59 protein-coding genes (2 of these 59 only partly in view) are annotated in these 53,559 nt (G+C 66.4%); 32 read left to right on the top strand and 27 right to left on the bottom strand.

From position 1 onward, the window contains the following. A protein-coding gene (gene gltB, locus XINFAN_RS02545; RefSeq protein WP_124084921.1) for a glutamate synthase large subunit crosses the window boundary here: on the top strand, positions 1-3,213 show its 3' portion. 1,326 nt of this gene lie to the left of the window's left edge; the window shows 3,213 of its 4,539 coding nt (coding positions 1,327-4,539); the start codon falls outside the window, past its left edge; the stop codon is at positions 3,211-3,213. A gap of 35 nt (positions 3,214-3,248) precedes the next feature. Here the strand turns inward: gltB and XINFAN_RS02540 are convergent, their stop codons facing one another. The 3 genes from XINFAN_RS02540 to alkB form a co-directional block, all read right to left on the bottom strand. Further along, the gene (locus tag XINFAN_RS02540) at positions 3,249-3,758 is read right to left on the bottom strand and encodes a methylated-DNA--[protein]-cysteine S-methyltransferase (protein WP_124084920.1); all 510 of its coding nucleotides are present in this window, start codon (positions 3,756-3,758) and stop codon (positions 3,249-3,251) included. Next, positions 3,755-4,792: a bifunctional DNA-binding transcriptional regulator/O6-methylguanine-DNA methyltransferase Ada gene (ada, locus tag XINFAN_RS02535; RefSeq protein WP_124084919.1), complete on the bottom strand. Its 1,038-nt coding sequence runs from the start codon at positions 4,790-4,792 to the stop codon at positions 3,755-3,757. Before ada ends, XINFAN_RS02540 begins: the two co-directional genes overlap by 4 nt. A 74-nt stretch (positions 4,793-4,866) precedes the next feature. After that, entirely contained in the window at positions 4,867-5,514 is a 648-nt protein-coding gene (gene alkB, locus XINFAN_RS02530; RefSeq protein ID WP_124084918.1) for a DNA oxidative demethylase AlkB, read from the bottom strand. A 98-nt stretch (positions 5,515-5,612) separates the two neighbouring features. On the opposite strand from alkB, the gene XINFAN_RS02525 reads away from it, so the two are divergent. Continuing rightward, positions 5,613-6,536: a cation diffusion facilitator family transporter gene (locus XINFAN_RS02525; protein WP_124084917.1), complete on the top strand. Its 924-nt coding sequence runs from the start codon at positions 5,613-5,615 to the stop codon at positions 6,534-6,536. 60 nt (positions 6,537-6,596) lie between these two features. Further along, on the top strand, positions 6,597-7,487 hold the full coding sequence (locus XINFAN_RS02520) for a DMT family transporter (protein ID WP_124084916.1): 891 nt from the start codon (positions 6,597-6,599) through the stop codon (positions 7,485-7,487). A gap of 53 nt (positions 7,488-7,540) precedes the next feature. Here XINFAN_RS02520 and XINFAN_RS02515 read toward each other — a convergent pair whose 3' ends face one another. Further along, on the bottom strand, positions 7,541-7,828 hold the full coding sequence (locus XINFAN_RS02515; protein WP_124084915.1) for an HU family DNA-binding protein: 288 nt from the start codon (positions 7,826-7,828) through the stop codon (positions 7,541-7,543). 248 nt (positions 7,829-8,076) lie between these two features. Beyond that, the gene (locus XINFAN_RS02510; protein ID WP_124084914.1) at positions 8,077-9,552 is read right to left on the bottom strand and encodes an AMP nucleosidase; all 1,476 of its coding nucleotides are present in this window, start codon (positions 9,550-9,552) and stop codon (positions 8,077-8,079) included. A 137-nt stretch (positions 9,553-9,689) separates the two neighbouring features. Here XINFAN_RS02510 and XINFAN_RS02505 point away from each other — a divergent pair, with 137 nt between their 5' ends. After that, entirely contained in the window at positions 9,690-10,541 is an 852-nt protein-coding gene (locus XINFAN_RS02505; protein ID WP_124084913.1) for an SDR family oxidoreductase, read from the top strand. Positions 10,542-10,690: 149 nt separating this feature from the next. On the opposite strand, the gene XINFAN_RS02500 is transcribed toward XINFAN_RS02505, so the two are convergent. Genes XINFAN_RS02500 through ubiG form a run of 3 tightly spaced genes read right to left on the bottom strand, consistent with a single transcriptional unit; the run spans position 10,691 to position 13,307 of the window. Continuing rightward, on the bottom strand, positions 10,691-11,551 hold the full coding sequence (locus tag XINFAN_RS02500) for a YihY/virulence factor BrkB family protein (protein WP_124084912.1): 861 nt from the start codon (positions 11,549-11,551) through the stop codon (positions 10,691-10,693). A 56-nt stretch (positions 11,552-11,607) separates the two neighbouring features. Further along, positions 11,608-12,546 carry an Lnb N-terminal periplasmic domain-containing protein gene (locus XINFAN_RS02495; RefSeq protein WP_435530837.1) on the bottom strand — a complete coding sequence of 313 codons (939 nt, stop codon included), beginning with the start codon at positions 12,544-12,546 and terminating at the stop codon, positions 11,608-11,610. Between the two features lie 5 nt (positions 12,547-12,551). Then, a complete protein-coding gene (gene ubiG, locus XINFAN_RS02490) occupies positions 12,552-13,307 on the bottom strand; it encodes a bifunctional 2-polyprenyl-6-hydroxyphenol methylase/3-demethylubiquinol 3-O-methyltransferase UbiG (protein ID WP_124084910.1) in 756 nt (251 codons plus the stop codon). Positions 13,308-13,356: 49 nt separating this feature from the next. Here ubiG and pip point away from each other — a divergent pair, with 49 nt between their 5' ends. Further along, entirely contained in the window at positions 13,357-14,325 is a 969-nt protein-coding gene (gene pip / locus XINFAN_RS02485; protein ID WP_124084909.1) for a prolyl aminopeptidase, read from the top strand. A 134-nt stretch (positions 14,326-14,459) separates the two neighbouring features. Here the strand turns inward: pip and XINFAN_RS02480 are convergent, their stop codons facing one another. From XINFAN_RS02480 to XINFAN_RS02470, 3 genes are read right to left on the bottom strand one after another with little or no spacing between them, the layout of a single operon-like run. Further along, the gene (locus tag XINFAN_RS02480) at positions 14,460-15,596 is read right to left on the bottom strand and encodes a CaiB/BaiF CoA transferase family protein (protein WP_124084908.1); all 1,137 of its coding nucleotides are present in this window, start codon (positions 15,594-15,596) and stop codon (positions 14,460-14,462) included. 1 nt (position 15,597) lies between these two features. After that, positions 15,598-16,233, bottom strand: a complete 636-nt coding sequence (locus XINFAN_RS02475; RefSeq protein ID WP_233352101.1) for a DsbA family protein — start codon at positions 16,231-16,233, stop codon at positions 15,598-15,600. Between the two features lie 10 nt (positions 16,234-16,243). Next, positions 16,244-16,771, bottom strand: coding sequence for a DUF721 domain-containing protein (locus tag XINFAN_RS02470; protein WP_124084907.1), 528 nt, complete (start codon positions 16,769-16,771; stop codon positions 16,244-16,246). Positions 16,772-16,879: 108 nt separating this feature from the next. Between XINFAN_RS02470 and XINFAN_RS02465 the strand changes: the two genes are divergently transcribed. Together XINFAN_RS02465 and XINFAN_RS02460 are read left to right on the top strand one after the other, a co-directional pair. Next, positions 16,880-17,944 carry an A/G-specific adenine glycosylase gene (locus XINFAN_RS02465; RefSeq protein WP_199286344.1) on the top strand — a complete coding sequence of 355 codons (1,065 nt, stop codon included), beginning with the start codon at positions 16,880-16,882 and terminating at the stop codon, positions 17,942-17,944. Positions 17,945-17,997: 53 nt separating this feature from the next. After that, positions 17,998-19,143, top strand: coding sequence for an alkane 1-monooxygenase (locus tag XINFAN_RS02460; protein WP_124084905.1), 1,146 nt, complete (start codon positions 17,998-18,000; stop codon positions 19,141-19,143). Between the two features lie 113 nt (positions 19,144-19,256). Here the strand turns inward: XINFAN_RS02460 and XINFAN_RS02455 are convergent, their stop codons facing one another. The 3 genes from XINFAN_RS02455 to rnhB all read right to left on the bottom strand — a co-directional run bounded on the left by XINFAN_RS02455 (position 19,257) and on the right by rnhB (position 21,872). Next, a complete protein-coding gene (locus XINFAN_RS02455; protein ID WP_124084904.1) occupies positions 19,257-19,715 on the bottom strand; it encodes a hypothetical protein in 459 nt (152 codons plus the stop codon). 313 nt (positions 19,716-20,028) lie between these two features. Then, positions 20,029-21,150 carry a site-specific DNA-methyltransferase gene (locus XINFAN_RS02450; RefSeq protein WP_124084903.1) on the bottom strand — a complete coding sequence of 374 codons (1,122 nt, stop codon included), beginning with the start codon at positions 21,148-21,150 and terminating at the stop codon, positions 20,029-20,031. An 89-nt stretch (positions 21,151-21,239) separates the two neighbouring features. Beyond that, positions 21,240-21,872, bottom strand: a complete 633-nt coding sequence (gene rnhB / locus XINFAN_RS02445; RefSeq protein WP_124084902.1) for a ribonuclease HII — start codon at positions 21,870-21,872, stop codon at positions 21,240-21,242. Between the two features lie 146 nt (positions 21,873-22,018). Between rnhB and rpe the strand changes: the two genes are divergently transcribed. Next, positions 22,019-22,708: a ribulose-phosphate 3-epimerase gene (rpe, locus tag XINFAN_RS02440; RefSeq protein WP_124084901.1), complete on the top strand. Its 690-nt coding sequence runs from the start codon at positions 22,019-22,021 to the stop codon at positions 22,706-22,708. Beyond that, a complete protein-coding gene (gph, locus tag XINFAN_RS02435) occupies positions 22,705-23,352 on the top strand; it encodes a phosphoglycolate phosphatase (RefSeq protein ID WP_124084900.1) in 648 nt (215 codons plus the stop codon). The genes rpe and gph overlap by 4 nt, the downstream gene beginning before the upstream one ends. An 88-nt stretch (positions 23,353-23,440) precedes the next feature. Here the strand turns inward: gph and XINFAN_RS02430 are convergent, their stop codons facing one another. After that, positions 23,441-23,908 (bottom strand): hypothetical protein, encoded by a 468-nt coding sequence (locus tag XINFAN_RS02430; protein ID WP_124084899.1) that lies wholly within the window; start codon positions 23,906-23,908, stop codon positions 23,441-23,443. Between the two features lie 290 nt (positions 23,909-24,198). On the opposite strand from XINFAN_RS02430, the gene XINFAN_RS02425 reads away from it, so the two are divergent. The 6 genes from XINFAN_RS02425 to XINFAN_RS02400 all read left to right on the top strand — a co-directional run bounded on the left by XINFAN_RS02425 (position 24,199) and on the right by XINFAN_RS02400 (position 29,204). Then, positions 24,199-24,483 (top strand): hypothetical protein, encoded by a 285-nt coding sequence (locus XINFAN_RS02425; RefSeq protein WP_124084898.1) that lies wholly within the window; start codon positions 24,199-24,201, stop codon positions 24,481-24,483. Next, positions 24,455-25,159 (top strand): winged helix-turn-helix domain-containing protein, encoded by a 705-nt coding sequence (locus XINFAN_RS02420; protein ID WP_124084897.1) that lies wholly within the window; start codon positions 24,455-24,457, stop codon positions 25,157-25,159. The genes XINFAN_RS02425 and XINFAN_RS02420 overlap by 29 nt, the downstream gene beginning before the upstream one ends. 108 nt (positions 25,160-25,267) lie before the next feature. Beyond that, positions 25,268-26,053, top strand: coding sequence for a CE1 family esterase (locus XINFAN_RS02415; protein ID WP_124084896.1), 786 nt, complete (start codon positions 25,268-25,270; stop codon positions 26,051-26,053). A gap of 113 nt (positions 26,054-26,166) precedes the next feature. Next, positions 26,167-27,261: a carboxynorspermidine decarboxylase gene (locus XINFAN_RS02410; protein WP_124084895.1), complete on the top strand. Its 1,095-nt coding sequence runs from the start codon at positions 26,167-26,169 to the stop codon at positions 27,259-27,261. A gap of 42 nt (positions 27,262-27,303) precedes the next feature. After that, the gene (locus tag XINFAN_RS02405; RefSeq protein ID WP_124084894.1) at positions 27,304-28,539 is read left to right on the top strand and encodes a saccharopine dehydrogenase family protein; all 1,236 of its coding nucleotides are present in this window, start codon (positions 27,304-27,306) and stop codon (positions 28,537-28,539) included. 56 nt (positions 28,540-28,595) lie between these two features. Continuing rightward, positions 28,596-29,204, top strand: coding sequence for an exonuclease domain-containing protein (locus XINFAN_RS02400; RefSeq protein ID WP_233352100.1), 609 nt, complete (start codon positions 28,596-28,598; stop codon positions 29,202-29,204). Positions 29,205-29,330: 126 nt separating this feature from the next. Here the strand turns inward: XINFAN_RS02400 and gyrB are convergent, their stop codons facing one another. The 9 genes from gyrB to mutM all read right to left on the bottom strand — a co-directional run bounded on the left by gyrB (position 29,331) and on the right by mutM (position 39,420). Next, entirely contained in the window at positions 29,331-31,781 is a 2,451-nt protein-coding gene (gene gyrB, locus XINFAN_RS02395; protein WP_124084892.1) for a DNA topoisomerase (ATP-hydrolyzing) subunit B, read from the bottom strand. A gap of 81 nt (positions 31,782-31,862) precedes the next feature. Next, positions 31,863-32,483, bottom strand: coding sequence for a LysE family translocator (locus XINFAN_RS02390; RefSeq protein WP_124084891.1), 621 nt, complete (start codon positions 32,481-32,483; stop codon positions 31,863-31,865). A gap of 4 nt (positions 32,484-32,487) precedes the next feature. Continuing rightward, complete coding sequence (locus tag XINFAN_RS02385; RefSeq protein WP_124084890.1) at positions 32,488-32,913, bottom strand: VOC family protein; 426 nt, start codon at positions 32,911-32,913, stop codon at positions 32,488-32,490. Further along, complete coding sequence (gene recF / locus XINFAN_RS02380) at positions 32,910-33,998, bottom strand: DNA replication/repair protein RecF (protein ID WP_124084889.1); 1,089 nt, start codon at positions 33,996-33,998, stop codon at positions 32,910-32,912. Before recF ends, XINFAN_RS02385 begins: the two co-directional genes overlap by 4 nt. 61 nt (positions 33,999-34,059) lie before the next feature. After that, entirely contained in the window at positions 34,060-35,178 is a 1,119-nt protein-coding gene (gene dnaN, locus XINFAN_RS02375; RefSeq protein WP_124084888.1) for a DNA polymerase III subunit beta, read from the bottom strand. 191 nt (positions 35,179-35,369) lie between these two features. Continuing rightward, positions 35,370-36,737 carry a chromosomal replication initiator protein DnaA gene (gene dnaA / locus XINFAN_RS02370; RefSeq protein ID WP_124084887.1) on the bottom strand — a complete coding sequence of 456 codons (1,368 nt, stop codon included), beginning with the start codon at positions 36,735-36,737 and terminating at the stop codon, positions 35,370-35,372. 551 nt (positions 36,738-37,288) lie between these two features. Continuing rightward, complete coding sequence (gene rpsT / locus XINFAN_RS02365; RefSeq protein ID WP_124084886.1) at positions 37,289-37,561, bottom strand: 30S ribosomal protein S20; 273 nt, start codon at positions 37,559-37,561, stop codon at positions 37,289-37,291. 163 nt (positions 37,562-37,724) lie between these two features. Next, entirely contained in the window at positions 37,725-38,501 is a 777-nt protein-coding gene (locus XINFAN_RS02360; RefSeq protein WP_124084885.1) for an enoyl-CoA hydratase, read from the bottom strand. A gap of 67 nt (positions 38,502-38,568) precedes the next feature. Continuing rightward, positions 38,569-39,420 (bottom strand): bifunctional DNA-formamidopyrimidine glycosylase/DNA-(apurinic or apyrimidinic site) lyase, encoded by an 852-nt coding sequence (mutM, locus tag XINFAN_RS02355; RefSeq protein WP_124084884.1) that lies wholly within the window; start codon positions 39,418-39,420, stop codon positions 38,569-38,571. Between the two features lie 181 nt (positions 39,421-39,601). Here mutM and ubiE point away from each other — a divergent pair, with 181 nt between their 5' ends. After that, complete coding sequence (gene ubiE / locus XINFAN_RS02350; protein ID WP_124084950.1) at positions 39,602-40,351, top strand: bifunctional demethylmenaquinone methyltransferase/2-methoxy-6-polyprenyl-1,4-benzoquinol methylase UbiE; 750 nt, start codon at positions 39,602-39,604, stop codon at positions 40,349-40,351. 1 nt (position 40,352) lies between these two features. Then, positions 40,353-41,894 carry a 2-polyprenylphenol 6-hydroxylase gene (ubiB, locus tag XINFAN_RS02345; RefSeq protein ID WP_124084883.1) on the top strand — a complete coding sequence of 514 codons (1,542 nt, stop codon included), beginning with the start codon at positions 40,353-40,355 and terminating at the stop codon, positions 41,892-41,894. Here the strand turns inward: ubiB and XINFAN_RS02340 are convergent. Continuing rightward, positions 41,891-42,559 (bottom strand): flagellar hook capping FlgD N-terminal domain-containing protein, encoded by a 669-nt coding sequence (locus tag XINFAN_RS02340; protein WP_124084882.1) that lies wholly within the window; start codon positions 42,557-42,559, stop codon positions 41,891-41,893. The genes ubiB and XINFAN_RS02340 overlap by 4 nt on opposite strands. Positions 42,560-42,568: 9 nt before the next feature. Beyond that, positions 42,569-43,303: a flagellar hook-length control protein FliK gene (locus XINFAN_RS21615; RefSeq protein WP_160144519.1), complete on the bottom strand. Its 735-nt coding sequence runs from the start codon at positions 43,301-43,303 to the stop codon at positions 42,569-42,571. Between the two features lie 184 nt (positions 43,304-43,487). Here XINFAN_RS21615 and XINFAN_RS21610 point away from each other — a divergent pair, with 184 nt between their 5' ends. From XINFAN_RS21610 to XINFAN_RS02305, 7 genes are all read left to right on the top strand, one after another. Then, the gene (locus tag XINFAN_RS21610) at positions 43,488-43,901 is read left to right on the top strand and encodes a hypothetical protein (RefSeq protein WP_160144518.1); all 414 of its coding nucleotides are present in this window, start codon (positions 43,488-43,490) and stop codon (positions 43,899-43,901) included. Positions 43,902-44,582: 681 nt separating this feature from the next. Next, the gene (locus XINFAN_RS02330; RefSeq protein WP_124084880.1) at positions 44,583-44,858 is read left to right on the top strand and encodes a rod-binding protein; all 276 of its coding nucleotides are present in this window, start codon (positions 44,583-44,585) and stop codon (positions 44,856-44,858) included. Further along, positions 44,855-45,166, top strand: coding sequence for a hypothetical protein (locus tag XINFAN_RS02325; RefSeq protein WP_124084879.1), 312 nt, complete (start codon positions 44,855-44,857; stop codon positions 45,164-45,166). Before XINFAN_RS02330 ends, XINFAN_RS02325 begins: the two co-directional genes overlap by 4 nt. Positions 45,167-45,383: 217 nt before the next feature. Then, positions 45,384-46,949 carry a flagellin gene (locus tag XINFAN_RS02320; protein ID WP_124084878.1) on the top strand — a complete coding sequence of 522 codons (1,566 nt, stop codon included), beginning with the start codon at positions 45,384-45,386 and terminating at the stop codon, positions 46,947-46,949. 72 nt (positions 46,950-47,021) lie between these two features. After that, the gene (gene flaF, locus XINFAN_RS02315) at positions 47,022-47,393 is read left to right on the top strand and encodes a flagellar biosynthesis regulator FlaF (RefSeq protein WP_124084877.1); all 372 of its coding nucleotides are present in this window, start codon (positions 47,022-47,024) and stop codon (positions 47,391-47,393) included. Further along, complete coding sequence (gene flbT, locus XINFAN_RS02310; RefSeq protein ID WP_124084876.1) at positions 47,390-47,794, top strand: flagellar biosynthesis repressor FlbT; 405 nt, start codon at positions 47,390-47,392, stop codon at positions 47,792-47,794. Before flaF ends, flbT begins: the two co-directional genes overlap by 4 nt. Further along, a complete protein-coding gene (locus tag XINFAN_RS02305; protein ID WP_124084875.1) occupies positions 47,791-48,579 on the top strand; it encodes a DUF1217 domain-containing protein in 789 nt (262 codons plus the stop codon). The genes flbT and XINFAN_RS02305 overlap by 4 nt, the downstream gene beginning before the upstream one ends. Here the strand turns inward: XINFAN_RS02305 and XINFAN_RS02300 are convergent. Next, positions 48,576-49,886 (bottom strand): FliI/YscN family ATPase, encoded by a 1,311-nt coding sequence (locus XINFAN_RS02300; protein ID WP_124084874.1) that lies wholly within the window; start codon positions 49,884-49,886, stop codon positions 48,576-48,578. The genes XINFAN_RS02305 and XINFAN_RS02300 overlap by 4 nt on opposite strands. Before the next feature lie 84 nt (positions 49,887-49,970). On the opposite strand from XINFAN_RS02300, the gene XINFAN_RS02295 reads away from it, so the two are divergent. The 8 genes in view from XINFAN_RS02295 to flgH are tightly spaced (at most 14 nt apart) and all read left to right on the top strand, a layout consistent with a single transcriptional unit that may run on beyond the window. Further along, entirely contained in the window at positions 49,971-50,351 is a 381-nt protein-coding gene (locus XINFAN_RS02295) for a FlgB family protein (protein ID WP_124084873.1), read from the top strand. A 9-nt stretch (positions 50,352-50,360) separates the two neighbouring features. Then, entirely contained in the window at positions 50,361-50,741 is a 381-nt protein-coding gene (gene flgC / locus XINFAN_RS02290) for a flagellar basal body rod protein FlgC (RefSeq protein ID WP_124084872.1), read from the top strand. Between the two features lie 11 nt (positions 50,742-50,752). After that, a complete protein-coding gene (gene fliE, locus XINFAN_RS02285; protein WP_124084871.1) occupies positions 50,753-51,037 on the top strand; it encodes a flagellar hook-basal body complex protein FliE in 285 nt (94 codons plus the stop codon). Then, the gene (locus XINFAN_RS02280; protein WP_124084870.1) at positions 51,034-51,300 is read left to right on the top strand and encodes a flagellar biosynthetic protein FliQ; all 267 of its coding nucleotides are present in this window, start codon (positions 51,034-51,036) and stop codon (positions 51,298-51,300) included. The genes fliE and XINFAN_RS02280 overlap by 4 nt, the downstream gene beginning before the upstream one ends. 1 nt (position 51,301) lies before the next feature. Beyond that, positions 51,302-52,009 (top strand): flagellar hook-basal body complex protein, encoded by a 708-nt coding sequence (locus XINFAN_RS02275; protein ID WP_124084869.1) that lies wholly within the window; start codon positions 51,302-51,304, stop codon positions 52,007-52,009. A gap of 14 nt (positions 52,010-52,023) precedes the next feature. Then, positions 52,024-52,809, top strand: coding sequence for a flagellar basal-body rod protein FlgG (gene flgG / locus XINFAN_RS02270; RefSeq protein ID WP_124084868.1), 786 nt, complete (start codon positions 52,024-52,026; stop codon positions 52,807-52,809). Next, positions 52,809-53,228, top strand: a complete 420-nt coding sequence (gene flgA / locus XINFAN_RS02265) for a flagellar basal body P-ring formation chaperone FlgA (RefSeq protein WP_124084867.1) — start codon at positions 52,809-52,811, stop codon at positions 53,226-53,228. Before flgG ends, flgA begins: the two co-directional genes overlap by 1 nt. Beyond that, positions 53,225-53,559, top strand: the 5' portion of a protein-coding gene (gene flgH / locus XINFAN_RS02260) for a flagellar basal body L-ring protein FlgH (protein WP_124084866.1). Its footprint extends 391 nt past the window's final position; 335 of the gene's 726 nt are visible here — the first part of the coding sequence; its start codon is at positions 53,225-53,227; the stop codon falls past the right edge of the window. Before flgA ends, flgH begins: the two co-directional genes overlap by 4 nt.

Here is a 53,559-nt window from a genome sequence, read left to right as displayed (position 1 = left end):
AACAAACTGGCCGCCGCCCAGCCCTATGGCGAATGGGTGGGCAAGATCGTCAACCTCTCGCCCGATCTGGACCTGCTGCCCGAAACCGCGATGTTCCAGGGCGCAGAGCTGCGCAAGCGCCAGATCGCCGCCGGCTATACGATCGAGGAACTGGAGCAGGTGCTGGCCCCGATGGCCGAGGACGGCAAGGAAATGATCGCCTCGATGGGCGACGACACGCCGCCCGCGGTGCTCTCGTCGGTCTACCGGCCGCTGTCGCATTACTTCCGCCAGAACTTCAGCCAGGTGACCAACCCGCCCATCGACTCGCTTCGCGAGGGAAGGGTGATGAGCCTGAAAACCCGCTTCGGGAACCTCAGGAACGTGCTGGACGAGAACTCCAGCCAGACCGAGATCCTGGTGCTGGAAAGCCCCTTCGTCGCCAATGCCGAATTCGACGCCATGGTGAAGCAGTTCGGCGACCAGGTGGGTTTCATCGACTGCACCTTCCCGGTGGGGCCGTCGCTCGACGATCTGCAAGGCGCGCTGGAACGCATCCGGGCCGAGGCCGAGGACGCCGTGCGCTCGGGCGCGGGGCAACTGGTGCTGACCGACGAACATCAGGGCCAGGACAAGGTGGGGATGCCGATGATCCTCGCCACCAGCGCCGTGCACAGCTGGCTGACCAGCAAAGGGCTGCGGACCTTCTGCTCGATCAACGTGCGCTCGGCCGAGTGCATCGACCCGCATTATTTCGCGGTGCTGATCGGCTGCGGCGCGACCACGGTGAACCCCTATCTCGCTCAGGACAGCATCGCCGACCGCATCGGGCGGGGCCTGCTGGAAGGCAGCCTGCTCGACGCGATGCGCCGCTACCGCGAGGCCATCGACGCGGGGCTGTTGAAGATCATGGCCAAGATGGGAATCTCGGTCGTCTCGTCCTATCGCGGCGGGCTTAATTTCGAGGCCGTGGGGCTGTCGCGCGCCATGGTGGCGGAATATTTCCCGGGAATGCAGAGCCGCATCTCGGGCATCGGCCTGCACGGGATCGAGCGCAAGATCGAAGAGGTCCACGCCCGCGGCTGGCTCGGCGGCGCCGATGTCCTGCCCATCGGCGGCTTCTACAAGGCGCGGCGCTCGGGCGAGAAACACGCCTGGGAAGCGCAAACCATGCACATGCTGCAAGCCGCCTGCGACCGGGCAAGCTATGATCTGTGGAAGCAGTATTCCGCGGCGATGCGGGCCAATCCGCCGATCCATCTGCGCGATCTCCTGGACATCAAGCCGCTGGCGAAGCCGGTGGCGATTGAGGAAGTCGAGTCGATCACCTCGATCCGCAAGCGGTTCGTGACGCCCGGCATGTCGCTCGGCGCGCTGTCGCCCGAGGCGCATATGACGCTGAACATCGCCATGAACCGGATCGGCGCGAAATCCGATTCCGGCGAGGGCGGCGAGGATCCGGCGCATCAGAACCCCTTCCCCAACGGCGACAACCCCTGTGCCAAGATCAAGCAGGTGGCTTCCGGCCGGTTCGGGGTGACGGCGGAATATCTGAACGCCTGCGAGGAGCTGGAGATCAAGGTAGCCCAGGGCGCGAAACCCGGCGAGGGCGGCCAGCTTCCGGGGATGAAAGTCACCGAACTGATCGCCCGGCTGCGGCACTCGACCAAAGGCGTGACGCTGATCAGCCCGCCGCCGCATCACGACATCTATTCGATCGAGGATCTGGCGCAGCTGATCTACGATCTGAAACAGATCAACCCGCGCTGCAAGGTGACGGTCAAGCTGGTATCGGCGAGCGGAGTCGGCACCATCGCCGCGGGCGTGGCCAAGGCGAAAGCCGACACCATCCTGGTGTCCGGCCACAACGGCGGCACCGGCGCCTCGCCCGGCACCTCGATCAAATACGCGGGCCTGCCGTGGGAGATGGGCCTGACCGAAGCGCATCAGGTGCTGGCGATGAACAACCTGCGCGAGCGGGTGACGCTGAGGACCGACGGCGGCCTGCGCACCGGCCGCGACATCGTGATGGCGGCGATGATGGGCGCGGAAGAGTTCGGCATCGGCACCGCCGCGCTGATCGCCATGGGCTGCATCATGGTGCGGCAATGCCAGTCGAACACCTGCCCGGTGGGCGTCTGCACCCAGGATCCGGCTTTGCGGGCGAAGTTCACCGGCAACGCCGACAAGGTGGTGAACCTGATCACCTTCTACGCCCAGGAAGTGCGCGAGATCCTCGCCTCTATCGGCGCGCGCAGCCTGGACGAGGTGATCGGGCGGGCGGATCTGCTGGTGCAGGTCTCACGCGGCCATGCGGATCTGGACGATCTCGACCTCAATCCGCTGCTGATCACCGTCGATGGCTCGAACCGCATCACCTATGACCGCTCGAAGCCGCGCAATGCCGTGCCCGACACGCTGGACGCCGAAATCGTCAAGGACGGCGCGCGCTTCTTCGAGGATGGCGAGAAGATGCAGCTTTCTTACGCGGTCAGGAACACCAGCCGCACCATCGGCACCCGCGCCTCGTCGCATATCGTGCGCAAGTTCGGGATGCGGAACAGCCTGCAACCCGACCACCTGACGGTGAAGCTGACCGGCAATGCCGGGCAATCGCTGGGGGCCTTCGCGGTAAACGGGCTGAAGATCGAGGTTTCGGGCGACGCGAACGATTACGTCGGCAAGGGGCTTTCAGGCGGCACCATCGTGGTGCGACCGAATATGGCCTCGCCGCTGGTGGCAGAAGACAATACGATCATCGGCAACACCGTGCTTTACGGCGCGACCGACGGCTGGCTGTTCGCCGCGGGCCGCGCGGGCGAGCGTTTCGCGGTGCGGAACTCGGGCGCGAAAGTGGTGATCGAGGGCTGCGGCTCGAACGGTTGCGAATATATGACCGGCGGCGTCGCGGTGATCCTCGGCCCGGTGGGGGCGAATTTCGGCGCCGGGATGACCGGCGGCATGGGTTATATCTACGACCCGGACAATACCGCCGCCGCCCAGGTCAACCCGGAAAGCCTGCTGGTCTGCGGGGTAAGCCATCCGCATTGGGAAGCGCAGCTCAGGGATATGGTCGCGCGCCACCAGGCCGAGACCGGCTCGCGCAAGGCGGCGAAGATCCTGGCGGACTGGGAGGTTGAGAAGCGCCGCTTCCTTCAGGTCTGCCCGAAAGAGATGCTGCCGCATCTGTCGCATCCGCTCTCGGACGCGGCCGAGAAGGTGCCCGCCGAGTAACCGTCACCACCCCCCCCCGTCCACGGGCGGGGGGGTCACCTGCCGCCGCTATGGGCGGCCTCGTGATCCAGCAGCCAGCGTTTGCGCGCAAGGCCGCCGGCATAGCCGGTCAGCGCACCGGAGCGACCGACCAGCCGGTGACAGGGCAGGATGATCTCGAACGGGTTCAGGCTGTTGGCCAGCCCCACCGCCCGCGCGCCGCGCGGATGGCCAAGCCGCGCCGCCTGTTCGCCGTAACTCCGCACCTGCCCCGGCGGGATGGCGCGCAAGGCCGTCCAGGCCCGGTTCTGGAAATCGGTGCCCGACAGCACCAGCGGCAGCGCATCCACCGCCGTCAGATCGCCCGCGAAATAAGCACCAAGAGCCCGGGCGGCATCGGACGCCTCGCCAGGCACCAGCACCCATTGCCCCAGCCGGCGGGTCAGCAAGAGATGCAGCCGGTCCTCACAATCGGCAAACTCGCAGGCATGAAGCCGCCCCCCGGCGTCGGACGCCAGCAAGAGCCCGCCCAGGGGCGTCTCGACGCGGCAAAGCGTCAGCCTCATGCCTCGCGGTCCAGGAGCGCCTGCTTGCGCTCCACCCCCCAGCGGTAGCCCGACAGCGCGCCGGTGCTGCGGATCACCCGATGGCAAGGGATCGCCACCGCCAGCGGATTGGCCGCGCAGGCCCCCGCCACCGCCCGCACCGCTTTGGGCGCGCCGATGCGCTGCGCGAGTTCGGCGTAAGTCACCGTGGCGCCCGGGGGCACCTGACGCAAAGCCTGCCAGACCCGCTCCTGAAACGCGGTGCCGCGGATGTCGAGCGGCAGGTCGAGCCCGATCCGCGGCGCCTCGACCAGGCCCACCACCTGCGCGACCAGCGCCTCGAACTCCCGGTCGCCGCCGACCAGTCCGGCCTGCGGAAAGCGGTCCTCCAGATCGCCGAGCAGCGCCGCCGGATCGTCGCCCAAAGTGATCGCGCAGATCCCGCGCGCGCTCTGCGCCACCAGGATCGCGCCGAGCGAGCACTGGCCGATGGCGAAGCGGATCACCTCGCCCTGCCCGCCCCGGCGGAAATTCCGCGCCGTCATTCCCAGCATGCCGTCCGCCTTCTCGTAGAACCGGCTGTTCGAGCCGAAGCCTGCCTCATGGATCGCGCCGGTCACATTCCCGGCCGCCACCAGCCCCTCGCGCAGCCTCTGCGCGCGGTTCGCCGCCGCCCAGGCCCGGGGCGTCAGCCCGGTCTGCGCCCGGAACAGCCGGTGGAAATACCAGGGGCTGAGCCCGATCTTCGCGGCGATTTCCGCCAGCGCCGGAGGCTCTCCGGCCTCCGCAATCAGGCGGCAGGCCTCGGCCACCAATGCGGTATTGGCCTCGGTGAGCGACGGCCCGTCCGGGTTGCAGCGCAGGCAGGGGCGGAAGCCCGCTTCCCGCGCGGCGGCGGCATCGTCGAAGAACCGCACATTCGCCGGTTTCGCCCGCCGCGAGGGGCAGGACGGGCGGCAATAGACCCCGGTGGTCTTCACCGCATAGACGAAATCCGCGCTTGCGTCGCGCGCGATCACCGCCTGCCAGCGCGGGTCTTCGATCAGCGTGTCCATCGTCTTCGCCTCCTTCACCCCGCCAGTATAGGAGCGGACGGGCGCGGGGTCGCTCCGCTTCTTGCTGTCAAATCCTACAGCGCCTTGCGGAAGGTCAGATTGAACCGCACCGGCCCGGCCAGCGGATGCGCGCCGGGTTTCAGCGCGTCGATCCCGTGGAACCAGAGCCGCGATTCGCCCCCCCAGACCACCACATCGCCGTGGCGCAGCGGATATTTCACCACCGGATCCGCGCGGCGCGCGCCGCCGAAGCGGAACACCGCCGGCAGGCCGAGCGAGACCGAGACGATGGGGCTGGCGAAATCGCGCTCGTCCTTGTCCTGATGCAGCGCCATCTTCGCGCCGGGCTCGTAACGGTTGATCAGGCAGACATCGGGGCGAAAGCCGGGATAACCCGCCTCTGCCGCGGCCTCCTGCGCCAGCCTGGCGAAAACGTCGGGCATCGCGGGCCAGGGCCTGCCGGTCTGCGGATCCTGCGCCGCGTAGCGATAGCCCCTGCGGTCTGTCACCCATCCGGCGGCGCCGCAATTCGTCATAGCGACCGACATGGTGAAACCGCCCGGCGTCACCATCCGGCGAAACGGCGCCTCTGCCGCGATGCCCGCGATAACGTCCAGCAGCGCCGCACCGCAGCCCGAAGCGCGGCCGCGCAGCAGCACCGCGCCGGGCGCCATCTGTTCGCGCCCGCCCTGAGGCGGCTCCAGCCCGTCGAAAAGATCCATCGCCCGGCCCTCCTGCCGCAGCCTAACCCGGGGCCCGCGCGGCCGGAACCCTCGACAGCCGCGCCCCATGCCGCCATGCTGGCCGAAAAGGAGACCGCATGATCCAGGAACAGGGCGCGATCAGACTCTCGGCCATCGCCACTTTCGCGCTGGCCCTGTTCGGCATCGGCTTCGGCCTCGCCACCCGCTCGGGGGCGATCATCTTCGACGGGATCTATTCGCTGCTGGACACCACCACCGCGCTTTTGATGCTGCTGGTGGCGCGGCTGATCGCCGTTTCCACCCGGCAGAGCAAAGAGGGCCGGCTGGTCGAGCGGTTCACCATGGGTTTCTGGCATCTGGAGCCCATCGTGGTCGGGCTGAGCGGGATGCTGCTGCTCGGCTCGGCCTCTTACGCGCTGATCACCGCCATCGACAGCCTGATGAAGGGCGGGCGCGATCTCGCCTTCGGCCTGGCCATCGTCTATGCGGTGGTCACGCTGGCGGTGGCGACCGGCATGGCCCTGTTCATGCGGCGGGTGAACCGGCGGCTGCACTCGGGGCTGATCGCCATCGACGTGACCGGCTGGGCGATCTCGGCGGCGATGACCGGGGCGCTGCTGATCGCCTTCATCGCGGGCTGGCTGGTGCAGGGCACCGCCTGGGCCTGGATCAGCCCCTATATCGACCCGGGCGTGCTGGCGCTGGTCTGCCTTGTCGTGCTGCCGGTGCCGGTGCCGATGGTGCGCCGGGCGCTGGCCGAGATCCTGCTGGTCACGCCCGCCGATCTGAAGGAACGGGTGGACCGGGTGGCCACAGAGGCGGTGGCGCGGCACGGTTTCCTGTCGCATCGCGCCTATGTGGCCCGCGTCGGGCGCGGCACCCAGATCGAGCTGTTCTTCATCGTGCCGCGCGGCCAGCCGCCGCGTCCGCTGGAGGACTGGGACGCGATCCGCGACCGCATCGGCGAGGATCTCGGCGGCGAGAGCCCGCATCGCTGGCTGACCATCGCCTTCACCACCGACCGGGACTGGGCCGAGTGAAGGCTGATGCGCCCGCCGCGCAGGACGGCTAAGAAGGCGGCAGCAGAACAGGATACCGCCATGCCGCCCACGCTTTCCGGCCAGTCGAAGCCCGCGCTCGCCGCCCTGATCCTTGGCGGCATGGTGATCGGCGCCTCGCCGGTCTTCGTGCGGCTGTCCGAGGTGGGCGCGGTGCCCACCGCCTTCTGGAGACTGGCGCTGGCGCTGGTGCCGCTGTTCTTCCTTGCGCGCCGCCCGGGGGCCGGGGGCGAGGCGAAACCGCGTGGGCTGCGTCAGATCTGGCTGGTCAGCCTGCCGGGGCTGATCCTGGGCACCGAACTGATGGCCTGGCACATCTCGCTGCATATGACCTCGGTGGCGAATTCTACGCTGCTGGTGAACATGGCGCCGGTCTTCGTCGCGCTTTACAGCTGGCTGATCCTGCGCCGTCCGCCGGGGCGGCTGTTCCTGTTCGCGCTGGTGCTGACCCTTCTGGGTGTGGTGGTGCTGAAGGGCGGGCCGGCGGCGCTTGGCGACGGGCATCTGGCGGGGGATGCGGTGGCGATCTTCGCGGCAGCGCTTTACGCCGCCTATCTGGTGATCCTGACCCGGGTGCGCGAGACTTTCGCCGCGTCGGTGATCATGCTGTGGAGCACTGCCGCCGCCGCGCTGGCAGTGCTGCCCTTTGCGCTGGCCGATGGCGGCGCGCTGCTGCCCTGGACGCTGGCGGGCTGGCTGGTGCTGTTCGGCCTGTCATGGCTCAGCCAGGCCGGCGGACAGAGCCTGATCGCCTGGGCTTTGGCCTGGCTGCCGGCGACCTTCTCGTCGCTGACGCTGCTGTTGCAGCCGGTGGTGGCGGCACTGCTGGCCTGGGCGGTGCTGGGCGAGGCCCTGACGCCCTGGCAGGCCGTGGGCGGAGTGATCGTGCTGGCCGGGATCTGGACGGCGCGGCTGGCGCAAAAACGCGGCTGAAACGAACAGGGCCGCCCGAAGGCGGCCCGTATCCTGTAGAAAGCGCGGCAGGATCAGCCGTTGACCAGATCCTTCAGCGCCTTGGCGATGGCGAATTTCACCTGCTTGTCTGCGGCCTTGGTCATGGTCTCGCCGGTGGCGGGGTTGCGGACCTGACGCTCGGGGCGCTCTTTGCAGGCGACCTTGCCGAGGCCCGGCAGGGTAACCGCGCCGCCCGCGGTGACTTCCTTGGCGACGACCGCGGCGATCGCGTCCAGCGCGGCCGAGGCGGTTTTCTTGTCGGCGCCCATCTCTTCGGCCACGGCGGCCACCAGCTGGGTCTTGGTCATCGGCTTGGACATTGTTGTCTCCTGTATTTCGTTCCGCATGTCCTTCTGTCCGCGTCGGGCGCGAACGGCCCCTTTTCAGGGTCATCGCTCAGTCACCTGGATTTCAGGACGAAATCAACCCCCTCTCGTCATCTGCCGCGCGGATTGAGCGGTTTTTAACGGAAAAACGCGGTCCCCCGCCGGAGTTTTCAAAAACTCCGGCCCGGAGCCTTTGAAGGCTCCGGCACGATTTCTTCAAAGAAATCGTGCCCCGCGGCAGATCACAGGAAGGCGGTTTCCTCGAAACTGCGCAATTTGCGGCTGTGGATGCGCTCCAGCGGGGTTTCCCGCAACAGCTCCATCGCGCGGATGCCGATCTGAAGATGGCGGCTGACCTGGGTGCGGTAGAACTCGGACGCCATCCCGGGCAGCTTCAGCTCGCCATGCAGCGGCTTGTCGGACACACACAGGAGCGTGCCGTAAGGCACCCGGAAGCGAAAGCCGTTCGCCGCGATGGTCGCCGATTCCATATCCAGCGCCACCGCGCGCGACTGCGACAGCCGCCGCACCGGGCCGGACTGGTCGCGCAGCTCCCAGTTGCGGTTGTCGATCGTGGCGACAGTGCCGGTGCGCATGATCCGCTTCAGCTCGTAGCCTTCAAGCTGAGTGACCTCTTCGACCGCATCTTCCAGCGCGATCTGGATCTCGGCCAGCGCCGGGATCGGCACCCAGACCGGCAGATCGTCGTCCAGCACATGATCCTCACGCAGATAGGCATGGGCCAGCACGAAATCGCCAAGCGCCTGGGTGTTCCTCAGCCCCGCGCAATGGCCGACCATCAGCCAGGCATGCGGGCGCAGCACGGCGATATGGTCGGTCGCGGTCTTGGCGTTCGACGGGCCCACACCGATGTTCACCAGCGTGATCCCCTGCCCGTCGGGGCGTTTCAGGTGATAGGTCGGCATCTGCGGCAGCTTTTCCGGCACCAGGATCCGCCCGTCGCCCGTGGTGATCTCCTGGTTCCCCGTCGCCACGAAAGAGCTGTAACCCAGGGCCGGATCGTCCAGCGCCGCCCGGGCGCAAGCCTCGAATTCGTCGACATAGAACTGGTAGTTGGTGAACAGCACATGGTTCTGGAAATGCGACGGATCGGTCGCGGTGTAATGCGACAGCCGCGCCAGGCTGTAATCCACCCTTTGCGCGGTAAAAGGCGCCAGCGGCATCGAGCCGTCGGGGAAACGGGCAAGCGTGCCGTTGACGATATCGTCGTTGGTGGTGGCCAGATCCGGCACGTCGAACACATCGCGCAGCGGAAAATCCAGCGCGCCCTCCTGTGGGATCGCCAGATCCGGGCAGGCCGCCACTGCGAAATGCACCGGAACCGGCGTGGCCGACGGCCCGATCCCGACCGGCACTCCATGGCTGCGGATCAGCAATCCGATCTGCTGGATCAGATATTTGCGGAACAGATCGGGCCGGGTGACGGTGGTCGAATAGATCCCGGGCTGCGCGACATGGCCGAAGGACAGCCGCGAATCCACCTTGCTGAAACTGTCGACCTCCAGCCGGATTTCGGGGTAGCAGGCGCGGATCCGCTGCCCCGGACGCCCCCCGGCCAGCGCCTCGCGGAAATGCCCGACCAGATGGCCGGTCGCCGCACGGTAAAGCTGTTCCAGACGCTCGACAGCCGCCTCGGCGTCATGAAAAAACTCGGGGGCGGGGTGATCGGGATAAAGGATCGACACGTCTTCCTGCATGTTCTGGCGCGCGGCCGCGCCGGGGCCGATGGTCGCCCCGAGTAAAGCCCGAACCCCGCCCACCACGCAAGTGAAGTCGCGATGACAAACGCGCCGCCACCTTGCGCCCGCATCTGCGCAAGGCGATAGTCCCGGCCATGAAAACCCTGCTTTCCCTTGGCCACGGCTACTGCGCCCGGGCCCTCGCCCGCCACCTCAGCGATAAGGGCTGGGCGGTGATCGGCACCACCCGCGATCCCGCCAAAGCCGAAGCCCTGGCCGCCGAAGGGGTCGAGCCGCTGCTCTGGCACCCCGAACACGGCGCCGATCTGGCCCCGGCGCTGGCGCGCGCCACCCATATCCTGCATTCCGCCAGCCCGACAGAGGGGCGCGATCCGTTCCTGACGCTCTGCCCCGGGATCCTGAAGGCCCGGCCGGAATGGATGGGCTATCTCTCCACCACCGGCGTCTATGGCGACACCCGGGGCGACTGGGTCGACGAATCCACGCCCCCCGTCCCGGCCCGCGCGCGCTCGGGCGACCGGGTGATGGCCGAACGGGCATGGCTCGACTCGGGCCTGCCGGTGCATGTCTTCCGCCTCGCCGGGATCTACGGCCCCGGCCGCGGCCCGTTCGAGAAGATCCGGAACGGCAGCGCCCGGCGCATCCTCAAGGAAGGCCAGGTCTTCTCCCGCATCCATGTCGAGGACATCGTGCAGGTGCTGCTGGCCTCGATGGCGAAACCCCGCCCCGGCGCGGTCTACAACCTCTGCGACGACCTGCCCTCCCCGGCTGCCGAAGTGCTCAGCCATGCCGCCGCGCGGCTCGGGCTGCCCGAACCGCCCGCGATTCCCTTCGAGGAAGCGAAACTCCCCCCCCTCGCCCGCAGCTTCTACGAGGAATGCCGCCGGGTCAGGAACGACCTGATCAAGACGGAACTCGGCATCGAATTGCGCTACCCCGATTACCGCGCCGGCCTCGCGGGCATTCTCGCGGCAGAAAGCAACTGATCCGCTCCAAATCCGGCTGGCGCCGGATGCTCTCCGAGCGGGGGGTATTTATATCAGGATGAAAGCCCATTCACCCTGACGGAAATACCCCGGGGGAGTCTTCGCCTGCGAAGACGGGGGCACGGCCCCCTTCTTGCGGCGGCCGGGTCTCAGGCCAGCCGGCCCATCTGGCGCCGGATGCGGCGGCGGTGGTCCAGTTCGGCATTGATCGCCCCACCCGCGAGGATCGCCCAGACCGAGAGGTAAAGCCACATCATCAGGATCACCGCCGCCCCGATCGAGCCGTAGATCCGATTGTAGCTGTTGAAATTCTCCAGATAGAGCGAGAATCCCATCGACACCCCCGCCCAGGCGAAGGCGGCGAACAACACCCCTACCGAGAGCCACTGCGACCGCTCGCCCCGCGCCACATTCGGCCCGTAGCGGTAAAGGACCGACAGGAAGGTCAGCACCAGCAGGAACATCCCCGCCCAGGGCAGAAACCGCGTCAGCCGCGGCGCCACCTCATCCAGCGGAACGTAGGAAAGCAGCACCGGCACGATCACCACCGTGGCCAGCGCCGCGATCAGCGCGGCGATCAGCGCGAAGGTCAGCACGAAATCGCGCGCCACCCCGCGCAACCAGCCGCGCGGATCGGCGCGATGCACCACATCCAGCCCCTGCACCAGCGCCGAAACCCCGTTGCGCGCCGAATAAAGCGCGATCAGCAGCGAGACGATGGTCGCGCCGCCCAAAGTCGCGCGCGGCGCCTCGACGAGGCCCATCACCTGGTCATGCACCAGATCGCTGGCGTCGGGCGGCAGAAAGCGCTCCACCACGCCCAGATAGCCGGCGATCACCACCGGATCGGCCATGATCCCCCAGATCGCCACCACCGCGGCAATGCCGGGAAACACCGCGAACATCGCGTAGAACGCCACTCCGGCGGCGACGAGGCCGAAATGCCCGTCACTCACCCGCTCCAATACGGCGGATACGAACCGCCAGGCCTTGCGCAGAAAATCCGTCATGCCGTCACCATCCTACGGCTGCGCGGGCAGCGCAACCGCAGGTCAACGCGCGGATGTCACGGACGGATCCAGGCGGCGAAGTCCTCGCCCGGCGGCATCGCCCGGGCGCGGGCCGAAATCAGCGCCCGCCCGCGCTTCTCGGCCAGCGTCCCCTCGCCCGCCAGCGCGCCGAATTTGTCCAGATATTCCGGCAACCGGCCCGAGAGCAACAGGCTCGGGTCCAGCGGCAGATCCGGGGACAGCACTTTGGAAAGCTGCCAGACCACGGTGGTGCAGTTCGAGGTCAGCGTATTATACCAGCGCGGTTTGCGGTTCAGATCGTTGCCCAGGTCGACATATTGCAAAAACACCTGCCGCGCCTGATCGGGCGTCAGGGTCAGCGGATAGAGCCGCACCTCCTCGGCCCGGGGCACCGCGCGCCATTGCACGATGTCGTCCTCATCCGCGGCGATCAGCGCCAGTTCGAACTGGCGGAAAAAGCCGCCGAGGGCTGAGAATTTCTCGCCCTTCTCGCGGCGGATCTCGACCGAGAAGGTCACCGGCGGTGCGTCGGTGAAGCGGAAGCTGACCAGGAGATGCGCGATCAGCGGATTGCCCCAGACCGAGGTGATCATATCGGCGCCCTCGATCTTCGTCAGATCGACGCGGCGGCTGGTCCAGGCCTCATCGGCGGTGTCGGCGTCGATCCAGCGGAAGGCACGGACGTTTTCCAGCGTGACGATATCGCCCGCGACCTCGCCGCGCACGATGCGCGAGACATCGGGCGCCCAGTCCCGGTCCTGGCGGGGCACCAGGCTGAAATACCAGCCCGACAGACACAGAACCAGCACCGCGAGCCCGGTCCAGCCCCAGCCCGGGCCGAGCCGCAGCCAGACCACCACCGCCACCGCGACGACCAGCGCGCCGAGCGCGGGCGCGCGGGCGCCGGGGAACTGCACCCAGAGCGCGGTGGCCGCCCAAGCCAGGAACAGGGGAAGAAGCAGCCAGAAGAGCAAGGATTTCACCGTTTCACACTCGCCGTCACATAATTCACCGAAAGATCGCGCGCGGAAAGGCTCCACCGCCAGGAGATGGGGTTGAACACCATCCCCTTGCGGTCCACCGGGCTAAGGCCCGCGCGGCGGATCAGGTCGTAAAGCTCGTCGGGGGTGATGAATTTCTTCCAGTCGTGGGTGCCTTTGGGCAGCCAGCGCATCACCCATTCGGCGCCGACGATGGCCAGCGCGAAGCTTTTCGCATTGCGGTTCAGGGTCGAGCAGATCATCAGCCCGCCGGGCTTCAGGAGGCGCCGGCAGGCGGTAAGGTAAGCCAGGGGATCGGCGACATGCTCGACCACTTCCATGTTCAGAACCACGTCGAACTGCTCTCCCGCTTCGGCCAGCGCCTCGGCGGTGGTATGGCGGTAGTCGATCGCCAGCCCCGATTGCCCGGCATGCAGCCGCGCCACCGGGATGTTGCGTTCGGCCGCATCGGCGCCCAGCACATCGGCGCCGAGCCGCGCCATCGGCTCGGACAAAAGCCCGCCGCCGCAACCGATGTCGAGCAGACGCAGCCCTTTGAGCGGCTGCGCCGCGGTCAGGTCGCGGCCGAACTCGGCGGCGATCTGGGCGGTGATGTAATCCAGCCGGCAGGGGTTCATCTGATGCAACGGGCGGAACTTGCCGTTCGGATCCCACCATTCCTCGGCCATGGCCTGGAATTTGGCGACCTCGGCCGGGTCGATGGTGGTGGTTCCGGTCGCCGGAGCGCTCTCCATGGCATTGTCCTCGTTCGACTTTGGCTTTCGCCCGGGTTATACAGGTGCGATGGATCAGAGATCAGGTCAAAAACGCGCCTCGGACTATCTATACCCGCCGGTCGAGCCTTTCGACCAGCGCCTGATGGATATGGGCGACGGCCATCAGGTTTGGGTCGAGCAATGCGGCCGGCCCGACGGCCAGCCGGTGATGCTGTTTCACGGCGGACCGGGCGGCGGATGCAGTCCGGCGATGCGGCGCTATTTCGATCCGGCGCATTACCGGGTGGTGCTGTTCGATCAGCGCGGCTGCGGGCGCTCGAAACCCCATGCCGAGGTGACGGCGAACACAACCTGGCATCTGGTGGCCGATGCCGAGCGGATCCGGCAGGAGCTGGGGATCGACCGCTTCATCGCCTTCGGCGGAAGCTGGGGCGCGACGCTGGCGCTGATCTATGCGATTACCCATCCCGGGCGGGTCTCGCATCTGATCCTGCGCGGCGTGTTCCTGATGACCCGAGCGGAACTCGACTGGTTCTACGGCGGCGGAGCAGGTGCGTTCTTCCCCGACCTCTGGGCGCGGTTCACCGGCCCGATCCCCGAGACCGAGCGCGGCGATCTGATTCTCGCCTATCACCGGCGGCTGTTCTCGGGCGACCGCGGCGAGGAAATCCGCTTCGGCCGGATCTGGGCGCAATGGGAGAATGCGCTGGCCTCGATCCACAACGACGGGATGTTCGGCGAAAGCCCGGCGGAATATGCCCGGGCGTTCTCGCGGCTGGAGAACCATTATTTCATCAACGGCGGGTTCCTGGAAGAGGACGGCTGGATCCTGAAAAACCGCGCCCGGATCGAACATATCCCGGCCGAGATCGTCCAGGGCCGTTACGATATGGTCTGCCCGCCCTTGTCGGCCTGGAAGCTGGCCGAGGGCTGGGACCGCGCGCGGATCAACATGGTGCCGCTGGCGGGCCATGCGCTCTCCGAGCCCGGCATCTCCGAGGCGCTGGTGCGGGTGATGGACCGTTTGCGCGGGTGACCGGCGGCGAAGGGGGCGCTGCCCCCGTCGCGTTCCGCGACTCCCCCGGGGTATTTTCGTCAGGGTGAAAGCATTTTCATCCTGATCCAAATACCCCCGCCGGAGGCATCCGGCGCCGGCCGGGGGCACGACCCTCAGGACGGAGAGCCGAAGATCTCCGCCTGATGTTCGCCGAGCCGCGGCGAGGGGCGGTCGAGCGAAAGCTCCGCCTCGGAGAAGGTCATCGGGCTGCGCACGCCGGGCACGCCATCGGGCGCGATCCGCATGCCGCGGGCGATGGTCTGCGGATCGGCGAAGACCTCGGCCATGTCATTGATCGGACCGGCGGGCACGCCTTGCGCCTCGCAGGCGGCGAGAAGCTCGGCTTTGGTCATGCGGCGGGTCGCGGCGGTCAGCCGTTCGGTCATCGTCTCGCGGTTGCTCACCCGGTCGGCATTGGTACGGAAGCTGGGGTCGTCGGCCATTTCCGCAAGGTCGAGCAGGGTGCAGAGTTTGCGGAACTGCCCGTCGTTGCCGACCGCGAGGATCAGCCAGCCATCGGAACAGTCGAACACCGCGTAGGGCGCGAGGTTGGGATGCGCGTTGCCCATCTTCTGCGGCGCGGTGCCGGTCGCCAGATAGTTCAGCGCCTGGTTCGCCATGATGCTGGTCGCCACATCCATCAGCGCCATGTCGATATGCTGGCCCTGGCCGGTGCGCCCGCGCCGGATGATCGCCGCGAGGATCGCGTTCGAAGCGTAGATCCCGGTGAACACATCGGTCACCGCCACGCCCACCTTCTGCGGCTGGCCGTCTGCGGGGCCGGTCACGCTCATCAGGCCGGCCATGCCCTGGATGATGAAATCATAGCCCGCGCGATGCGCATAGGGGCCGGTCTGGCCGAAGCCGGTGATCGAGCAATAGATCAGCCCCGGGTTCACCTGACGCAGGGATTCGTAATCCAGCCCGTATTTCGCCAGCCCGCCGAGCTTGAAATTCTCGATCACCACATCGGCGCCCGCCACCAGCCGGCGGACCTGTTCCTGGCCCTCGGGGCTGCGGAAATCGCAGGTCACGCTTTTCTTGCCGCGGTTGCAGCAATGGAAATAAGCGGCGGTCTTTTCGCCCTGATGGGTGATGAACGGAGGGCCCCAGCGGCGGGTGTCGTCGCCCTCGGGCGCCTCGACCTTGATCACCTCGGCGCCCAGATCGGCGAGCGTCTGCCCGGCCCATGGCCCGGCAAGGATCCGCGCCAGCTCGATGACACGGATCCCTTCCAGCGGTGCGGCCATCTCAGCCCCCGAGCTTGCTGTCGATCATCGCCTTCAGATCGGCCCAGGCCGGATTGCCGATCAGCTCGCCATCGACGAGGATCGCGGGCGTTCCTTTGATCTGATCGGTCTTCATATGCGTCTCGAACCGGGCGAGCAGCGCGTCGCCATGGGCGGTATCCTGTTCGCAGACCGCGATCTCCTCGCGGGTCAGCCCGGCGGAAATGCCGATCACGCGCAGGTTCTCCATCACCGCGGCCGGATCGTCCGAGTTCATCCAGTCGCGCTGCCGCGAGAAGATCATGTCCGAGATCGCCCCGTAGCGCTTGCCCTCGCCGCAGCGCGCAACCAGCGCCGCCCAGAAGCCGTAACGGTCGAAATAAACCTCGCGCAGGGTGAAATGCACCTTGCCGGTGTCGATATATTCCGCCTTGAGCGGCTTGAAGACCGTCTCGTGGAAATTCGCGCAATGCGGGCAGGTGTAGCTGGCATATTCGATGATCTTCACCGGGGCGTTCTCGTCGCCCAGGGTGAAATCCACCGGCGCGGGCGCGGGCGCCGCGGCGGCTTCGCCGGGGGCGGCCTCTTCGGCCCAGGCCGGGGCGGCGGCCACGGCGGCGGCCAGCGCGATCAGGGCCCGGCGGTTGATACTGGTCATCTCTTCGTCCTCATTTCCTGTCGGGGCGGGATAATATGTTTTGCGCCAGCCGCTCAAGCGCAGCGCGCAGGCCGGGGTCGCTCACCCCTTCGGCCCGTTCCGAGGCGGCGGTCGCGATCCGGGCCTCTGCCTGCGGATCGGGCGCGGGCGGCGCGGCGGTGAAGGGGGTCTGCGCCTCGGCGAACCCTTCGGCGGCGGTCTGGGTCAGATGGATGCGCGAGATGGCGTTGTAGCCGTAAAGCGCGTTGACCTTCTCGCGGATGCGCTCCTTCTGCATCTCGACCATGGGCGCATGGGCGCCCCGGACAAGAAGCGACAGCGTTCCGCCCATCCCCTCGCGCCCGTAGCCGATCTTCACCGGGCGGGTGATGCGCGCCAGATCCTCGCCCACGGTTTCGGCCCAGTGGGTCATCAGCCGGGCGACCGCGAACCCCCGCGCCTCGCCCGCGCCGCGCAGCTGTTTCGCCATCAGCGCGAAGGCGGGCTCAAAGCCGCGCATCCGGTGTTCTGCCGAGGGTGGGGCGGGTTTGCGCGCCATTCTGGTCCTTCGTCTCGTCCGGGGTAGTTTCGCCGGGCGATTTCCGGCGCTATCTTAGCCAAAGCCCGGCCCCCCGCCAGCCCGGGCGCAAAGCAGAGGCCATAAATCTTGCGTGACATTGCCGGAAGCCAGGACGCACGAATGCTGACCGGAGACCTGCTGGCCTGGTATGATCGCCACGCGCGCGAGATGCCCTGGCGCACGGGGCCTGCCGCCCGCGCGAGCGGCGAGCAGCCCGACCCCTATCGGGTCTGGCTGTCCGAGGTGATGCTGCAACAGACCACGGTCGCCGCGGTGCGCGACTATTTCCTGCGCTTCACCCTGCGCTGGCCGGATGTGGCGGCGCTGGCAAGCGCGCGCGACGAGGATGTCATGGCCGAATGGGCGGGGCTTGGTTACTACGCCCGCGCCCGGAACCTGTTGAAATGCGCGCGCGAGGTGGCGGCGCGCGGCGGTTTTCCGGGCAGCCGCGACGGTCTGCTGACGCTCCCGGGCATCGGCCCCTATACCGCGAGCGCCGTGGCCGCCATCGCTTACGACGAGCCCGCAACCGTGGTGGACGGCAATGTCGAGCGCGTCATGTCGCGGCTGTTCGAGGTGGAAACCCCGCTGCCTGCCGCAAAACCGGAACTGGTGCGGCTGGCCGAAACCCTCACCCCAGCCCTGCGGCCGGGCGACTATGCCCAGGCGGTGATGGATCTGGGCGCGACGATCTGCACGCCCCGCTCGCCCGCCTGCGGCATCTGCCCCTGGATCGACCCCTGCCGCGCCCGCGCCTCCGGCACCGCCGCCAGCCTGCCGCGCAAGGCGCCGAAAGCCGGAAAACCCACCCGCGAGGGCACGGTCTGGCTTCTGCGCACCCCCCGCGGCTGGCTGATCGAGCGCCGCGCGGCGAAGGGCCTCCTCGGCGGCATGAACGGGCTGCCCGGCGACGGCTGGGACCGGCCCGGCGCACCCGAGACCGCCCCCGCCGACGCGCCCTGGGCCTTCGCGGGCGAGGTGCGCCACACCTTCACCCATTTCCACCTGATCCTGCGGGTGATGACCGCCGAGGCCGAGGCCAACCCCACCCGGGGCGAGCTGATCCCAACGGCGGAATTCTCGCCCGACAGCCTGCCCACCGTCTTTCGCAAGGCGTTCGATCTGGGCCTCAGCGCGCTTTCGTCGCGTTGATCCTGCCGCCGCGCCGGGGTTAGCATCCGCGCGCGTAACCCGGAGCATCCATCATGGCGCAGCTTTCCCCGCAGACCATGGCCCGCCCCTCGCAGGCGCTGCCGTTCTGGCTCTCGCTCGGCACGGTGCCCATCGCGCTGGCGGGCATGGCCTGGGGCGGGCTCTGGGTGCTTTTGCTGCCCGCCTATTGCTGGGGCCTGTTCTCGGCGCTGGACGCGATGCTGGGGCTGAACACCGACAACGCCGATCTCACCACGCCCGAGGGCGATCTCGCGCTTTACCGCCTGCTGACCATGCTGTGGTTCCCGGTTCAGTTCGCCCTGATCTGCATGTTCCTGTGGTATGTGCCGCAGAGCGGTCTGGGGGTCTGGGAGAAGATCGGCATGACCTTCGGCATGGGGGTGATGACCGGCACCATCGGCATCAACTACAGCCACGAGCTGATGCACCAGAAGCCGAAGATCGAACGCTGGCTGGCCGATCTGATGCTGGCGACCGTGCTCTATTCCCATTTCCGCACCGAGCATCTGCGGGTCCACCACCTCTATGTCGGCACCCCGCGCGATGCGGTGACGGCGCGCTATAACGAGGGCTTCCACCGCTTCTTCCCCCGCGTGGTGCGCGAGACCCGGCGTTCGGCCTTCCGCGCCGAAAAGGCGATGCTGGCGAGGAAGGGGCTGCCGTGGTGGCACGCCTCGAACCCCTACTGGCGCTATTGGGGCCTGCAACTGGCGATGATCGGTCTGGCGCTGGCGCTTGGCGGCTGGCAGGGGCTGGCGCTGTTCCTCGGCCAGGCGGCGGTGGCGACCTGGCAGCTTGAACTGGTGAACTATGTTGAACACTACGGCCTGACCCGGCGCTACCTGGGCGAGGGGAAATATGAACACGCCCTGCCGCGCCATTCCTGGAATGCCGCGCATAAGGCGACCAACTGGCTGCTGATCAACCTGCAACGCCATTCGGACCACCATTACAAGCCCGACCGGCGCTTCCCGCTCTTGCAGAACTACGACGAGGACGAGGCCCCGCAACTGCCCTACGGCTATCCGGTGATGACCTTCGCCGCGATGATCCCGCCGGTCTGGCGGCGCTTCATGAACCCCCGGGTGCGGGCCTGGCGCAAGCAGTTCTACCCGGACATCGAGGACTGGAAGCCCTACAACAAGGCGCGGAACCCGATGCCGAAAGGCGCGCCCTGAGGCGGATGGGGCAGAGATACCATTGTTTTCCTTAGAGCAACCTACGGCTCTTTGGAACTTCTATGCCTTTCAACGGAGACAGATGATACATCTGCCTCCGTTGAACAATGGGGTTACCCTTTGATAATAATCTCAATCTGTTCGGCAGAAATACCTAGTGATTTTGCCAAAAGTGTTTTCGCCGAGACGATTGTCAGAGGCTTTTCCTCACCATTGAGGGATTCTTCGTCTTCCGCCTCCGTGGCGAGGCTGCAGGACACCGGGTCAATCTCATCTGTCTCCCCTGCTGCGACCTGTCCCAGACTTACTCGGCTGTAGTACCACTCGAATCGAGATTGAGCGCCTTTCCGGCCAACAATGAAACGTCCACAGCCAGCCGCCCCCAGTTCATGGGCCAGAGATACAGCCGATTTTCTCGAAATACCGAGAACATTGACCATCCTCTCCAAGGTCGTTTCCGCGGCATCCTTTTTAAGGGATGCTGTCCAGTCAAACAGCTTTCTTGCATTAGGATTCTTTTCGTAGAGATTCTGAACAGCTTGGACCGTATCAGGTTGAAAATCGTCGTTCATATTAACTCCTATTTTAAATAAGACAGCAACATCGCTGACAATCAACTTATATAACGCCATATGGCAAGATGTCAAGTCAAAATGGCGGTATAAGAATTTTTACTTCTTCATACCATACATAAGACGATGCATGGGGCGCTGGGAAGCTTGCTCCTCGATCGCGCCGGATGAGTCCCCCAGGTTATGATCGCGACAGGTCGGCTACCCTCTTCGCCCCTTCCCCCACGAAAAAGCCCCGCCATGAGACCATGGCGGGGCAGTGGCGCCCCGGGCGGACCAGGGCGCAGGCGTGGGGTGTAAACGGTAAGGGTGTTCAGTTCGGGCGGGCGCCGTCGGCTTCCATTTCCGAGCGGATCTGCTGGCGCAGGATGTCGATCGGGATCATCTTGCCGTCGCGCTTGAAGTGCCAGTAGGTCCAGCCATTGCACGAGGGCGCGCGCTCATAGGCCGCGCCGACCTGGTGGATCGAGCCCTTCACGTCATTGCCGACCAGGGTGCCGTCTGCGCGCACCTTGGCGGTGAAGCGGTTGCCGAGCGAATAGAGCTCTTCGCCCGGGCGCAGCATGCCGCGCTCGACCACCTGGCCGAAGGGCACCCGCGGCTCGGCGCGTTTCGAGCCGGTGATCTCCAGGGCCGAGGCGTCGAATTTGCGGATCCGGGCGATGCGCTCGGCGGCGGCCTTGCGGTAGCTTTCCTCGCGCTCGATGCCGATGAAATCGCGGCCCAGCATCTTCGCCACCGCGCCGGTGGTGCCGGTGCCGAAGAACGGGTCCAGCACCACATCGCCCGGATTGGTTGTCGCAAGCAGCACGCGGTGCAGCAACGCCTCGGGCTTCTGCGTCGGATGCGCCTTCGATCCGGTCTCGTCCTTCAGCCGCTCATGCCCGGTGCACAGCGGGATCACCCAGTCCGAGCGCATCTGGATGCCCTCGTTCAGCGCCTTCAGCGCCTCGTAGTTGAAGGTGTATTTCGCCGCCTCGTCGCGGCTGGCCCAGATCAGCGTCTCATGCGCGTTGGTCAGCCGCTTGCCGCGGAAGTTCGGCATCGGATTCGACTTGCGCCAGACCACGTCGTTCAGGATCCAGAAGCCCTGGTTCTGCAACTCGGCGCCGAGGCGGAAGACGTTGTGATAGGATCCGATCACCCAGATCGCGCCATGCGGTTTCAGCAGACGCTTCGCGGCCGCGAGCCAGCGGCGGGTGAATTCGTCATAGGCGGCGAAGCTGGAGAACTGGTCCCAGTGATCGTCCACCGCATCGACGCGCGAATTGTCGGGCCGGTGCAACTCGCCCTTCAGTTGCAAATTATAGGGTGGATCGGCGAAAATCAGATCGACCGAGGCCTCGGGAAGGCTCTCCATAAGGTCGATGCAGTCACCCGCAAGGATCTGGTTCAGCGGAAGCGCATGCTCCGCCGGTGCTTTTTTCGTCGCCATCTTCTGCCTCTGTCCGCGGCATCTGTAGGTGTGCCGTCTTGTGGATAAAGATGAGTCAGAGGCGATTCGCAGTCAAATTCTTTTTTGAATCAAGAGGTTACTGTTTGGTCTTGATACAAGATATTGTGGATGGGCCGGAACGAGCGTCTATGCGCGGGGGTGACCCCAAGATCCAGGATCGCCTGCAAATGCGCCTTTGTCGGGTATCCGGCATTCCTCTCCCAGCCGTAGCCGGGAAACTGTTGCGCCAGATCCACCATGATCCTGTCGCGCGCAACCTTTGCGACAATCGAGGCCGCCGCGATCGACTGGCAGCGGGCATCGCCCTTCACCACCGCTTGCGCGCGGCAGGCCAGCCCGCGCGGGATCATATTGCCGTCGATCAGCGCGTAATCGGGCTGGCCCAAGGCCGCCACCGCCCGCTCCATCGCCAGATGGCTGGCGCGCAATATGTTCAGCGCGTCGATCTCTTCCACCGTGGCATGGGCCACCGCGACCTGGGCGTGATCGTGCAGCCAGGCCGCCAGCCGCTCACGCACCGGCCCCTTCAGCGCCTTGCTGTCGCCCAGCCCCTCGGGGATGCGCGCGGGGTCCAGCCGCACCGCCGCCGCCGTCACCGGCCCGGCGAGCGGCCCGCGCCCCACCTCGTCCACGCCGACGACGAACAGCGCGCCTGCGGCAAAAGCCTCATTCTCGAAACTGAAATCGGGGATCATAGCCATCCCCCCATTCACCGCGCGCGGCCCCGGCGCGCAAGTCCCGGCTTTCGTCCTGGCCCAAATATCCCCGCGCGGCGGACTTCCTCCGCTTCCCTATGGCGGCCGGTCCTTGTATTCCGGCTGCAACCCCTGACCCGAAAGGCCGCATCATGACCTTCTCGCGCGCGATCAAGATCGCCCCCTCGATCCTCTCCGCCGATTTCGCGAATTTCGGCGCCGAATGTCAGGCCATCGGGGCCCAGGGCGCCGACTGGGTGCATGTCGATGTGATGGACGGGCATTTCGTGCCGAACATCACCTTCGGCCCCGCCACCTGCGCCGCGATCCGGCCGCATATCAAAGGGGTGATGGACGTTCATCTGATGATCGCCCCGGTGGACGCCTATCTGGAAGCCTTCGCCAAAGCCGGCGCCGATGTGATCTCGGTCCATCTGGAGGCGGGCGCCCATATGCACCGCAGCCTGCAAACCATCCGCGCGCTCGGGGTCAAAGCCGGGATCTGCATCAACCCCGCCACCGGGATCGAATCGGTGGAATATCTGCTGGACCAGATCGACCTGATCAATGTGATGACGGTGAACCCGGGTTTCGGCGGGCAGAAGTTCATCATGAGCCAGCTGGAAAAGGTGCGCCGCCTGCGCGCCCTGATCGGCGAGCGCCCGATCCATATCGAGATCGACGGCGGCGTCACCATCGAGACCGCGCCGCTGGTCGCCGCCGCCGGGGCGGACGTGCTGGTCGCGGGTTCGGCGGTGTTCTCGGGCGGCTCGGTCGCGAATCCCGCGCCCTATGGCGAGAACATTCGCGCGATCCGGGCGGCGGCCGAGGCGGCGCGGTGATCCCGGTCGTCTTCGATCTGGACGGCACGCTGGTCGATTCCGTCCCCGATCTCGCGGCCGCGCTGAACCGGGTGTTCACCGCCGAGGGCCAGGCCGCGTTCGATCTGCCGACTGTCACCTCTTTCGTCGGCAAGGGCCTGGCCAATCTGGTGGCGCGCGCGATGGAGGCCCGGGGTCTTGACCCGGCGGACCACAAACGGCTGGCCGCTTCGGTGCTGGCCGCCTATGAGGCCGAGCCCTCCGCCCGCACCCGGATCTATCCCGGCGTGACCGGCGCACTGGATGCCCTGCGCGCGAAGGGGCACCCGCTGGGCCTTTGCACCAACAAGCCCGAGGCCGCGGCGCTGATGCTGCTGAGGGACCTTGGCCTCGCGCATCATTTCGACGCGGTGGTGGGCGGCGGGCGGATCCCCGCGCTGAAACCCGATCCAGCGCCGCTGTGGCTGTGCATCCGCGAACTCGGGGCGGAAAGCGCGATCTATGTCGGCGACAGCGAGGTCGATGCCGAAACCGCCCAGGCCGCCCGCCTGCCCTTCCTGCTTTATACCGAGGGCTACCGCAAATCCCCGGCGGCAGAGCTGCCGCAGACCGCCGCTTTCAGCGATTTCGCCGAGCTGCCCGGCCTGGTCGCCGCTCAGTTATAAGGAAAACGGGGCGAAGGCTGCCCGCCCTTCGCCCCGCTCCGGGCCGCAGCGGACCAGACCCGCCGCGCCCCACACCCGGCTGCCCGGGTTATCTCGACAGGCTCAGCCCCGCCCCGCGCAGGCATTTCGGCGTGTAGAGCCGGTCGTGCTGACCGAGGATCCGCGCCCCGGTGGCGCAGCCGCGCGGCAGGTCGGCCCGGATGCCGTGATCGCGGATGCAGCGCTCGGAATACCAGGTCGAACCGCCGCGACCGTCGATCTCGATGGCGCAGACCGAGGGCACCGCCTTGCGCGGCTTGCCCCAACCCTTGCCGTCATGCGGCCAGCGGTCGTCGCGGAACTCGACCGCAATCGGCGCCTTCTTCAGCGCGGCGGTCACGCCGTTGTCGTCGGCCCTTGCGGTAACCGGAATCGCCAGCGAGAGGAGCAGCGCGAAAGCCGTCAGCCCGGCGGTCAGCCCCAGATGCGGGCGTTTCATCGGGCGGAAAGGATCGGCGGGCTTGCCGTCGCGGGAAGGGATCACGCGGGCTGCGGGGATGATGCGGGGGGACTGCATGGATTGCCTCATGTGTTTTCTGCGTTCGCGGAGTTCGCGGGGTTAGCGAGGTTTGGGGGGCGCCGCTGCCTGTCCGGGCACCTCCTGCATCCATCCCTGGCCGCGACCGGCCGGGCCATGCAATATCGCCGCCCCGCCAGGCGATAGCAGCCGCAGAGCGGGCGGCTGATATGCGATAACAGCGCCGCAAACCGCCCGGCGATATTGAATATCCAGGCGGCTTTCCGCAGATTGATCGCAACCGGAAAGGGCCCCGAGCAGAACGCCCCTCAGCCTTCGGAGAAAAGCAGATGATCAGACCCTTGCTGGCCGCCATACTGGCGCTGGTCCTGGCCGGACCGGCGGCGGCCGAATGCTACGCCGATTACAAGGCCAAGAAGGACAACCCACTGCAACTGCATTACGGTGTGGCCCGGGTGTCCGACGGCAATTGCGCCCCGGGAAGCGCCGCGGCCGAGCTGAAACCGCGCCTTGCCGCCGACGGCTGGACGCTGCTCAATGTTCTGTCCACCTTCGGGCCGGAAGGTCTTGCCGAGAGGAAAGCGAATGCCGGGGCCTGGTTCCTTCGTTACTGACAGCCTGAAACAGGGCAACCGGGTCGTCGGCTTCGGCATCGCCGCCATCGTGCTGATTCTGTTCTGCGCGGCCTTGTTCCTGTTCCTGAACCTGCCCGACGCCAATGCCTTCAACACGCGGGTCGAGCGGATCTTCATCGAGAACGACGATCTGCGCTCGGGCGCCGAGATCAAGCTGCTGGAGATCCTCGCCGGATCGGGCACGGCGTTTTCCGAGGTGCTGACCAGCTACCGGATGGTGATCTTCGTGCTGCTGGTGTTTTCCTCGGCGCTGCTGATCGCGGCCTTGGTGTTTCTGGTGATGATCATCGTGCTGAACCGCCGGATCGGCGCGATCCAGCGCTCGGGGATCCAGGTCTCATCGCTGATGATCTCGCGTGAGGCGCGGGCGGTCTATATCAACGATCTGGAGTTTTCGCTGACCGGGGCCGCGCTGGAAACCCTGTCGGTGCTGGCCGAGGCGCGGCTCGACGACGAGGTGATGACCGGCGCCCAGATCGAGGCGGTGATCTCGGGCCGGTCCGAGGCCGATTGCGAAGAGGCCGCCGGGGCGACGCGGGTGAAGCGCCTGCGCGACGCGCTCGGCAATCAGCTGGTGTCCGAGCTGCTGGTCAAGACCATCGCCCGGCGCGGCTATATGCTGGCGGTCGGGAAAGAGACGATCCGCATGATCTGATGCGGATTGTTCCCGCAGCGGGGCGAGAGGCGCGAACAATCCGCGCCATCGCCCTGCGGTTGTCTAAATCCCGGCTGAGAGTGAGCGGTATCACCGAAGCGGACCGCCATGAAATCCCTGATCACGACCCTCGTCTCGCTCTTTCTGTTCACCGCTTTGGGCGGCGCCCTGCTGCTGAGCGCGCCTCGGCTGTTCCAGGACGAAGCCCCCGCGCCGCTGTTCACCGAGATCCTCGCTCCGTCGCTGACTCCGGCCCGAGGCCCGCAGCAGTTCACCACGCCCGACCGCTACGCCGCCCATCTGATCGACCGCGAGGGCGGAATCCGGCGCTGGTGGGGCCTTGGTCCCGATCCCGGCAATGGGCCGGCGCCGGTCGTGCTGCTTCTTCATGGATCGGAACACGATGGCCGGGCGATGCTGGCGATGTGGGAGGAAACCGCGCGCCGCCACGGGCTGATCCTGGTCGCACCGGATGCTTTCGATCCGGCCGGATGGTCCGCACGGGACGGGAGGGCCTTTCTGGAGGCGGTGCTGGCCGACGCCGCACGGCTTTATCCGGCCGATCCGAACCGGGTCTATATCGCCGGCCATTCGGCGGGCGCGGATTTCGCGCTGTCGCTGGTCGCTGACCCGCCGGGCCGCGCGCGCGCCGTTGCGGTCCATGCCGGGGCGCGGATGCCCTCGGGCACGGCAAAATCCCCGGTGCCGGTCAGGATCTATCTCGGCGACAACGATCACCTCTGTCCGCTGGCCGAAGCACGCGCCTCGGCCCGGGCGCTGGCGGCTGCCGGGCACCGCACCGAACTGGTGGTGATCCCCGGCCATGATCACTGGTTCTATAGCGCAGGCCCCGCCATCGCCGCCGATTCATGGGCATTCTTTCAGGAACACTGACACCGCCCCGTTACATGCAGGTATCATGACGCTTGCATAGGGGGGGCCGGGGCCCTACATAGCGCCGCTCTGGCCGTGTGGCCGTTGTTCCTCTCTCAGCCCCGGGGGATTCGATGATCCAGACGCCTTACTACCTGATCGACCGCGCCAGACTGGCGCGCAACATGGCGATCATCGACGAATTGCGCGAGGCCTCGGGCGCGAAGACCCTGCTTGCACTGAAATGTTTCGCCACCTGGCCGGTGTTTGCTCAGATGCGCGAACATATGGACGGCACCACCTCGTCCTCGCTGTATGAACTGCGGCTCGGGCGCGAGAAATTCGGAAAAGAAACCCATGCCTATTCGGTGGGCTGGGCCGATCACGAGATCGAAGAGGCCGTGGGCTACGCCGACAAGATCATCTTCAATTCGATCAGCCAGCTTGAGCGGTTCGACAATGCCTCGGCCCATATCGCGCGCGGGCTGCGGCTGAATCCGCGGTTCTCGACCAGCGGATTCGACCTCGCGGACCCCGCCCGCCCGTTCTCGCGGCTCGGCGAATGGGACCAGGCAAAGATCGAACGGGTGATGGAGCGCATCTCGGGCTTCATGATCCATTACAACTGCGAAAACGCCGATTTCGGCCTGTTCGACCGCCAGCTCGCGCGGATCGAGGAAGAGTTCGGCGCCCTTCTGAAACGGCTGAAATGGGTCTCTCTCGGCGGCGGCATCCATTTCACCGGCGAGGGCTATCCGGTGCAGGAACTGGCGAAGCGCCTGCGCGCCTTCCAGGACCGTTTCGACGTGCAGGTCTATCTGGAGCCCGGCGAGGCGGCGATCACCAATGCCGCCAGCCTTGAGGTCACGGTGCTGGATGTGCTGTCGAACGGCAAGGATCTGGCCATCGTGGATTCGTCGGTCGAGGCGCATATGCTGGATCTGCTGATCTACCGCCAGCCGGGCAAGATCGAAACCAGCGGAGACCACCCCTATATGATCTGCGGCAAATCCTGCCTTGCGGGCGATGTCTACGGCGAGTTCAGCTTTCCCGCGCCGCTGAACATCGGCGACCGGATCAGCATCGCCGATGCGGCGGGCTATACGATGGTCAAGAAGAACTGGTTCAACGGCGTGAAGATGCCGTCGATCGTGGTGAAAGAACTGGACGGCAGTCTGACCGTCGCGCGCGAATTCGGCTATGCCGATTACCGGGACAGCCTCGGCTGAGGCAGTCCCCCCTTCCCCGCATATCAGAGGAGGCGGATCCCCATGAAACGCAACGTGTTGATCATTGGCGCCGGTGGCGTCGCCCAGGTGGTGGCGCATAAATGCGCGCAGTCGAACGACCGGCTGGGGGATCTGCATATCGCCAGCCGCACGGTGGCCAAGGCCGAGGCGATCATCGCCAGCGTGCATGAGAAACAGGCGATGAAGGTCGCGGGCGTGTTTCAGGCCCATGCCGTCGATGCGATGGACAGCGCCGCCGTCGCCGCGCTGATCCGCCGGACCGGCTGCCAGATCGTGATCAACGTGGGCTCGCCCTTCGTGAACATGACCGTGCTGGATGCCTGTATCGAAACCGGCGCCGCCTATATGGACACCGCCATCCACGAGGATCCGGCGAAGATCTGCGAGACCCCGCCCTGGTATGGCAATTACGAATGGAAGAAGCGAGACGCCTGCAAAGAGGCGGGCGTGACCGCGATCCTCGGGATCGGGTTTGACCCCGGCGTGGTGAACGTCTGGGCGCGGGCGGCGGCCGATATGATGGACCGCGTGACCGGGATCGACATCGTGGACATCAACGCCGGCTCGCACGGCAAATATTTCGCGACCAACTTCGACCCCGAGATCAACTTCCGCGAGTTCACCGGCACGGTCTACTCCTGGCAGGGCGGCGCGTGGCAGGAAAACAGGATGTTCGAGGTCGGCCGCGAATGGGATCTGCCCGTCGTCGGCAAGCAAAAGGCATATATGTCGGGCCATGACGAGGTTCACTCGCTGGCCGCCAACTACCCCGATGCCGATGTGCGGTTCTGGATGGGCTTCGGCGATCACTACATCAATGTCTTCACGGTGCTGAAGAACCTCGGGCTTTTGTCCGAGCAGCCGGTCAAAACCGCCGAGGGACTTGAGGTGGTGCCGCTGAAAGTGGTGAAAGCCGTGCTGCCCGATCCTTCGACGCTGGCGCCGGGCTATACCGGCAAGACGCTGATCGCCGATTTCGTCAAAGGCGAGAAGGACGGCAAGCCGGTCGAGGTGATGATCTACAACTCTGCCGACCACAAGGAAGCGTTCCTCGAAGTCGGCAGCCAGGGCATTTCCTATACCGCCGGTGTGCCTCCGGTCGCCGCTGCGATCCTGGTGGCCGAGGGCACCTGGGATGTCGGCACCATGGTCAATGCCGAGGAACTGGATCCGAAGCCGTTCATCAACCTGCTGAACGAGATCGGCCTGCCCTCGCGCATCATCGACGGGCAGGGCGACCGGCTGCTCAGCTACTGATCGCCATGGCCTTCACCCGGACCCGTGCTGGCATGGGCCGGGCGAAGGAGACCCGGATGACCACGATAGCCGCTCTGCCGCCGTTCCCCGACCGGCCCTTTCGCTTCTTCGCGCTGGATGTCGAGACCGCGAACAACGAACGCGGCAGCATCTGCCAGATCGGCGTCGCCTGCGTCGATCTGAACGGGCGCATCGAAACCTGGGTCAGCTATATCGACCCCGGCCCGCTGCGCTGGACCTGCACCTTCGTGCACGGCATCACCGCCCGGACGGTTGCCGGCGCGCCGGGGTTTGCCGCGGCGATGGCTGTGCTGGGGCCGCGGCTTGCGGGGCAGACCGTTTACCAGCATTCCGGTTTCGATCAGCGCGCGGTCGATGCCGCCTGCGATCGCGAGGGCCTGCCACGCCCGTCCTGGCGCTGGCGCGATTCCGTTCTGGTCGCGCGGCGCGCCTGGCCGGAACTGCGCGGCAATGGTGGCCATGGTCTGGCCTCGCTGAAAAGCCACCTCGGGCTGAGCTTCACCCATCACGACGCCGGCGAGGACGCCCGCGCCTCGGCCGAGATCGTGCTGCGCGCCGAGATGCCATTGTTCGCGCCGCGCGGGGGTATGGTCGAGGAAAGCGTCGAGCTGATCGAGGACTTTCCGGGGTCGGTCGCGGGTTGACGCGGCCCGGGGGGCTGTCTGCCCCCCAGGTCCATTGGTTCCCTGAACCAATGGACTCCCCCCGAGGATATTTTCAGACAGAAAATAAGCAGGCCCCGCTTTGGCGGCGGAGCCTGTGAGGGAAAATCAGAAGTCGAGGTTTTCCACCGAGAGCGCATTGGCCTGGATGAACTCGCGGCGGGGTTCGACCACATCGCCCATCAGCTTGGTGAAAATATCGTCGGCCTCGGCCAGGTCGTCGATCTTCACTTGCAGAAGCGTGCGCGCCTCGGGGTCGAGCGTGGTTTCCCAGAGCTGCTCGGGGTTCATCTCACCGAGGCCCTTGTAGCGTTGCAGCGAAAGGCCCTTCTCGCCCTCGGCCAGCACGGATTTCAGCAGGTCGACCGGGCCGTGGATCGGCTGCTCACGGTCCTTGCGCACCAGTTTCGCCGGGTCGCGGTAAACATCGCGGTGCTGGCCCGCCAGTTGCGACAGTTTGCGCGCCTCGCCCGAGCGCAGCACCGCGCCGTCGAGCGTGCGCAACTCCTCGACCCCGCGCAGGATGCGCGACAGGCGGATGCCGTGGTCCTGGGTGATGCGGCCATGCCAGCCGCGTTCGTATTCCACCGCCACCAGATCCAGCCGCCGCGCCACCTGATCGGCCACCGCCTGAAGGTCGGCATCGGCCCGGCCCGGATCGAAGGCCCCCGCCAGCGCCGCCTGTTCCAGAATGGGGCGCGGGTAATGGGTCGGGAAAGCGTCGAGAATGCGCCGGAACGCCCGCGCGCCCTCAATCACCCGGGCGAGATCCTGGCCCGCGATTTCCTCGCCGGTGGCAAGCCGCAGCACCGCGCCGTCGACGCCCTGCTCGATCAGGTAATCTTCCAGCGCGGGCTGGTCCTTGAGATAGACCTCGGACTTGCCGCGGCTGACTTTGTAGAGCGGCGGCTGCGCGATATAGAGATAGCCGCCCTCGATCAGCTCGGGCATCTGGCGGAAGAAGAAGGTCAGCAGCAGCGTGCGGATATGGGCGCCGTCCACGTCCGCGTCGGTCATGATGACGACCTTGTGGTAGCGCAGTTTGTTGATGTTGAACTCATCGCGCCCGATCCCGGTGCCGAGCGCCATCACCAGGTTGCCGATCTCCTGGCTGGAGAGCATCTTGTCGAACCGCGCGCGTTCCACGTTCAGGATCTTCCCGCGCAGGGGCAGGATCGCCTGGTTCTTCCGGTCGCGCCCGGTCTGGGCCGAACCGCCGGCCGAGTCGCCCTCGACCAGGAAGACCTCGGATTTCGACGGATCCTTCTCGGTGCAATCCTTCAGCTTGCCGGCGAGGAAGTTCACATCCATCGCCGTCTTGCGCCGGGTCAGCTCGCGCGCCTTGCGGGCCGCCTCGCGCGCCAGCGCCGCCTCGACGATCTTGCCGACGATCACCTTGGCGGCGGCGGGGTTCTCCTCGAACCATTCCGAGAGCTTCTCGTTCACGAGGTTCTCGACCGCCGGGCGCACTTCCGAGGACACCAGCTTGTCCTTGGTCTGGCTGGAGAATTTCGGATCCGGCACCTTGACCGACAAGACGCAGGTCAGCCCCTCGCGCGCGTCGTCGCCGGTGAAATCCACCTTCTCGCGTTTCGCGATACCGCTGGTCTGGGCGTAAGAGGTGATCGTGCGGGTCAGCGCGCCGCGGAAGCCCGCCAAATGGGTGCCGCCGTCGCGCTGCGGGATGTTGTTGGTGAAGGGCAGCACCGTCTCGTGATAGGTGTCGTTCCACCACATCGCGACCTCGACGCCGATCCCGTTGCGCTCGCCCACCATATAGATCGGCTCGGGCATCACTGCCTGCTTGGAGCGGTCGAGGTATTTGACGAATTCGCGCACCCCGCCATCGTAGAACAGCTCCACCTGCTGCGGCTCGGCATGGCGTTCGTCGGTCAGCACAATCCGCACGCCCGAGTTCAGGAAGGCGAGTTCGCGCAGCCGGTTCTCCAGCGTCTTGAAGCTATAGTCGAGGTTGGAAAACGTCCCGTCCGGCCGGTTGGTCCTGGCGGAGGCGAGGAAGCGCACCTCGGTGCCGCGCTTGCCTGGGGCGGGGGCCTTCTCATGCACATGGACGGTGCATTCGCCGAACTCGAACCGGCCGCGGTATTCGGTGTCGTTGCGCCAGACCGTCAGTTCCAGCCATTCCGAGAGCGCATTGACCACCGAGACGCCCACCCCGTGCAGGCCGCCCGAAACCTTGTAGGCGTTGCCGCCCTCATCGGTGTTGTTGAATTTGCCGCCGGCGTGAAGCTGGGTCATGATGACCTCGGCCGCCGAAACGCCTTCCTCGGCATGGATGTCGACCGGGATGCCGCGGCCATTGTCGCGCACCGAAACCGAGTCGTCGGCGTGGATCGTCACCACCACTTCGGTGGCGTGGCCGGCCAGAGCCTCGTCGATGCCGTTGTCCACCACCTCATAGACCATGTGGTGCAGGCCAGAGCCGTCGTCGGTGTCGCCGATATACATGCCGGGGCGCTTGCGGACGGCTTCCAACCCCTTGAGAACCTTGATGGAATCGGCACCGTATTCGCCGGGCTTGCGGGCTGCTTCGGCCATGCGTTCTTAACCCCTCAGATTGCCCGCGAGTTATAGCGCCCCGGGCCGGGAATGTCACGTCCGCACCACAAGATTTTGTAGTCAGAGGAACGGGATAGTCAGCCCGACGCCGATCAGCAGAACCCCCGATCCCAGGTTCAGCCGCCGCATCGCCTCGGGGCTTTGCAACAGCCGCCGCGCCCGGTCGAGAAACAGCGCGAGGCCGAGGTTGCCCAGCATCGGAACAAAGGCCGAGATCGCCGCGATGGCCAGAATGTCGCCGCCGGTCAGCCGGTCAAGCGCAAAGAACCCCGGCAGCGCGCCCATGTAGAACAGGATCGCCTTCGGGTTGCCGATCACCGCCGCCAGCCCCACCGTCAGCCCGGCCCAGAGCCCGGGCCGTGTCAGTCTTCTGTCCGCGTCGATCCTTCCCGCCGGGTGGCGCATCAGCAGCGCGCCCATCCCCAGGAACACCGCCGCCGCGACCCACCGCAGCACGGTCATGAAATCGCCGTAGAGGCTGAGGATCCAGTTCAGCCCCAGCACCGCGGCCATGGGCCAGGCCAGATCGCCGATCGCCACCCCCACCGCCAGCGGCCAGGCGGCGCGGAACCCGCCCGACAGCGCCCGGGCGATCAGCGCCACCCAGACCGGGCCGGGCACCGCCCAAAGCGCCGCCATCGCACCGGCATAAACCAGCAACTGCCACCAGGTCACGGTCATCAGATTACGGCAGGGTCAGGCTGCCGTCGTCGGCAAGCGGCCAGAACGGATTCATCGCCACCTCCCAGACATGGCCGTCCGGGTCGGCCCAGTAGCCCGAATACCCGCCCCAGAACACTTTCTCCGGCCGTTTCAGCGTGGTGGCGCCCGCGGCCAGCGCGGCCTCGAACGCCGCATCCACTTCGGGTTCGGTCGCGAAATTCTGCGCCAGCGTCACCGCCCCGGTGCCGAGCGCGGCGCCCGGCCGGCCCTGATCCGCCGCCAGATCGTCGCGCCCGAACAGCGCCAGCGCCGCGCCCTGCATCTGGTAAAAGGCAACGCCCTCCTGGCTCTCGCCATGCTCCTGCCAGCCGAGCCGGGCATAGAAGGCACGCGCGGCGGCCAGATCCGCCACGCCGAGGGTTATCAGGGTCACACGCTGAGGTGTCATGGCAGGATCCGGCTCACACCGCCCTCTTCGGCGACGATGAGACTCTGCCCGCGCGGGCCCAGACTGTCAAACAGCCCGGGCTCGGTCCCGGTCATCAGCGCCTGCGCCCCGAGCGCGCAGATCTCGTCATAAAGCGCTGCGCGCCGAGCGGGGTCCAGATGCGCCGCCACCTCGTCCAGAAGCAGCACCGGCGCCCGCCCGGTCTGCGCCGCCAGCGCCCGGGCGTTGGCGAGAATCAGGCTGATCAGCAAGGCCTTCTGCTCGCCGGTCGAGGATTGCGCGGCGGGCATGCCGCGGGCGGCGAAAACCGCCTCCAGATCGGCGCGATGCGGCCCGGTCAGCGCACGCCCTGCCGCCCGGTCGCGGCTGCGGTTCGCCGCCAGCGCCGCGGCAAGGTCATCCGTCTCGCCCTCCGGGCTGATCAGCCGCAGACCGGCCTGGGGAAACACCGTCGCCGCCTGGGCCTGGGCGTCTTCCAGATGCGCCAGCACCGCGCGGCGGTTGTCGGTCAGCACCGCCCCGGCCGCCGCCATCCGCGCCTCCAAAGCGCCGAACCAATGCGGATCGCTCACCTCGTCGCGAAACAGCCGGTTGCGCTCGCGCATGGCCTTTTCATAGTCCAGCGCCGCCTCGGCATGGTCGGGAAAGAACGACAGCGCCATCCGGTCCAGGAACCGCCGCCGCCCCTCGGCCGCCTCGATCCACAGCCGGTCCATCGCCGGCACCAGCCATAACACCCGCAGCACCCGGCCAAGCGCCACCTGCGCCGCCGGCTTGCCGTCGATCCGCACCTGACGCGCCGCCTCGCCCTCGGCCAAGGTCTCGATCTGATGCCCGCCGCTCAGCCCCTCGACAGCAGCCGCGATCTTCCAGCCGATCGCCTCGGGCCGCCGCGCCAGATCCGCCCCCGCCGCCCGGCGCAGCCCACGACCGGGCGAGAGCAGCGAAACCGCCTCCAGGATATTGGTCTTGCCCGCCCCGTTCGGCCCGGAAATCGCCACCGGCCGGCCATCGAACTCCAGCCGCGTGGCGCGATGGCTGCGAAAATGCGACAGGCTCAGCGAGGTCACACACAGCCCGCTCACGGCCCGCCCCCATTTTCTGTCTCTAAATATCCTGGGGTCCGGGGCAAGGCCCCGGGGCCGGTCACACGCGCATCGGCATCACGACATAGACCGCCGAGGTGTCGTTCCCCTCGCGCATCAGCGTCGGATCGCCCGAGGAATTGAACAGAAAGACCGCATTCTCGCGATCGACCTGGCTGGCGATCTCCAGCAGATATTTGGCGTTGAAACCGATCTCCAGCCGCTCGTCGCCATAGGCCACCGCCAGCTCTTCCTCGGCCGCGCCCGAATCCGGGGCGTTGACCGACAGGACCAGCCGGTCCTCGTCAAGGCTCAGCTTCACCGCCCGCGACCGCTCCGAGGAAACCGTCGCCACGCGGTCCACCGCGCGCGCGAATTCGCTGGCATCCACCTCCAGCCGCCGGGTGTTGTGCTGCGGAATGACCCGGGTGTAATCGGGGAAAGTGCCGTCGATCACTTTCGAGGTCAGCGTGATCGCGGGCGTGGCGAACCGGATCTTGGTCTCCGACACCGAAACCGCGATCTTCGCCTCGTCGTCGTCGAGCAGCTTACGCAACTCGTTCACCGTCTTGCGCGGCACGATCACGCCCGGCATCGCCTCGGCCCCGCCGGGCAGGGCCGCGTCGATCCGCGCCAGCCGGTGCCCGTCGGTCGCCACCGCGCGCAGGACCGGGCCGTCCTCGGATGTCGACACATGCAGATAGACGCCGTTCAGATAATAACGGGTCTCCTCGGTGGAAATCGCGAATTTCGCCTTGTCGAACAACCTGCGCAGATCGGCCGCCGGGGCAGAAAAATTCGTCGCATATTCCGACGAGGCCATCACCGGGAAATCTTCCTTCGGCAGCGTCGCCAGGCTGAAGGTCGAGCGCCCCGCGGTGATCGTCAGCCGCCCCGAGGCGCCATCCTCGGAGAGATTCACCAGCGCGCCGTCGGGCAGTTTGCGCACGATCTCATGCAGCATGATCGCCGAAACCGTGGTCGCCCCGGCGCGTTCCACCATGGCATCGGCCCGGTCGACCACCTCGATATCCAGATCGGTCGCCCGGAAGGAAACCTGCGCGCCCTCGGCCTCGATCAGCACATTGGCGAGGATCGGGATCGTGTTGCGGCGCTCCACCACGGATTGAGCCTGAGCCAGCGCCTTCAGAAGCGTGCCGCGTTCGATCGAGAGTTTCATTCTTCCAATCCTCTAGCCCCATCCTTTGCCCGACGGGATCAGGGCGCACCAGACAGGCCGGCCAAGGCCGGCTTATCGCATTTTCACGACTTTGCGAAGGTTTCCGCGGGCCGTCAAGGCCGAGCCGTTGCCGGAGGGAAACAGCAAAACTTTTCGAAAAGTTTTGCAAATTTCTTCGAAGAAATTTGCCGTCAGCCCTGCAACAACCGCTTGAGCAGTTGCAGATCGTCGGCAAGCTGGCTGTCGGTGGCCGCCAGTTCCTCGATTTTCCGCACCCCGTGCATGATCGTGGTATGGTCGCGGCCGCCGAACCGGCGCCCGATCTCGGGCAGCGAACGCGCGGTCAGCTGCTTGGCCAGATACATCGCCACCTGGCGCGGTCGGGCGATGGTGCGCAGCCGCTTCGGCCCGATCAGATCGGAAAGCCGCACATTGTAATGTTCGGCCACCTTGCGCTGGATCTCTTCGATGGTCAGCTTGCGATCCGAGGCGCGCAGAATGTCGGCGAGGCAGTCCTGCGCCAGATCCAGCGTGATCTCGCGCCCGACCAGCGAGGCGAAGGCGAACAGGCGGGTCAGCGCGCCTTCCAGCACCCGGACGTTGGTGGTGATGCGATGGGCGAGGAATTCCAGCACGCCCTGACTGATCGTCAGCCCGCGATACTGGCCGCGGTAGAATTCGGCCTTCTGTTGCAGGATGCCGAGGCGCAATTCGTAATCGGTCGGATGCAGATCGACCACCAGCCCGCATTGCAGCCGCGATTTGATCCGGTCCTCCAGATCCCTGATCTCGCCCGGCGCGCGATCGGCCGAAATGATGATCTGCTTGTTCTGATCCACCAGCGCGTTGAAGGTGTGGAAGAATTCTTCCTGAGTGCTGTCTTTCCCGGCGATGAACTGCACGTCATCCACCATCAGCACATCGACCGAGCGGAACAGCGATTTGAAATCCATCACCTGCTTGTCGCGCAGGGCCTGGATGAAGCGGTACATGAACTGCTCGGCCGAGAGATACAGCACCCGCAACTCGGGCTGACGCTCGCGCAGCTCATGCGCGATAGCATGCATCAGGTGGGTCTTGCCGAGCCCTACACCGCCGTAAAGGAACAGCGGATTAAAGGTAACCGGCCCGCCCTCGGCCACCCGGCGGGCGGCGGCATGGGCCAGTTCGTTCGGCTTGCCGACGACGAAGCTGTCGAAAGTGAAGCGCGCATCCAGCGGCGCGCCGGGCAGATCATCCTCCGCCGCGGCACGGGCCCGGACCGGAGCCCGCGGAGCCGCGGTGGGTTTCGCCGCCACGGAGCGCACCGCGCCATTCTCGGCGCCGACAAGGAACTCCAGTCGCTCGACCGGGGCGCCCGAGGTCACCAGATGGTTGCGGATGTGGTCGGCGTAGTTGCGCTGCACCCAGTCGCCGAAGAAGCTGGTGGGCACTTCGAACAAAGCCACGCCATTGCGCAGTTGCGACAGTTTCAGCGGCTCGATCCAGGTGGTGTAATTGTTCCGGCCAACCCGGTTGATAAGGCCTTCCCGAATCTGGCCCCATGTTTCGTTCGTCATTCTACCCAGACCTGCCTTTATTCCGGGCCGCCCCGCGGGTTGCGCAGGCGGCCATAAACCGCGATCCGTGACCCAGCCGAAACCGCCGCCGCAACGGGTGCAACGGGCTTCGGGAGCGCCCCCGAGATCAGGGGAAACAGGTGGTGGGCCGGGAGGCTGAAATACACCCCGACTCTGATCAAAGACAGTTTTCCGATGCAGGGCATCGGCCTCTATCCCATTGTTCACAAACCGTAATCAGCGATCTGTTCTGGCTGGCAGCCCAAAGCGTCGCCTGTTCATCACGGTTCGCGACAACACCATGTCCCCCAAGACGAAGTGAATCGCAGCGACAAGCTAGCAAGCCGCCCGCAGGCTCTGCAACCGAACAACTTGCTTGACACAGAGTCCGGCCAGGCGAATCCCGCAGCATCGGCAAAACCGCAACGGGGCCGCCTGAATACCCCTGCGTCACGGCAAAATCTTGCCTCCGTAGAAACAGAATCATTGCACAGAATCGAAAAGGCGCGGCCCTCGCGGACCGCGCCTTTTCGATTCGGGCGAAAGCCTGATCAGGCCTTGGCGGCCAGCGCTTTGACCCGCGACGCGAGGCGCGACATTTTGCGCGCGACGGTGTTCTTGTGCAGAACGCCCTTGGTCACGCCGCGGGCCAGTTCGGGCTGGGCGGATTTCAGGGCATCGGCCGCGACAGCCTGATCGCCCGAGGCGATGGCTTCTTCGACGCGGCGCAGGAAGGTGCGGATACGCGAGCGGCGGGCTTTGTTGACGGCGTAACGGGCATCCGCCTGGCGGGCGCGTTTCTTGGACTGTTCGGTATTGGCCATGGGGCTCTTCCTTCGGATCTCTCGATATCGGTCGCACGAAAGTCCGAAGGCCCCGCCACAGGACCGGAACGGCCCAAAGGACGGGAATCATCAATGCCTAAGCGGGCCCACGCGCATGTAGGGCGGGCCATTACAGCAAAGCCCCCCCGGTTGCAAACGGGAATCAGCGGTCGCGGAACTGCGGCGTGCGCTTTTCGAGGAAAGCCGCCATGCCCTCCTTCTGATCCTCGGTCGCAAAGGCGGCGTGGAACATCCGCCGCTCGAACAGCAGCCCTTCGGCGAGCGTGGTCTCCTGCGCGCGGTTGACCGCCTCTTTCACGATCATCGCGGTGATCGTGGATTTCTCGGTGATCTTCGCGGCGATCTTCATCGCCTCTTCCAGCAGCGATTTCGCCGGGAAGACCCGGCTGACGAGGCCCGCGCGCTCGGCCTCGACCGCGTCCATGAAACGGCCGGTCAGATGCATGTCCATCGACTTCGACTTGCCGACGCAACGGGTCAGCCGCTGCGTGCCGCCCATCCCGGCGCTGATGCCCAGATTGATCTCGGGCTGGCCGAATTTCGCGGTATCGGCGGCCAGGATGAAGTCGCAGATCATCGCCAGCTCGCAGCCACCGCCAAGGCAGTAGCCCGCCACGGCGGCGATCACCGGCTTGCGGCAGCGGGCGATCGCCTCGGCCTCGGGGCCGAAAAGATTGTCGAAGAAGACATCGGCGAAGCCTTTGGTCGCCATTTCCTTCACGTCGGCCCCGGCGGCGAAGGCCTTTTCGCTGCCGGTGATGACGATGCAGCGCACCTTGTCGTTGCGGTCGGCCGCGGTCACCGCCGCCGCCAGTTCCGCCATCAGCGCCGAGTTCAGCGCATTCAGCGCATCGGGCCGGTTCAGGCGGATCAGGCAGGTGTAATCCTCGATCTCGACGATCAGGTTCTGATAGGCCATCGCGGATCTCCGGTTTTCACTTTGCCGCGACTCCTACCACCTGGGGCCGCGAAGGCAAGCGCGCCGCTCAGCCCTGGCAATGCGGACAGAAGAACGAGGACCGCCCGCTCTGGACGATGCGCGCGACGGTTCCGGTGCAGCCCGGGGCGAGGCAGTTCTGCCCCTCGCGGTCGTAGACCCGGAAGGAATGCTGGAAATAGCCGAGTTCGCCGTCGGCCTGGCGGTAATCCTTCAGCGAAGAGCCGCCGGCGTCGATCGCCTCGGTCAGAACCTCGCGGATCAGCGGCACAAGGCCGGCGGCCTCGTCGGGGCTCAGGTCGCCCGCCAGCCGCGCCGGCGCGATATGCGCGCGCCAGAGCACCTCGCAGACATAGATGTTCCCCAGCCCCGCGACGATATGCTGATCGAGCAGCGCCGCCTTCACCGGCGTCCTGCGCCCCTTCAGCCGCGCCGCCAGATAGTCGCCGTCGAAAGCGTTGCCCAAAGGCTCGGGCCCCAGCACCGCGAGCAGCGGATGCGCCCCGGCGGTCGCGGTAGGCATCAGATCCATCGCCCCGAAGCGCCGCGCGTCGTTGAAGGTGACGCGCGCGCCTCCCTCGACCTCCAGCACCACATGGTCGTGTTTCGCGGGCGCCGGATGGTCGTGGTGGAACCCGCCGAGCTGCGCGCCCGAGATCAGCATCCGCCCCGACATGCCCAGATGGATCAGCAGCGTCTCGCCGGTCGAAAGATCGGCGAGGATGTATTTCGACCGCCGTCTGAGCGCATCGACCCGCGCGCCGGTCAGCCGGTCGGCCATGCCCTCGGGAAACGGCCAGCGCAGACCCTCGCGGTTGACCCGGGCCGAGAGGATCCTGCCGCCGGTCAGCACCGGCTCCAGCCCGCGCCGGACGGTTTCCACTTCGGGCAGTTCTGGCATGGCGGATCCCCCTCGGACGACCCGCCGAACCTAAGCCGCGCCGCCGCCGGGGCCAAGGGCTATGCCGCGCCGCCCGGCTGTAGATGGTCGCACCTGCAAAGGGATGGCTGGTTTCTCCCGCCGCGCATGGGCTATATCCCCAATGTACCCCTCTGAGGGCGGGTTTCGCGAGGCGCTGACGATGAACGATCCGGGCAAGACCACGCATTTCGGCTTTCGCGACGTGCCGGAAGAGGAAAAAGCCGGGCTGGTCCATGGCGTGTTCTCCTCGGTCGCCTCGAAATACGATGTGATGAACGATCTGATGTCGGCCGGCGTCCACCGGATCTGGAAGGATGCGATGATGGACTGGCTGGCGCCGCGCCCCGGTCAGCGGCTGCTGGACGTGGCGGGCGGCACCGGCGACGTGGCCTTCCGATTCCTGAAACGCGCGCCGGGCGCCAGCGCCGTGGTCTGCGACATGACCGAAGGGATGCTGGTCGCGGGCCGCAAGCGCGCCGAGGCCGACAGCCTGTCGGATCATCTCGACTGGGTGGTGGGCGATGCGATGGCGCTGCCCTTCCCCTCGGGCGCGTTCGACAGCTATACGATCAGCTTCGGTATCCGCAACGTGACCCGGATCGCCGATGCGCTTTCCGAAGCGTATCGCGTGCTGCGGCCCGGCGGGCGGCTGATGGTGCTGGAATTCAGCCATATCCCCAACGATCTGATGCAGAAGGCCTATGACCTCTATTCCTTCAACGTCATCCCCGCCATGGGCCAGATCGTGACGGGGGACCGCGACTCCTATCAATATCTGGTCGAGTCGATCCGGAAATTCCCCGATCAGGAGGCCTTCGCCACCCTGATCCGCCAGGCCGGTTTCGCCCAGGTGAAATATCGCAATCTCTCGATGGGGATCGCGGCGCTGCATTCTGGCTGGAAGATCTGAGATGCGCGGACCGCATAACATCTGGCGGCTGATCCGCACCGGCGCCACTTTCGAGCGCACCGGCGCGATGACCGTCGCGCTTGAGGCGATGGAGGTCTCGCCCCGGCTGCGTTTCGCGGCGCGGCTTTTGGGCTGGCCGTTCAAATGGCTGGGCCTGAAGGGCGACCCCAGCCTGCCGCCGGTGACGAGGGCGATCACCGCGCTCGGCCCGGCCTATATCAAATTCGGCCAGATTCTCTCGACCCGACCCGATATCGTCGGGCCGGAGCTTTCAGAGCAGCTCAAATATCTTCAGGACAAGCTGCCACCCTTTCCGGTCGCCGCGGCCCGCGCCACCATCGCGGCGGAACTGGGCGAAGACACCGATGCGCTGTTTTCCGAATTCTCCGAGCCGGTGGCGGCGGCTTCGATCGCCCAGGTCCATTACGCGCGGCTGAAAGGCACCGGCGAGGAAGTGGCGGTCAAGGTGCTGCGCCCGGGGATCGAGCGGGCTTTCCGCCGCGACATCGACGCCTTTTACTACGCCGCGACATGGATCGAGCGGCTGGCCCCGTTCTCGCGCCGGCTGCGGCCGACCGATGTCGTCGCCCATTTCGACGGCGTGGTGCAGGGCGAACTGGACCTGCGGCTGGAATGCGCCGAGGCTGCGGAATTTGCCGAGAACACCGCGAAGGACGAAAAGCTGGTCGTGCCGCGCCCCTGGTGGGATCTGTCGGGCCGCGCGGTGCTGACCATCGGCTGGGCCGAAGGTATCGGGCTGAACGAGATCGCGGCCATCGACGCCGCCGGAATCGACCGCGCGGAGCTGGGGCGCCGGGTGCTGACGCTGTTCCTGTCGCATGCCCTGCGCGACGGTTTCTTCCATGCCGACATGCACCAGGGCAACCTCAAGGTGGCGCCGAACGGCGATCTCATCGTCTATGATTTCGGCATCATGGGCCGGATCGACGAATATACCCGCCGGGTCTATGCCGAGATTCTGATGGGCTTCATCCGTAAGGACTACCGCCGCATCGCCGAGGTGCATTTCGAGGCGGGCTACGTTCCCGCCGACCGCGACATCGACGAATTCGCCCGTGCCCTGCGCGCCGTCGGAGAGCCGATCTTCGGCATGGAGGCCAGCCGGATCTCGATGGCGCGGCTGTTGGCTTACCTTTTCGAGGTGACCGAGCGCTTCGGGATGGAGACCCGGACCGAACTGATCCTGTTGCAGCGCACCATGGTGGTGGTCGAAGGCGTCGCCCGCAGCCTCGACCCGCATCTGAACATGTGGGAGGTCGCCCGCCCGGTGGTCGAGGGCTATATCCGCACCAATATCGGCCCCAAAGCCATGCTGCGCGACCTCTGGCGCACCTCGCGCGTGCTGTCGCGGTTCCTGCCGAAACTGCCCGCGCTGGCCGAGGCGCAGTTGCAGTCTCTGGAGCAACACCGCCAGCATCCGCGTCAGCCCCGCGGTTTCGGCTGGGGGGCAGTGGTGCTGTTGTCCTGCGCGATGACCGCGACCACTCTGGGGCTGGCTTTGCTGCTGGCACACATGCTCTAGCCGCCCGCCATCCGCAGGGCGGTGATCTGGCTGGCGGGAACTTCGATCCCGCCCTCGAACACCAGAATCGCGCCGCTGGTGCCGCCGCGAGCCTCGACCACCCTGCCGTAATATTCGACCGGATCCTCCGCGAGCAGTTCATCGCCCCGCCAGCTTTCCAGCGTCAGAACGTAACGGCCATCGGGCAGGCGATCGCCCTGGGAATCGGCGCCAAACCATTGATATGGCTCGGCACTGACCGGAAGATCCTCACGCGCCACCAGATTGCCCTTTGAGTCATGAACGGTCAGTACCGCACGATCCGCCGTCGCCACCGGATTGGGCGAGAGCGTGACCGGGCTGCCACCATACCAGACCACATCAGCCGCCGCCCGCGCCTCCTGCCCGACCCAGCCGGCCAGTTGCGCCATACCCATCAGCGAGAACTGCCCGGCCATCGCATTCAGCAGCTGATTGGTCTGCACCTGCTGTTCCACGCCCGAAAACGTCGCAAGCTGAACCGAGAAATCGGTGGCCTCCATCGGATTGAGCGGATCCTGATTCTGCATCTGGACCGTCAGCATCTTGAGAAAGGTGGTGAAATCAGAGGTCAGCGCGCTGGCGCCGCCCTGGCTGACGGTGGGGGTATTGCTGGACCAGGCATTGCCGGTTGTATTGACCTGCATGGGGAAACCTCAGAGACGAAGGTAAAGATTGCTGCCCGCCATCGGGCGCGGGGCCGCGACGGGCACCGGACCGGGGCTGTCGGCAGTATTTCCATGAAAGATCCGGCCGCCCGCTTCCGCCCGGCTGCCGGTTTCGCCCGCCCCGCCCTGGCCGAAGCCCAGATCCAGCTGCGAGAACCCCGCCGTGCGCAGTTCCGCCGCCAGCCGGTCGGCGTGGCGGCGCATCAGATCGAGCGTCTCGGGCCGTTCCGCCAGAATAGTGACGGAAACCTTCTCGCCTTCGGTCACCAGTTCGATCCTGACCGAACCAAGCTCTTCGGGCGAAAGACGCAGTTCCGTCACCGGCCCTTCCGCGGAAACCGCCGCATGGGCGATCTGCACCGGCAGGGTTGCCGGCAGCGGACGATTCGCGATCGGCGGAAGCGCAGGGTCAGGATGAGCCGTCGCCGGGGGCGGAATCGCCGCGGTGAAAACGGCCTCATCCGCGGGAACGGCAAGGGCCTGCGCAGAACTGAACCCGTCGCCGGGGGCCAGGACAGGCGAACGCGTTCTCTCGGGGGCGGCTTCGGGCACGGGGCGACCGGGCGGCAGGTCCTGGCTGCCGGGCTCGGCGCCCTTCAAAGTCTCGCCGTCCCCGACCGTCGTGGAATCACCCGCCGTACCGCCGACCGACGGCACCACCGTTACGGCCCGGTTGTTATCCCGCGCAGGTTGCGGCAGAGCGGCCATGTCCAGATCCGCCATTGCCCGGGCCGTGTCAGGCGCCGGAGCAGCCGCAGTCCCCTCAGGTGGAAATGCCAGAGCCGAAACGGATGGTGCTGGTGCTGGTGCTGGTGCTGGTGAAACCGCAATCACCTCTTCGGAAACGGCAATCGCGTTCATGCCTTCAGGCAGAGCGATTCCTTCCGTCGTCGAGGATGTCACCGACATGAAAGCCACCACACCAGCCTGCGGAGGCGGTGCGCGATCAGGCAAGGTTGCGGCGTCCGGGAGCGGGGCTGCCAGGATCGGCGGCCCGATGCCGGGGGCCGGCCCGGGCGGCAATCCGGTCGCCGCCGTATCAGAAGCCGCATCCGGCAAAACAATCGGCGAATCGGGCGGCGTGCCGAGGATGAACGGCAGCGGCAAGAGCCCGGCGCGGAACCGCAAAGCCATCTCACTCCGGGCCATCCGCCAGTCGTCGCGCGGGGTTGGCACCGCGGCCTCAGGCGCCTCCCCCGGCACGGCGGAAGCCGGCGACGCGATCCGTTCGACATGCGGCAGAGCTTCGGCCGCCTCATCGCCCGAATCGGGCAACGGAGTGCGTGAAACAGTCTCTGCATATGCGGTATTCGCGCTGTGAACCTCCGGCACCGATGCTCGCGCTTCGGCAATCTCCGTCTCTCTGCCCACCGATCTGTCGCCGACGACAGGCGCTTCCTGCCCGGGATGGGGGGCGAAGAGCGGCATTCCCGGGTGAGGCATGATTGTGGGCGCCGCAACCTTTTCGGGATCTGCCGGATCATCAATCCCCATGAAGGAGGCGGGCTCCTCCTCCGCAGAATCAGACGGTAACGGCAGGGCAGCCAGCGGAACGGGCGGCACCATCCCATCGGCAGGGATCGTGACCAGATCCGCGTCAGTCTCCGCCTCGGCTAGAGCGTCACTTGCAGCAGCCCGGGCTGGCAGAACCTCCTCCGTCGGGCTGGCTTCCGGCATCTGCATGTGGGTCAGCACAGATACGGTCGCCACCGGCACCCCGAACAAGGCATCCCCGGGCGGAAATTCCGGGGGGATCGTTGCCGTTACCTCCTCCTCCCCGAGCGTAAAGCAGGGGATATCCACTTCGGTTTCATCGGAAAGATTTTCCTGCCCAGCCCCACCACGGGACGGCAGGGCGAAAGTCGGAGCCGGGCTGATCTGTAGGGACTGCATGGGTCACGCATCGCTGATGGATGCCGCCTATCTAACCCTCATCTGGTTACCGCTTCTTTACCAGCTCCCGGCATAGTCCCGAAAATCCGCAGATCGACGAGGCAGATGAATGACACCCATTACAGCGACTGGCGGGCTGCCGCTGCCCGCAACGGCCGGCGACAAGGCCCTCATGCAGAAAGCGCGCGATCTCGAAGCGGCGTTTCTGGCCGAAATGCTGGGGCACGGCGGGCTGGGCGCCGCGCCGGAGAGCTTCGGCGGCGGTATCGGCGAGGATCAGTTCGGCTCGTTCCTGCGTGCGGAACAGGCGAAGCTGATGGTCGAACGCGGCGGAATCGGGCTGGCGGAACAGTTGTTCCGCGCCATGGGCGGGGGGCAGGAATGAGCGGCCCCCTGGAAAACGTGCTGGCCGAGACCCGCGCCGCGCTGCTGGCAGGTGATTTCGCGGCCCTCGACCTTCTGGCCCTGCGCACCGGAGAGATTCTGGATGCACCGCTGAGCGGCGGGCCCGAGACGCTGCGCCGGTTGCAGGTCATGGCGGGCGAGAACGCCGGGCTGATCGAAGCGGCTGCCCGCGGCATCGCCGCCGCGCGGCAAAGACTGCGCCGCCAGGAGACGCTGACCACTTACGATGCAAGCGGACGGCGCGGCACGATAGCGGCCCAGCCTTCCGCAACGCCGCGGCGCGTGTGAAGCGAATTTGGTGAAAATCCGCGGCATTCGGACGAAGGGGACGGGTGGCACTTAACGGATTTCTAAGCCTTGGAAGGGAATCTGACCAGGCATCCCGATACGGGGATGGCGCTGCGGGTCCAAATCCCCGGCAACGGCGAGAAAGCCGGAACAGCCCCCGATCCGGGTGGCACTTCTGACCCTGTGCAAAGCACCCGGGCAGCAAAAGGAAAGACAGATGTCGTCCATCCTGACGAATACCAGCGCCATGGTCGCCCTTCAGACCATGAAATCCATCAACACCAACCTGACCAAGGTCCAGTCCGAGATTTCCACCGGGAAATCCGTGGCCACCGCGCGCGACAATGCCGCGGTCTGGTCGATCTCGAAGGTGATGGAATCGGACGTTAAGGGCTTCAAGGGCATCTCCGACAGCCTCTCGCTCGGCTCCTCGACCCTCACCGTGGCGCGAGAGGCGTCCGAGAAGATCCAGGGCCTGCTGTCCGATATGAAGGAGAAGATCGTCACCGCCCAAGGCGAAAACGTCCCGCGCGAGAAGCTGCAAACCGATATCAACGCGCTGCGCGATCAGATCGCTGGCATTGTCGGCGCAGCACAGTTCAGCGGGCTGAACCTGATCTCGGGCACCGAGGATGTGAAGTTCCTCTCGTCGCTCGACCGTTCGGATGCCGGCGTGACCACCTCGGATATCACTGTCGCACGCCAGGACATGAGCACGAAGGCCGGGGTGATGGGCAGCGGTGCCGATGGCGTCTCGCTCAACAGCAACGTCCAGTTTGCCGGGGCAACCCCGGTGCCGGGCGGCACGCCGACCACGGTAAGCAAGGCCGGCAACAACGCCACCGTCACCATCGCCGGCACTTTCGCGGCCGGAAACACCGCGGATGTGACCATCAACGGCGCCCAGGTCTCCTACGCCTGGCAGACCGGCGATACGGTCGACGACATCGCCGCGGCGCTGTCGGGCGCGATCAACGGCCTCGGCATCCAGGGTGTCAGCGCGGCGGCCGGAGCGGGCGGCGTCATCACCATCACCTCGGCCAATGCGTTCGAGGATGTGAATGTCGCGGCGGCGGCTTCGGGCGGCACCGCGCAGGTCACCGCGCTCAGCGCCGATCCCAGCCATGTCGCCGGAGCTTCGGGAAAGATTGCCGAACGCGCAGAGAAGATCGAATTCTCCAACGCCGCCAATGTGAACGAAGGCGACGGCTATTCGCTCAGCATCGACGGCAAGGCCTACAGCTATGTCGCCGGCAAGGGCGAGACGATGGAGGATGTCGCCCGCGGCCTGAAGATCGCCATCGACTCGGGCAAGGTCGAGGGGATCAGCACCCGCGTCGCCTTCAACGACACCAGCAGCAAATGGGAGCTGAAGGTCGATTTCAGTGGCGTCAAGGACGATGCGGCCGTGACCTCGCGCGCCGTGACCGTCAGCGGCTACAGCGGCGGCACCGCCTCGGGCGGCATGTTCGGCCTCGACTCGCTGGACGTGACCACGAAAGAATCGGCGCGCTCGGCGCTTGAGAACATCGAATCGATGATCTCGCGCGCCATCGATGCGGCGGCCGAATTCGGCTCGGCCCAGGGCAGGATCGACATTCAGGCCAGTTTCGTCACCTCTCTGACGGATGCGCTGACCGCCGGGATCGGCACCCTGGTCGATGCCGATATGGAGGAAGCCTCGGCCCGTCTCCAGGCGCTTCAGGTGCAGCAGCAGTTGGGGATCCAGGCGCTGTCGATCGCCAACCAGCAGCCGCAGAACCTGCTGGCATTGTTCCGCTAATCCGCCCGGGCCGGGGGCATCGGCCCCCGGCCCGACCGGCTTTAACCGCTTTCAGCATCGGAACAAGTCAGAATGACCCACCATTCCAGTATCGCCTACGCCCGGCCCGCCGCGCCGATCCGCACCGCGCGCGCCGCCGAATACGAGGTGATCGCCCGCATCACCCAGCAACTGGTAGCCGCGAACGCCCGCCGCGATCAGGATTTTACCGGCTTGCTCGAAGCGGTCTTCCGCAACGAGAGGCTCTGGTCCACTCTTGCCGCAGACGTGGCCGAACCCGGCAATGGCCTGCCCGCCGCTCTGCGCGCGCGGCTGTTCTATCTCTACCGCTTCACCGCCGATCACAGCCGCAAGATCCGCCAGAACGCCGCGGATGCCGAAGTTCTGATCGACATTAACAAGGCCGTTCTGAAAGGCTTGCGCGGCGACGGAGCCGCGACATGAGCGGCCTCGTCCTGAAACTCGGCCCGCATGAGCGGGTGCTGATCAACGGTGCGGTGATCGAGAACGGCGACAAGCGCTCGCGGCTGGCGGTGATGACGCCGAACGCCAATATCCTGCGGCTGCGCGATGCGCTGCACCCGGAAGAGGCCAATACGCCCGTGCGCCGGGTCTGCTATATCGCCCAGCTGGTGCTTTCGGGCGATGCCGAACCGGCCGAGACCCGCGGGCAACTGCTGCGCGGCATCGAGCAGCTCAGCCAGGTGCTGACCGATCACGACAGCCGCCGGCTGCTCGCCCAGGCCGGCACCGCGGTGATCGAGGAGCAGCATTACCAGGTGCTGAAGGCGCTGCGCGGACTGCTGCCGCGCGAGACCCGGCTGATGGCGGCGGGCCGGGCATGAGCTTTGCCCCGGTCATTCCGGCCGAGGGCTATACGGGCTGGCTGCTTCTGAAAAAGACGCTGCCGGCCCAGCAGCAGGCGCATCGCGCCTCGGTCGTCAACCAGCGCGAGGCGGAGTATTTCCGCCGCAACATCGGCACCGTCACCAGCGCCGGAGATCTGGTCGCGGACCGCAGCCTGCTGAAAGTCGCATTGACCGCCTTCGGCCTGGAGGAAGACCTCAACGCCAAAGCCTTCATCAAAAAGGTGCTGTCGGACGGGGTTTCCTCGTCCGACGCGCTGGCCAACCGGCTGGCCGATAAACGCTATTACGCCTTCGCCCGCGCGCTCGGCCTCGACGGAACCCAAGTTCCGGCTACGCTGGAGGACGGCTTCGCCAATGCGATGATCGACCAATATTATGCACGCCAGTTCGAAAGCGCGGTGGGCGAGCGGAATTCCTCGTTCCGGCTCGCATTGAACGCCGAGCGCGAGATCGCGGCGCTGGCCGGCTCTTCGGCCAGCGAGAATGCCAAATGGTTCACCGTGATGGGCAACAAACCCCTGCGCCAGGTGTTCGAGAGCGCCTTCGGCCTGCCCTCGGGTTTCGGCCGGCTCGACATCGATCAGCAGCTGAAAGTGCTGAAATCACGGGCGCAGAGTCTGTTCGGCTCGGCCTCCTTCAGCCAGTTCACCGACAGCGGCAAGATGGAAAAGCTGGTGCGCAACTATCTGGTGCGCGATTCGCTCTCCACCGCCTCGGTCTCACCGGCGCAATCGGCGCTGCAACTTCTGGCCCGCCGCTAGCCTTTTAACAAGAGCCGCAGCCGGTCGAAACTGGCAGCCGGACCGCCGGCGGGGGCCTCTTCGGCCAGGAAACCGTCCAGCGCCGGCCAGAGCTTCACCGCCCGGTCGATCAGCGCATCGCTGCCCGCGACGTAGAGCCCTGCCTGGATCATCATCTCGGCGCGGTCATAGGCGCTCAGCAGCCGCCTCGCTTCGGTCAGCAGTGCGTTTTCCTCGGCGCTGGCGGCGGCGGGCAGGCTGCGCGACACCGAGCGCAAAACATCGATCGCCGGATAGCGCCCCCGTTCGGCGATGGCGCGGCTGAGGACGACATGGCCGTCCACCGTGCCGCGGATGATATCGGCCACCGGCTCTTCCATATCCGAACCCGCGACCAGCACCGAAAACACCGCGGTGATGTCGCCCGCACCTTCCGCTCCCGGTCCGGCGCGCTCGCACAAGGACATCAGTGCATGGGCGGTCGAGGGCGGATAGCCGCGCAGCGAGGCCGCCTCGCCCGAGGCCAGCGCCACTTCGCGATGCGCCTCGGCGAAACGCGTGACCGAATCGACCAGCAGCAGGACGTGCAGCCCCTGGTCGCGGAAATGTTCGGCCACCGCCATGGCCGAGAGCAGACAGCGCCGCCGGGTCAGCGGCGACTGGTCCGAAGTCGCGGTGACCACCACCGAACGCGCCAGCCCCTCCGGCCCGAGCACCTTCTGGGTGAACTCGCGCAGTTCGCGCCCGCGTTCGCCCACAAGCGCGATCACCGTAACATCGGCCGACACCCCGCGCGCGAATTTCGCCAGCAGCGAGGATTTCCCCACGCCCGAGCCCGCAAAGAGCCCGATCCGCTGACCGCGCACCAAAGGCAGCATGGTGTCGAACACTGCCACCCCGGTGGAAAGCCGCGCACCAAGACCACGACGCCGCGCGGGCGCGGGCGGCGCCCCGGTCATCGGCCGTCGCGCTGCGCCACAGAGAAGCGGCCGCCCGTCCAGGGGCCGGCCCAGAGGATCGACGACCCGCCCGAGCCAGCTGTCGTCCGGCGCAATGGTCGCCGCCCCCTCCAGTTCCACCCGGTCGCCGATGCTCAACCCTCCGGTCTCGCCCTCGGGCAGAATCTTCGCGCCCTGATCAGAGATCGCGATCACCTCGCCTCCCAACGGGCCAGCGGCGCTCGTCACGACCACCCGGTCGCCCAATGCCGCACTGCGCAAGCCATTGATATAAAATGAGGCCCATGAGGTTCCCGACACCCGCCCCACCTCGCGCACCGGCATCACGGCGGCGATCTCTGCGCGCAAAGATTCGAATTCGACGGCCATTCTGGTCCCCCTTTGTTCGTCAATTACCCTTTCTAAAGGAATCACCCTTAAACCTTGGTGAAGCAGATCGAGGGAGAAGCCCCGATGTTCGAAAAGCTCGAACTGACCAGAATGGCCCAGTCGCTGGCCGCACATGCCGGCGCCCGGATGGGCGTCATCGCGCAGAATGTCGCCAATGCCGACACACCGGGCTACCGCGCCCGCGACGTGGCGGATTTCGCAAGCGTCTACGACAGCGGCGGCAGCCTGCGCGCCACCCGACCCGGCCACATCGGCGCCACAAGCGAGCGCACACCGCCCGAAATCATCGCCGGCGGCGGCGCCGAGGCACCGAACGGCAACGATGTCTCGCTGGAAATGGAGATGGTGAAATCCGCCGCCGCCCGGCAGGACCACGAAATGGCCCTGTCGATCTATCGTGCCACCTCGGGCGTGATCCGCGCCTCGCTGGGCAAGAACGGGTAAGGGCGCGCCATGGACGGACTCACCGCCTCGCTCGCCGTTTCAGCCGCCGGGATGGAGGCCCAGGCCAGCCGCCTGCGCCATGTCTCGGAAAACATCGCCAATGCCGATACACCCGGCTACCGCCGCAAGGTCGTCAGCTTCGACCAGGCGATGGAAACCGGACTCGTGCGCCCCGGCCCAGTCCGGCTGGACCAGAGCGAGCTGCCGCAGATCTACGACCCCGGCAATCCGCTGGCCGACGAGACTGGCCATTACCGGGGCTCGAACGTCGATCTGATCATCGAAATCGCCGACGCCCGCGAGGCGCAGCGAAGCTACGACGCCAATCTCAGACTTTTCGACCAGGCCCGTCAGATGACGCAAAGCCTGTTCGAGATCCTGCGCCGATAGGAGACACCAGAATGGATGCGATCACGTCCTTTGCCGCAGACAGCTATGCGCGGGCCAGAACGGCCGCAGCGCCGGCACCCGCAGCGGGCGGGGTGAATTTCGGAAAACTCGCCGAAAATTTCGCCGATGCCCTGCGCGGCCATGAAGAAACAGCCCGCGCCGCCATGACCGGCGGCGCGGACCCCCACGCGCTGGTCGAGGCGCTGTCCTCGTCGCAGCTCGCGGTCGAAACCGTCGCCACCGTCCGGGACCGCGTGGTCGAGGCCTATCAGGAAATCCTGAGGATGCCGGTATGACCGAGGCCGCATTCTACGACGTGATGCGCCACGGGCTCTGGATCGCCGTCAAGATCTCGGCGCCGCTTCTGATGGTGGCGCTGGTGACCGGGGTGGTGATCGGCCTTTTCCAGGCGCTCACCTCGGTGCAGGAGATGACGCTGACTTTCGTTCCCAAAGTCGCGGCGATGCTGGCGGTGTTCTGGGTTTCGATGAGCTTCATGACCGCCACGCTGTCATCCTTCTACGGGGATATTGTGATCCCGATGATCGCGGGGGGCTGAAATGGATTCCGCCGGTTACGTCGCACTCAGCCGCCAGTCGGGCCTGATGCGCGAGATGCAGATGGTCGCCAACAACATCGCGAACCTTTCCACCAACGGCTTCCGGCGCGAGGGGATGGTCTTCTCCGAACATGTCGCCCGGCTGGAACGCGAGCCCTCGCTCTCCATGGCCCATGGCAACGCCCGGATGGTCGATCTGAGCCAGGCGGGCCTGACCCAGACCGGCGGCGCCTTTGATCTGGCGATCCAGGGTGACGGATTTTTCCTCGTCGAGACGCCGCAGGGCGAGCGGCTGACCCGCGCCGGCAGCTTCACCCCCTCGGCCGAGGGCGAGTTGGTCACGCCCGGGGGCTTTCGCCTGCTCGACGCCGGCGGCGCCCCTGTTTTCGTGCCCCCGGGCGCGAAGATCGCCATCGGCGAGGACGGCACGATCTCTGCCAATGGCGAGGCGATCGGCCAGATCGGCCTCTGGCAGCCCGCCGACCCGCTGGCCCTGCGCCACCAGTCCGGCACCTTCTTCGACGGCGGCGCGGTCGAACCCGCGGAAGGCAGCAGGCTGATGCAGGGCTTCCTTGAGGAAAGCAACGTCAATCCGGTCGCGGAAATCGCCCGGATGATCGAAGTGCAGCGCGCCTATGAGATGGGCCAGAAATTCCTCGACGCCGAGGACAACCGCGCCCGCCAGGTGATCCAGACACTGGGACAGTAATTGGGACAATAATCATGAAAGCCCTGCAAATCGCCGCGACGGGCATGTCGGCCCAGCAGATGAAGGTCGATGTGGTCTCGAACAACCTCGCGAACATGTCGACGAACGGCTACAACGCCCGGCGCGCGGATTTCGCCGACCTCCACTACCAGCAATACGCCCGGCCCGGCACGGTCTCGGCCAGCGACGGCACCGTGCTGCCGACCGGAGTGCAGATCGGCCTCGGCGTGCGGCCCTCGTCGGTGTCTGTCGTGCTGGCGCAAGGCTCGCTTTCGATGACCAACGGCGATCTCGACGTGGCGATCGACGGCAACGGCTATCTTGAGGTCACTCTGCCCTCGGGCAGTTCGGCCTACACCCGCGACGGGGCGCTGAAGCGCTCGGCCGACGGGCTGATCGTCACCTCGGACGGCTATCCGGTGGTGCCCGGCATCACCATCCCTTCCGAGGCGCGTTCCATCGCGATCAACGCCTCGGGCGAGGTCTGGGCCTATTTCAGCGACCGGGTAGAGCCGGAATTACTGGGCCAGTTCACCCTGACCGATTTCACCAACGACAAGGGGCTGGAAGCCATCGGCTCGAACCTGTTTCTGGAAACCGCCGCCTCTGGCCCGCCGATCGTCAACGACCCCGGCGTGGACGGTCTCGGCACCCTACGCCAGGGCTATCTGGAGGAAAGCTCGGTCGATGCGGTGCGTGAGATCACCGAACTGATCAAGGCGCAGCGCGGCTACGAGCTGAACGCCAAGGTCATCACCGCCGCCGATCAGATGCTCGGCGCAACCACGCAGCTGCGCTGATGTGGCGGGCGCTGATCCTTGCCTGCTGGCCCCTGACGGCACAGGCCGACAGCGTGATCGCCGCGCGCAACCTGCCGGCGCAGACCGTGATCGCCGAAGGCGATCTGATGCTGGCGGCCGCCGTGATCGAAGGCGCGCTGACCAGCACCGAAGCCGCAGTGGGGCAGGAGACGCGGCGGGCGATCTATGCCGGCAGGCCGGTACGCACAGGCGATCTGGGCCCTCCTGCTCTCGTCGAGCGCAACGCGCTGGTGGCGCTGGAGTATCGCGCCGGAGGGCTGGTGATCCGGGCCGAGGGCCGGGCGCTCGCGCGCGGAGCAGCGGGCGAGACGATCCGCGTCATGAACATCGAATCCAAAACGACGGTCACGGGGCTGATCGGCCCCGATGGCCTGATCCATGTCGGAGAATTGCCGTGAAGCGACCGATTCTGTTCCTGCCGGGCCTTGCCCTCGCCGCCTGCGGCAACCTTTCCCAGGTCGGGCGCGCACCCGAATTCAGCCCGCTCGAAGGCAGCTACCAGCATCACGCCATCTATTCGACCCCGATGCCCGAGGTAGCCGACCCTTCGGGCCCTACCGACGCCTCCTCGCTCTGGACCGCGAGCTCGCATTCCCTGCTCGGCGACCGCCGGGCGGCGCGGCGCGGCGACATTCTGACCGTGGTGATCGAAATCGACGACAGCGCCGAGATATCCAATTCCAGCGGTCGCTCACGCAGCGGATCGCAAAGCATGGGAATACCGCAGAT

It is taken from the genome of Pseudogemmobacter humi (genome assembly GCF_900609055.1).
Taxonomy (GTDB): Bacteria; Pseudomonadota; Alphaproteobacteria; order Rhodobacterales; family Rhodobacteraceae; genus Pseudogemmobacter; species Pseudogemmobacter humi.
The sequence above is the reverse complement of the archived record's forward strand: the minus strand, read 5'-3'. Positions and strand labels throughout refer to the sequence as shown.

What these genes read in the sequence shown, in the direction of transcription:
- XINFAN_RS02540 (WP_124084920.1), bottom strand. Translation starts at nt 3,758, where the DNA reads ATGAGGCTGACGCTTTGCCGCGTCGAGACGCCCCTGGGCGGGCTCTTG.
- ada (WP_124084919.1), bottom strand. Translation starts at nt 4,792, where the DNA reads ATGGACACGCTGATCGAAGACCCGCGCTGGCAGGCGGTGATCGCGCGC.
- alkB (WP_124084918.1), bottom strand. Translation starts at nt 5,514, where the DNA reads ATGGATCTTTTCGACGGGCTGGAGCCGCCTCAGGGCGGGCGCGAACAG.
- XINFAN_RS02525 (WP_124084917.1), top strand. Translation starts at nt 5,613, where the DNA reads ATGATCCAGGAACAGGGCGCGATCAGACTCTCGGCCATCGCCACTTTC.
- XINFAN_RS02520 (WP_124084916.1), top strand. Translation starts at nt 6,597, where the DNA reads ATGCCGCCCACGCTTTCCGGCCAGTCGAAGCCCGCGCTCGCCGCCCTG.
- XINFAN_RS02515 (WP_124084915.1), bottom strand. Translation starts at nt 7,828, where the DNA reads ATGTCCAAGCCGATGACCAAGACCCAGCTGGTGGCCGCCGTGGCCGAA.
- XINFAN_RS02510 (WP_124084914.1), bottom strand. Translation starts at nt 9,552, where the DNA reads ATGCAGGAAGACGTGTCGATCCTTTATCCCGATCACCCCGCCCCCGAG.
- XINFAN_RS02505 (WP_124084913.1), top strand. Translation starts at nt 9,690, where the DNA reads ATGAAAACCCTGCTTTCCCTTGGCCACGGCTACTGCGCCCGGGCCCTC.
- XINFAN_RS02500 (WP_124084912.1), bottom strand. Translation starts at nt 11,551, where the DNA reads ATGACGGATTTTCTGCGCAAGGCCTGGCGGTTCGTATCCGCCGTATTG.
- ubiG (WP_124084910.1), bottom strand. Translation starts at nt 13,307, where the DNA reads ATGGAGAGCGCTCCGGCGACCGGAACCACCACCATCGACCCGGCCGAG.
- pip (WP_124084909.1), top strand. Translation starts at nt 13,357, where the DNA reads ATGGATCAGAGATCAGGTCAAAAACGCGCCTCGGACTATCTATACCCG.
- XINFAN_RS02480 (WP_124084908.1), bottom strand. Translation starts at nt 15,596, where the DNA reads ATGGCCGCACCGCTGGAAGGGATCCGTGTCATCGAGCTGGCGCGGATC.
- XINFAN_RS02475 (WP_233352101.1), bottom strand. Translation starts at nt 16,233, where the DNA reads ATGACCAGTATCAACCGCCGGGCCCTGATCGCGCTGGCCGCCGCCGTG.
- XINFAN_RS02470 (WP_124084907.1), bottom strand. Translation starts at nt 16,771, where the DNA reads ATGGCGCGCAAACCCGCCCCACCCTCGGCAGAACACCGGATGCGCGGC.
- XINFAN_RS02460 (WP_124084905.1), top strand. Translation starts at nt 17,998, where the DNA reads ATGGCGCAGCTTTCCCCGCAGACCATGGCCCGCCCCTCGCAGGCGCTG.
- XINFAN_RS02455 (WP_124084904.1), bottom strand. Translation starts at nt 19,715, where the DNA reads ATGAACGACGATTTTCAACCTGATACGGTCCAAGCTGTTCAGAATCTC.
- XINFAN_RS02450 (WP_124084903.1), bottom strand. Translation starts at nt 21,150, where the DNA reads ATGGCGACGAAAAAAGCACCGGCGGAGCATGCGCTTCCGCTGAACCAG.
- rnhB (WP_124084902.1), bottom strand. Translation starts at nt 21,872, where the DNA reads ATGGCTATGATCCCCGATTTCAGTTTCGAGAATGAGGCTTTTGCCGCA.
- rpe (WP_124084901.1), top strand. Translation starts at nt 22,019, where the DNA reads ATGACCTTCTCGCGCGCGATCAAGATCGCCCCCTCGATCCTCTCCGCC.
- XINFAN_RS02430 (WP_124084899.1), bottom strand. Translation starts at nt 23,908, where the DNA reads ATGCAGTCCCCCCGCATCATCCCCGCAGCCCGCGTGATCCCTTCCCGC.
- XINFAN_RS02425 (WP_124084898.1), top strand. Translation starts at nt 24,199, where the DNA reads ATGATCAGACCCTTGCTGGCCGCCATACTGGCGCTGGTCCTGGCCGGA.
- XINFAN_RS02420 (WP_124084897.1), top strand. Translation starts at nt 24,455, where the DNA reads ATGCCGGGGCCTGGTTCCTTCGTTACTGACAGCCTGAAACAGGGCAAC.
- XINFAN_RS02415 (WP_124084896.1), top strand. Translation starts at nt 25,268, where the DNA reads ATGAAATCCCTGATCACGACCCTCGTCTCGCTCTTTCTGTTCACCGCT.
- XINFAN_RS02410 (WP_124084895.1), top strand. Translation starts at nt 26,167, where the DNA reads ATGATCCAGACGCCTTACTACCTGATCGACCGCGCCAGACTGGCGCGC.
- XINFAN_RS02405 (WP_124084894.1), top strand. Translation starts at nt 27,304, where the DNA reads ATGAAACGCAACGTGTTGATCATTGGCGCCGGTGGCGTCGCCCAGGTG.
- XINFAN_RS02400 (WP_233352100.1), top strand. Translation starts at nt 28,596, where the DNA reads ATGACCACGATAGCCGCTCTGCCGCCGTTCCCCGACCGGCCCTTTCGC.
- gyrB (WP_124084892.1), bottom strand. Translation starts at nt 31,781, where the DNA reads ATGGCCGAAGCAGCCCGCAAGCCCGGCGAATACGGTGCCGATTCCATC.
- XINFAN_RS02390 (WP_124084891.1), bottom strand. Translation starts at nt 32,483, where the DNA reads ATGACCGTGACCTGGTGGCAGTTGCTGGTTTATGCCGGTGCGATGGCG.
- XINFAN_RS02385 (WP_124084890.1), bottom strand. Translation starts at nt 32,913, where the DNA reads ATGACACCTCAGCGTGTGACCCTGATAACCCTCGGCGTGGCGGATCTG.
- dnaN (WP_124084888.1), bottom strand. Translation starts at nt 35,178, where the DNA reads ATGAAACTCTCGATCGAACGCGGCACGCTTCTGAAGGCGCTGGCTCAG.
- dnaA (WP_124084887.1), bottom strand. Translation starts at nt 36,737, where the DNA reads ATGACGAACGAAACATGGGGCCAGATTCGGGAAGGCCTTATCAACCGG.
- rpsT (WP_124084886.1), bottom strand. Translation starts at nt 37,561, where the DNA reads ATGGCCAATACCGAACAGTCCAAGAAACGCGCCCGCCAGGCGGATGCC.
- XINFAN_RS02360 (WP_124084885.1), bottom strand. Translation starts at nt 38,501, where the DNA reads ATGGCCTATCAGAACCTGATCGTCGAGATCGAGGATTACACCTGCCTG.
- mutM (WP_124084884.1), bottom strand. Translation starts at nt 39,420, where the DNA reads ATGCCAGAACTGCCCGAAGTGGAAACCGTCCGGCGCGGGCTGGAGCCG.
- ubiE (WP_124084950.1), top strand. Translation starts at nt 39,602, where the DNA reads ATGAACGATCCGGGCAAGACCACGCATTTCGGCTTTCGCGACGTGCCG.
- ubiB (WP_124084883.1), top strand. Translation starts at nt 40,353, where the DNA reads ATGCGCGGACCGCATAACATCTGGCGGCTGATCCGCACCGGCGCCACT.
- XINFAN_RS02340 (WP_124084882.1), bottom strand. Translation starts at nt 42,559, where the DNA reads ATGCAGGTCAATACAACCGGCAATGCCTGGTCCAGCAATACCCCCACC.
- XINFAN_RS21615 (WP_160144519.1), bottom strand. Translation starts at nt 43,303, where the DNA reads ATGGCGGATCTGGACATGGCCGCTCTGCCGCAACCTGCGCGGGATAAC.
- XINFAN_RS21610 (WP_160144518.1), top strand. Translation starts at nt 43,488, where the DNA reads ATGAAAGCCACCACACCAGCCTGCGGAGGCGGTGCGCGATCAGGCAAG.
- XINFAN_RS02330 (WP_124084880.1), top strand. Translation starts at nt 44,583, where the DNA reads ATGACACCCATTACAGCGACTGGCGGGCTGCCGCTGCCCGCAACGGCC.
- XINFAN_RS02325 (WP_124084879.1), top strand. Translation starts at nt 44,855, where the DNA reads ATGAGCGGCCCCCTGGAAAACGTGCTGGCCGAGACCCGCGCCGCGCTG.
- XINFAN_RS02320 (WP_124084878.1), top strand. Translation starts at nt 45,384, where the DNA reads ATGTCGTCCATCCTGACGAATACCAGCGCCATGGTCGCCCTTCAGACC.
- flaF (WP_124084877.1), top strand. Translation starts at nt 47,022, where the DNA reads ATGACCCACCATTCCAGTATCGCCTACGCCCGGCCCGCCGCGCCGATC.
- flbT (WP_124084876.1), top strand. Translation starts at nt 47,390, where the DNA reads ATGAGCGGCCTCGTCCTGAAACTCGGCCCGCATGAGCGGGTGCTGATC.
- XINFAN_RS02305 (WP_124084875.1), top strand. Translation starts at nt 47,791, where the DNA reads ATGAGCTTTGCCCCGGTCATTCCGGCCGAGGGCTATACGGGCTGGCTG.
- XINFAN_RS02300 (WP_124084874.1), bottom strand. Translation starts at nt 49,886, where the DNA reads ATGGCCGTCGAATTCGAATCTTTGCGCGCAGAGATCGCCGCCGTGATG.
- XINFAN_RS02295 (WP_124084873.1), top strand. Translation starts at nt 49,971, where the DNA reads ATGTTCGAAAAGCTCGAACTGACCAGAATGGCCCAGTCGCTGGCCGCA.
- flgC (WP_124084872.1), top strand. Translation starts at nt 50,361, where the DNA reads ATGGACGGACTCACCGCCTCGCTCGCCGTTTCAGCCGCCGGGATGGAG.
- fliE (WP_124084871.1), top strand. Translation starts at nt 50,753, where the DNA reads ATGGATGCGATCACGTCCTTTGCCGCAGACAGCTATGCGCGGGCCAGA.
- XINFAN_RS02280 (WP_124084870.1), top strand. Translation starts at nt 51,034, where the DNA reads ATGACCGAGGCCGCATTCTACGACGTGATGCGCCACGGGCTCTGGATC.
- XINFAN_RS02275 (WP_124084869.1), top strand. Translation starts at nt 51,302, where the DNA reads ATGGATTCCGCCGGTTACGTCGCACTCAGCCGCCAGTCGGGCCTGATG.
- flgG (WP_124084868.1), top strand. Translation starts at nt 52,024, where the DNA reads ATGAAAGCCCTGCAAATCGCCGCGACGGGCATGTCGGCCCAGCAGATG.
- flgA (WP_124084867.1), top strand. Translation starts at nt 52,809, where the DNA reads ATGTGGCGGGCGCTGATCCTTGCCTGCTGGCCCCTGACGGCACAGGCC.